We start from the raw sequence: 57,671 nt of genomic DNA on the forward strand, positions 1-57,671 counted from the left end.
TGTATCAACTGAGGGAATGTCACTTCTGCCATAACTGATACATTTAGGGTTACACTATACAAAGGTAACTTCAGCTTGACTATTTACATTCTCTTTGGCGTGATTTTTTTATCTCATGGGAATTTCATGGTTATATATTTATTTTGATTTGATTTCTATAGTTGAGCTTTCCAAACCATTGGAATTTGCTGTTAATGTGGCTGTTCCTTTTTCTCCATTATTCTGTAATACTACCAGACATTTTCCGTTAAATGCCTTGCGTTTATTGTCCTTGAAACGTTCCATTGATGTCTGGCAACCATTGTCAACACCGGCAATGAAAGCATTACCTTTAACTTCAAAATTAATAAGATTTTCAGAAAGAGGACACAAATTATTGTCTTTATCCAGCACTTCTACAGTGACAAAGCTCAAATCCTTTCCGTCCGCTGTTATGATATTTCTGTCAGGAGTAAGTCTTATCTTATGTGGAGTTCCGGCTGTATGTATTTCTTTTTCAGCAATAATGTTGCCATTCTTTCTTGCAACGACCTTAACAGTACCTGGTATGAACTTAACCCTCCATACCACGTGCAGGTTGTCCTCGTCTTTACTGCGTATTCCTTGCGACTCGCCATTTATGAAAAGTTCAACCTCATCGGCATTGTTGTAGTAGCACCACATGTCTATTTCCTGTCCTTCAGTCCAGTTCCAGTGAGGGAACAGGTGCAGTACTTGTTTGTTTGTCCATTCTGCCTGATACAGATAATAAACGTCTTTAGGGAAACCTGCCAGATCGACGATTCCAAAGTAGGAACTTCTTGCAGGCCATCCGTATGGAGTCGGTTCACCTATATAGTCAAATCCTGTCCAGATGTACTGTCCGCTGATAAAATCATTATTTCTTACCAGTTTTATGTTTTCCTCGTGAGTGTTACCCCATGGAACATGGCAGTTCTCATATGAAGAACATGAGAAACTTTCATCATAGAAAGGTTTGTCCCAGCGTTCAGGCCATATGAACATCTCATTACTAGGCATACGGTAGTATCCTCTTGTCATCAGAGCCGAATTACTTTCAGTAATAATGAAAGGCTTGCCTGGGAAGTTCTTTGGAACGTCAGGGATGTTGGCGTTATGATAATTGTATCCTATTATGTCAAGAGCTCCTGATTTAAACAGGTGGTTTCCGGGATTAGGCTCATTGCATCCTGCAGTAATCGGACGTGTAGGGTCAAGTTCTCTAACAAAATCAGCCAGTTTTTTTGTCAAAAGTGAGTTTACACTCATTTCTCCGTCTTTAGCCAGCATGTCTGCAGAATGTCCGAAGTTAAGTATGAGGTTGGCTTCTTCCAATGATAGTGTGTCGGCTTTTGCATCGCTCCACTGCTCCAGCACTTCATTGCCTATACTCCATACGAATATTGAAGGATGGTTACGGTCGCGTAATATAAAATCGCGTAGATCCTTTTCATGCCATTCGTTGAAGTATCTTGCATAGTCGTGTGATGTCTTTTTCTTGCGCCACATGTCGAATGCCTCGTCCATTACAATGAATCCCATCTTGTCGCATAAGTCAAGCAATTCAGGTGCAGGCGGATTGTGTGAACAGCGGATACCGTTGCATCCCATCTCTTTCAGAATCTGCAGCTGTCTTTCTATAGCTCTGGTGTTTACGGCAGCTCCCAGACATCCAAGGTCGTGGTGCATACACACACCATTAATTTTAGTCTGTTTGCCGTTCAGGATAAATCCTTTTTCGGCATCAAACTTGAAATCACGTACTCCCGTAGTTGTGGTGTATCTGTCAATACATTTGCCGTCTTTGATAACTTCTGTGACGAGGAAGTACAAATACGGATTCTCTATATCCCATAATTTCGGTGATGAGATATTCAGGGTGTGGCTTATATCGGATTTCTGTCCTGCAACAACAGAAACAGATGATTCCGTCTCGGCAACGATTGAGCCATCCATATCGTTCAGTATAGATTTCAGGGTTACTGTTTCATTGTTATTGCCTGAGTTTTGTACTGTGGTCACAATGTTTAATGTCGCATTGTCGTTACTGATTTCAGAAGTTGTGACATAAGTTCCCCATTCGTCAACATGTACAGGGTTTGTTTTGGTCAACCATACATTTCTGTATATACCACATCCTGAATACCATCTGGAATTCGGTTGTTCTGAGTTATCTACACGGACTGCTATTACATTCTTTTCATTCCATTTCAGATATGGAGTTATGTCGTAACCGAATGAGATATAGCCGTATGGACGTTTACCCAATGATTGGCCATTTATGAACACTTCACTGTTCATATATATACCGTCAAAATCTATTCTTATTATCTTGTCGGAATCTTCATTTCCCGGAACAAATGTCTTTCTGTACCAACCTGTTCCTCCCGGTAAAGCACCACCACCTGTTCCCGATGGATTGTCCTTACTGAAATCACCTTCTATGGCCCAATCGTGAGGAAGGTTTAATACTCTCCATTCCTTATCATCGAAATCTGTTTCTGATGCTTTGGGATTGTCACTCAGGGAGAATGACCAGTTGTCATTGAAGCATATCTTTTCCCTTGGGGATACAGATACAGAGCTGCATGCCCCCAGGAGCATGCAGCAAAATATACCTATGTATGTAAATAATTTCATTGATTACAATTTGACTGTTTGTGATTTACCGTTATACTTAACGATTATACCTTTTGATTTCTTGTCGAAAGCATCAGGGTTTTCCTTGTTCACTTTTACGATTTCGAATGTGCGTTCTTTCAACATTCCGTCGTATTCACCTTTTCTGTCTGATATTACAAGCTCTTTGGTGTCTTCATTGTAATTCATCTCAATCATATTGTATTTACCCTGTTCGTAGTTGTAGTTTACACCTTCGTCTTCGTACAAAGTAAATGAAGCGTCGTCACCCTGATAAACATAAAGTTTTATATGTTCAGGCTGTTTTTCAGAAGTATATCGTATTTCTGGACCGAAAGGAATGATTGAACCGGCACGTACGAACAAAGGCATACGTTCGTATGGTGCGTCAACCAGTTTCTTTTCTCCTCCCTGCTGGAATTTTCCTGTATAGAAATCATACCATCCTGCAGATTTAGGGAAATATACTTCACGCTGGCGTTCTCCATATTTATATACCGGTGATACCATGATTGACGGACCGAACATGTATTGGTCACCAATATTATTTACATTTGTATCGGCAGTGAAATCCATTACAAGAGGACGCATGATAGTGTAATCGTTGAACCAAGTCATACCTGCCAGTGAGTAGATGTATGGCATAAGGCTATATCTCAGTTTAGAATAGTAAATTACAGAATTGTATGCCGGGTGTCCTTCAGGTGCAATTTCCCAGATTTCACGGAATGGGTATTGTCCGTGTGCGCGGTATAGCGGACAGAATGCTCCGAACTGATACCATCTTGCATTCAGCTCTCTCCATTCCTTGTAGTCGGCATTTTCTGTCTTGTTCTTGTTCCACTGCTGCTGTCCGGCTACATATCTGTTTTCTACACAGAAACCTCCGATATCCATAGTCCAGTATGGAACACCGCTTATTGCAAAGTTAAGTCCGGCCATAATCTGCGCTTTCATGTCTTCCCATCTTGTACCTATATCACCGCTCCATGTTGCAGTAGAGTATCTTTGCAGTCCGGCAAATCCTGAACGTGTAAGCAAGAATACACGTTTGTTGTTGTCCACACTTCTCTGACCGTTATAGATTGCTTCGGCATTCATCAGTGCGTATGCATTGAAATACTCGGCAGAAGGTCCAAGTGCAGTAGGTCCGCACAAGTCTTTTCTGTATTGTAAGTCTGTACAGTCTCTCACATTAGGTTCGCTGGCATCCATCCACCATGCGTCTATACCCAACGGATAATAATGTTCGTACATCTGGTTCCAGAACAGCTTGCGTGCATCAGCATCGTATGCATCGTAGAATCCGTAAGTATAACCTGGACCAACCCAGTCTCTCAGGCTGTCTTTTACAGACTGCTGATAAATCCATCCGTTCTTGTCGAACTCTTTATAATGTTCGGTTGTAGTATAGAATTTAGGCCAAACGGAGATCATCATATGTGCGTTCATCGCATGTATTGAGTCAACCATAGCTTTAGGATTAGGGAAACGGTTTTTGTCGAATTCATGGCTTCCCCATGCGTCTTCCGGCCAGTGATTCCAGTCAAGCACGATATTGTCGATAGGAATATTTCTGTCTCTGAAACCTTTCAGTGCTCCCAGCATTTCATCAGCAGTGTTATATTTTTCCCTGCTCTGCCAGAAACCCATAGCCCATTTAGGCATGATAGGTGATTTTCCGGTAAGAGTTCTGTATCCGCTGATTACGTCGTCCATGTCGTCTCCTGCAATAAAGTAGTAGTCAAGCTGTTTTGTCATTTCGCTCCACCATGACTGCTTTCCCTGTTCTTCAGGAGCTACAGGGCTCATTACACGTAATCCTGAATAAGATACGGCACCGTCTGGCTTCCATTCAATTTTAAGAGGAACTCTTTTTCCTTTTTCCAGATTAACTGAGAATTTGTAGCTGTTAGGATTCCATGCAGTACGCCATCTTTCCGGTACTACCAGTTTGTTGTCGATATATACTTTTGTATAGCCGGCATAATATAAAATAAACTTGAATTCACCTGTTTCGGAAGGTTCAATCATACCTTCGTATGTTACGTTTGCTCCCATGAATGGGAAGTTTTCTGGAAGATTTACTACTTTAGACAAATCCTCTCTTTTCAGGTGTTCGAAGTATAGCTGAGGCTCACGTCTGACTATAGTTTCTGATGATGCATTCTTTTCTGGAACGTATGTACCTGTAATCGCACCTTCAACACCTTCTTTGTCGTATAGTTTGAACACTTCTCCCAGTTGCGAATAGTCATTAGGATTTCCGAAGCGGCAGAGTGAATAGCTGTCCAACAAAACACCATAGTTTTTATTTGATACGATGAAAGGTATTGAAACTTTAGTGTTGTACTGGAACAGTTCTTCGTTTTTACCTTTGTAGTTGAATTCTTCAGCCTGATGCTGTCCTAGTCCGTAGAAAGCTTCGCTTTCCGGTGATTCGAAAACTTGTCTTATAGAATATCCTTTTGTACCTTCAATTTCTATAGGGGTAAAAGTCTTTCCTCCACCTTTGTTTTCCTGTAGAATTACTTTTCCGTTTTTATCAGTAAACCACAACTCACCTGTAGAGGCAAGAACATAAGCGTTTATGTCATTTGTAGATATTGAAACAGTGTCGCCATTGTTTGCTACATCGAATGATGTCTTTTCCTTTTGAGGAATAACAATAAGACTTTTGTCATCAGAGAATTTCTTTTCAGGGGTTGCCGATACATGGATAAGTTTATCACCCATAACCTGAAGACGGATAAGTTTTGCATTGTCGTTGCCTGGATTCTGCACTTTTACGATTACACCATTATCGGTCATCTCGTAAACATTGTCAGAGCATGCTCCAAGCAAAAGGCCTGCAAAAAGACAATAATACATGCTTTTCATATTCATAATCTTAATTTGTTGATATTTGAAATTAATTTTTTGGTCAATGATTAATCGGTTTTGGATTTTGTGAAATCCTATATCGCAAAATTAAAAATTAATAAGCATAGATATTATATCTATATGTTTTGTATCAGGTGATTATTTTATGATGAAACATTATAAAATGTTTCATAAATGTATATGTTTTGTTATTTACCCTTTTTTTCCTGATATACAGACGGCAAAACACCAAATTCTTCCTTGAAATATCTGCTGAAGTATTTAGGGTTGTTGAATCCCACTTCAAATGCAACTTCTGAGACATGGAGCTGACTTTCGCGTAACAGTTGGGCAGCACGTTTCAGTCTTATTACACGTATAAATTCTATCGGTGTCTTACCTGTTATTTGAAGAAGCTTCTTGTAAAGGTGTACTCTGCTCATGCCAAGCTCACTGCTTAGTTCTTCTACAGACAGCTCACTTCGTGATATATTGTCTTCTACATATTTTATTGCTTTCTCAATAAGTTTCTCGTCAAGTGATGTTATCACAATCTCGCTTGGAGAAGGATCTATTGTTCCTTTTGATTTATTGTATCGGCTAAGTTCAATAAGCTTTCTTATCCTTAGAACAAGTATTGTTATGTTAAAAGGTTTGGTTACATAATCATCTGCTCCAAGCTCAAGTCCCTGTAGCTTGGATTCCGTTGCGTGTTTGGCAGAAAGAAGTATTACCGGAATATGTGAAGTCCTTTTATCTTCTTTTATCTTTTTGCATAATGTATTACCATCCATTACAGGCATCATTATGTCGCTAATTATTAAGTCAGGCAGTTCGTGAGAATTATTGAGGATGTCCCATGCCTTTTGTCCGTTTTCTGCAAGTTTTACTCTATATTGCAGTTCAAGACTATATTTCAGATAAGTCCTGAAATCCTCATTGTCGTCAACTATTAATAACAAAGGCAGATTTCCGTTTTCGTCTGAGTTTTCTATTGATTCCATGTCGGGCACAACCTTTCTTTCTTCTGTCTCTTCTGGAATGGTATTTGTTACATGTTTTATTGGTATGTGAACAACAAAAACGCTTCCTTTTCCTATGTTGTCGAAAACATCGACAGTTCCTTCATGTAACTGTACGAAATCTCTTACCAGACTTAATCCTATTCCGGAGCCTGTGCTTTCCTGCTGTTCTATGTTTTTATTGTCACTTTGATAGAATCTGTCAAAGATATGTTCCTTGTCCGAATCGCTTATACCGATTCCTGTATCAGATACTTTTATCTCAAGAATATTTTCATTGTCAATTCTGTCTATCATTACATTTATTCTTCCGCCGTGAGGAGTGAACTTGAAAGCATTTGAGAGAAGATTCATCACTATTTTACCAATCTTGTCTGCATCGAATGCCATAGAGAAGTTATCTACTCCGGAAAAGAAAGAGAACTGTATATCCTTCTTTTCGGCCATAAGCAAGAATGAATCGCATACTCCATGTATAAATGTTACTATATCGCCTTCGCCCAAAGATAGTTTATGCTTGCTCATTTCTCCCTTTCTGAAGTCTAAAAGCTGGTTTACAAGCATGAGCAACCTTTGTGCATTTCTGTTCATCATCTGAAGAATTTTCTTTTCATCATTGTCTTCGGTATTCTTCAGCAAATCCTCAAGCGGTGCTATGATGAGAGTAAGCGGAGTTCTCAGTTCATGGCTTATGTTTGTAAAGAACCTGAACTTCATATTGTTTATTTCTTCATTCTTTCGAGCTTCCTGTTCTATTTGTTGTAGTCTGAATTTTTCCCGCTCATGTTTTAACAAGCGATGTCTTGCGTATAAAAGGATTATAATCGCAAATATAAAATAGCATATAAATGCCCACCATGTCAACCAGAATGGAGGTAAAATCTTTATTTTCAGTTCGGATACTTCGTCTCCCATATATCCGTCATTATTTATTGCTTTTACCTTTAGTGTATAGTTGCCTGGGTTTAAATATGTGAATGTGATGTCATGAACGCCTTCTGCCAATGTAACCCACTCATCTTTAAATCCTTCCAGTTTGTACATGTATCTGACCTTTTCAGGTAGGCTGTAGTTGTCTGTTGACAGTGATATGGCAAAAATATTCTGGTCGTATTTTAGTTTAAGTTCGCTTATGTAGTTTAAGTCCTCATTTAGTATAATTTCTCCATCTGTTCTCTCATCTATATTTACAGTTTCTCCTGATAGAGTTAGTCCGGTAAAGTTTACTTTCGGTAAAGTGGTGTTATAGTACATATTTGTTGGTTCAATAATATTTAAACCATATATACCCCCGGCTACAATTGTTCCATTATTCAGTTTCTTTATGGATTTCAAATTGAAATCGCAATTCTGTAATCCATCCATGTTGTTGTACATCAATGAATTACATGTTATCTTATCATTTTGGATATTTATGTTCTCAATCTTTATAACTTTTCTGCTTGCCGATATCCATATATTGCCTTCATTATCTTCTGTTATTGCAGAAATAAAGCTTTCATTAAGAATATTGTTTTCAACTTCTAATGATTTTTTAGTTTTAGGATTATATATGTTAATACCACTTTGTGTACCAAGCCATACTAATCCTTTACTGTCCTTGAAAATATGATTTATACGGTTATTTCTAAGTTTACTGTTTTGTTCCGTAAATTCTTCGGTTACAGCCTTTTTCTTTATATTGAATATTTTACATCCGTTTGTAGAAGTTCCTACCAATAGTTCTTCGTCATTAAGAAGTAATAATGAAGTCACAGATTCAGAATCATAGAACCCTATATCTTCAATCTTTCTTGTATCTATGTTAAGATATTGTATTCCTGCATCTATGTATCCAATATATAATCCGTTTTTATTATCTTCTATTATTGACCATATATTGTTGCTTTTCAGATTGTTTTCTCCTTGTTTAATTCTATCGATATTATTATTCTTTATGTGTATAAGTCCTCCGTTGAATGTTCCTCCCCAAATGTCTCCATTCTTTGATTTATACAGTGTTACTAAAGGAGCATTCCCTGTTTCATATTTTTTTGTAATACAGTTTGATTTATTGTTCCATAAAATAATTCCGCTACCATTTGTTCCAAGGCATAATATTGAATCGTTTAATTGTTCTATGCTCGTAATGTCGTCTATATAGTTCATCCCGAACTTGAAAATATTTTCTCCATAATAAGAAATTCCTTTCTTATATGTTCCAACCCATACTAATCCATTTCTATCAGTGTATATCGTATAGACTGTATTTTGAGAGATACTTCTTTCGTTCTTTTCATCAAAATGTAGTTTCTCTGTTGAACCGTATCTTTTGTCTAATATCTCAATTCCATTATAATCTTTTCCAATCCATATTCTTCCTTTATTATCCTGTGAGATACAGTGAACCATATCATTCTTATAATCAATATTCTTTGCGATATTGGTTTCCCATGATTGTGTATTTAGATTATATATCCATACACCTTCAGCGGAATATATCCATGCCATTTTTTCTTTGTCAATAAAAGCAGAAAAAGTCATATCTCTTCCACATTTTATTTTTCCCCGAATATCAGCATTAATCCATCTGATTTTATTCTTTTCACTATCTATGCATACAATTTGTCCATAATTGAAAACAAGAATAATATCATTATCGCAAGATTTGATATCTGTTACGTTACTTCCATTCAGCAGCTTATGGTCTAATTTTATGGCTAATTTATCATTACAATAAAGTTCTCCTCCGTTATCAGTTGAGAATATCCATATTTTATCATCCGACTGTATATAGACTTTACTTATATTTTTTTTATCTATATTGGGTAATATTGATGATAAGTTGCTTGAAAATTTCTCAGTCTTTTTATCCAATATAGCATACCCTTTCATTGTTTCTACAACAAGTTTGTTGTCTGTTGCTTCTTGGATACTATTTATAGTATTGTCAGGAATGGAAGTGTTATCACCATCAATGTGAAAATAGTTTTTTAGATCATAACCATCGTATCTGCATAGACCTGTTTGTGTTCCAAACCACATAAAGCCATCTTTGTCCTTATAAATAGAACGAACGAAGTTATTAGGTAGGCCATTGGATACATCAATGTGTTTGAATTGATATTTTTGACAGTATCCGGCTAGAATTGATATATAAATGAAGATTATTGATAGGTGTAATTTCATAAAACTGTATTAATAAGTGTTGCTACAAATATAATGAAAATAGTTTAATGGACATTAATCTTCTAAAATATATATCAATTTGCGTTTATACAAGGCTCGACAATGGGTAAAGTTCTGAATGAATTTTTATGAAGTTACTTTTATCTATACACGATATAATTAAAACGGCATCCGGGTAATGCCCGAATGCCGTTTTGCTTTAGAACTTTGTTGTAGTTTTTTGTAAATGTCTTATGATAACTGTTTTTCAAAATTATAAAGGTGCATTTTCATAAACATGTTCCAAAGTATATGACTCACTGTTGTCGAATATTCCACGCTTCATTACTTCAATAACTTCCAGTGCGTTATTAAGTATTTCTCCTGTAGCATGGTTGAATAATCCGGAACATTCTTTTCCTGCCGATGCACTGCCGTTATCCCAATAAAAAGGTGCCATACCATATTCTTTTGCTGCTTTACATAAATATTCCAGGTAGTATAAACGGAAAGCTTCCGAACGTTCGTTGCTTCTGTGTACACATCCTATTTCGCCTATATATGCAGGTATGCCGTTGTCTATGAATTTTGTTTTCATTCTATTGAGTTGGCTTTTCAGATATTCTTCATCGCCCCAGTTTGGCTTTTTAGAAGAATCTCCTGTATGTCCCCATTCGGAGTATTCATCATTAAGTGTGAACTCATTTGGAGAATAGAAGTGGACAGCAACCATTAATCGGTTATTGACTATATCTTTGGGTAAAACGAAATGTTCCACAGTAAGGTCTATGTTTGTTACATATCCCGGAACTCCTAAATAACGATTTGTGTTATTGCCACCTGTTGCACGTACTGCATCTACAAATACCTGATTCCATTCGTTAAGGACAGTATATTGTTTTCCTCCGTCAGTGAGATTTTCACCCCATCCCCATCCTCCATCGTGGATTTCGTTCATTGATTCAAATACAAGGAAGTTCCCTTTATCTTTGAATTTATTTGCTATTTGTGTCCATATGGCAGTAATCTGTTCTTTGATAGAAGTATTTAATGTTTCATCTTTTGCTGCATCTTTAATGTTCAGCCAGTAATTGCTGTCAGCTCCGTCATGATGTATGTTTATGATGGCATTTAATCCGGCACTTTCTGCATACCCCACTACTTCCGCTACTCGGTTAAGATATTCTGCATCAATAGTGTAGTTAGGAGCCTCACCTATATGTCCTAGCCATGTAACCGGTATTCTTACGGAAGTAAATCCTGTCGCTGCCAGTTGATCAAACAAAGCCTGTGTTGTAGGCTGGTTACCCCATGCTGTTTCTTCGGCAATACCGTCATTATGTGCATCAAGCTGATTACCCAGATTCCATCCTAAACCTAAGCTGGTACATATTTCCATTGGAGTCTCTCCTGAAACAGTTGCCGGTTCGCCTGCTTCCTGTTTGACAGTTACTGTTTCTTTGATATTCCCTAATGTAAATGTTATATTCCCTGTTCTTTCCTGACCATGGTTTGCCGAAACATTAAAATCCAGTTTGTAATCCTTCATCGCGCTTGATTTCGAGTCTGTAGTTTCAGTAATCCAGCTATTGTCTAAAGAATAAGAATATTCTCCATTTGTTGTGAGTTCAATGGTGAATGTTCCTCCCTGTGATGGTATTTGATACGATTTTTCTTTAACAATCAGTCCATAACCAGCTGTTTGTTCTACAACAATTTGTAAATTTTTAATGGAAGAGTTTATGGTTATAGTTGCAGTTCTGTTTTCTGTTTCTGAATTTTCAGAAACTTTTATCAGATATTTATCTGTTTGAGTTGATGTTGATTCTTCCTGTATGACTGTACACCATTCTTTATCAGATGAGATAGAGTAATTAATATTAGACTGTATGTATAATATCTCCTCTGATTCGTTTCTCGGGAATGATATTTTTTCTTTTGAGACTTTTAGAAATGGGTCTTCAGTTTGTGCTTCTTCTCTACATGATGTTGGAAGGACATTGACTAGACATATTAGGAAATATAAAAATATTGTATATAGTTTATTCATACAAAAGATATTTTAGGTTATAAAAAAAGACATGCATAATGCTAACAGTGCAACATGCATGTCCTATAATGATAGTTTTATAATATTTTCAGACTATCTATTGTTACATTTACAGCTTCAGGATCTGCAATGTCACTAAACATTTCAAGAATATCAATAACAAATACTATTACACCGTTGTATTTTGCTTCTGGTTTCAATTTTATGGTATATGTACCGTTTCCTTTAATTTTTACATCGCTAGTTCCTTGATAATTAGGCCACCATCCATTAGCAGTACATATGAGTGATGCATCATATTCTTTTGTTGCCGCATCAGATGTAAGAGAATACCAGTGTCTGGCCATTTTCTACTCCTAAAGAGTATTTTCCGTCAAAGTCTGTGATAGTTCCATTGGTAGTTCCTTTTACTAGAACACTAACACCGATTAATGGCATTTTGTCTGAAGCAGAAGTTACAACACCCGAAACTGTCAAGTTCTGAGAAGTAGCCTTTATTGCCATACAAGGCAAAAACAATAGCATAAAAACCATTGATAAGCTACATAAATGCAAATGAGTGCATTTTACTGATAAGTGTTTACTCATGGTACTTTTTTTAATTGTTAAAAAATTATGATTAGCTATAGTCAACATGTTTCCTTCATGTTTTCGGTTGCAAAATAATTAAAAAGAAATGATACAATGGGTACTGATTTGTTTCTGTTCTGTACATTGTTTGTTCTAGCCATATTTTATACTTATAATAATTCATTAATTCCTGAATTTCCTAACCTGGCATAAGAATCTGATTTTCCGGATAATGCTTTTTTACAACATTGGCTTAAGCTTTATAGTTCTATTTGTTTCTAACAATGGTATAATATGTTTTTATATGTCTTTATATAACATCTTATGTATTTGATATAGACCCATTATTACTTAGATTTGTAAATAATTATTTTAAAGTATAATTTATGGGAACACATAAAAAATTTTTAGTAGCCGTGCTGTTTCTTTCGGCATTGGGAGTACACTCTCAGAACTTCTTTAATAATCATTCAGCAAATGAAGAACAACGGCTGGATGACTTAATTTCAAAAATGACACTTGATGAAAAGGTGGATGCTTTGGGAAATAACACACGCATTCCACGGCTTGGGATACAGGCATCAGGTAGTGTAGAAGGATTGCATGGTATTGTATTGGGAGGACCAACTTACGGAGAAAGGGAGAATACGCCGACAACAGTTTTTCCCCAGGCCTATGGTCTTGGTGAGACTTGGGATACAGATTTATTGTACAGAGTAGCTACATATATAAGTACAGAGAACAGATATTTGTTTCAGAATGCGAAATACCGTAAAAGCGGACTGATTATGTGGACTCCTAATGTTGATTTAGGCAGAGACCCACGTTGGGGACGTACAGAGGAGTGTTATGGTGAAGATGCCTTTCTTACTTCTTGTCTTGCAGTGGCTTTTATTAAGGGTATTCAAGGTGAACATCCAAAATATTGGAGAAACGCATCGTTGATGAAGCATTTCCTGTCTAACAGTAACGAATGTGGACGTACTTATTCTTCTTCTGATTATTCAGACAAATTATTTAGAGAGTACTATTCCTATCCTTTTTATAAGGGTGTAACTGAGGGTGGTTCGCAAACATTGATGACAGCATATAATGCCTATAATGGAATTCCATGCATAATGCATCCTGTATTACGTGATGTAGTAATGGATGAGTGGGGACTTAAAGGAACCCTGCTTACTGATGGAGGTGCTTTCAAATTATTACTTAGTGCTCATAAAAAGTTTGACAACGATCGTGGAGCTGCCGCGGCAGCATGTATAAAGGCAGGAATCACAAAGTTCCTTGATGAGTATAAAGATGCTGTATATGATGCCTTGAATCGTAAGCTGATTACTGAAAAAGATATAGATAAAGCCATAAGAGGAAATATGTGGATTTCTTTAAAGTTGGGTTTGCTTGACGGATCTCAGGATAATCCGTATTCAGGTATAGGAGTAACAGATACAGTAGCTCCATGGAATAAGCCGAAAACTAAAGAACTGGTACGTGAGGCAACACGTAAATCGGTTGTATTGCTCAAAAATAAGAACAATCTATTACCTCTGGATAAGAAAAAAATAAAGAAGATAGCTGTTATAGGAAGGCGTGCGTCTGAAGTATTGCAAGACTGGTACTCAGGAAAACCATTTTATACCGTCAGTGTTATTGATGCCATTAAGGAAGAGGCTGGAAATAGTATTGAGGTGAAATATGTTGAGAGTAATAAGATGGATAGTGCAAGAAGTGTTGCCGCTTGGGCTGATGTTGCGATAGTTTGTGTGGGAAATCATCCTACTTGCAATGCAGGATGGGAACAGGCTCCTGTTATAGGCGAAGGAAAAGAAGCTGTTGACCGGCAGTCTATACAGTTGGATCAGGAAGAACTTATGTTGCAGGTAAATAAGGTTAATCCCAATACAGTTGGCGTGTTGATAAGCAGTTTCCCTTATGCTATAAATAAAGCAGATAAGCAGTTGCCTGCTCTTGTTCATCTGACTAATTGTAGCCAGGAACTTGGGCATGCTGTTACAGATGTATTGTTTGGACGATATAATCCTGCAGGAAGACTTACTCAAACATGGGTAAAGGATATAAATGATTTGCCGCATATGATGGATTATGATATAACTAAGGGACGTACTTACATGTATTTTGAAAAGGAACCTCTTTATCCGTTTGGCTATGGGCTGAGTTATACGGATTTTGAATATTCCAAGGTTGTGGTTTCCGATTATGAGATTTCAAAAGGTGATACTTTAAAGGTGAGTTTCAGTTTGAAAAATACAGGGAAGTTTGATGGTGAAGAAGTCGTTCAGCTTTATGTATCTCCACATAAACGATTATCCGGAGAACCAATAAAACAGCTCAAGGCATTCAAGCGTGTATTCGTTCGTAAAGGAGAAACGGTTAGGGTAGAGCTTGAGGTTCCTTATTCTGAGTTGCAAATCTGGGATGAAACACAGGATAGATTTGTTCTTCCAAACATAAAAAGAAAAATTGGAATAGGGGCATCTTCTGATGATATACGGCTTAATGCTGTTTTCAGGACTTTGTAGTGAATATATATTGTTATTTATCATTTAGTACCCTCATTATAAACATTTCGCATATTCTAATAGAGGCAAAAGGTGATATTATAATTGTTTTTATCTAGTATATTTGCAGTAGTAAATACTATTAACTTTAAAAACTTATGCAAAACATTCGACTTTATTTGTTTTTTCTTGTTTTCTGTGTTATTGAAATCTTTGCTCAAGGATATGAAAATCCTGTGATTCCAGGTTTTCATCCGGACCCAAGTGTATGTAAGGCTGATGATGGGTATTATCTTGTAAACAGCAGTTTCCAGTATTTTCCAGGTGTGCCGCTTTTTTATAGCCGTGATCTTGTCAATTGGGAACAGATTGGTAACTGTCTCACCAGAAATTCACAATTAAAGCTTGATGGAGCCGGGGCCGGCGGAGGTATTTATGCTCCTACTATCCGTTATGATAATGGTACGTTCTATATGATTACTACCAATGTCTCTGATGGTGGAAGAAACTTCTTGGTTCATACAAAAGATCCAAGAGGGGAATGGTCTGAACCTGTATGGCTTGAACAGGGAGGCATAGATCCGTCATTGTATTTTGAAGATGGAAAATGTTATATGGTAAGCAATCCGGGAGGATATATCGTATTGTGTGAGATAAATCCTATGACTGGAGAGCAACTCACACCATCTAGAAAAATATGGAGTGGTACGGGTGGAAGATATCCTGAAGGTCCTCATATCTATAAAAAGGACGGATGGTATTATCTGTTGATTTCCGAAGGTGGAACAGAGGTCGCTCACAGTATAACTATAGCACGAAGCAGATTTATTGACGGACCTTATATCGGTAATCCTGCAAATCCGATACTGACACATGCATGTCAGGCAGCTGAAACAAATCAGATTCAGGGAACTGGACATGCAGACATCATTGAGGCTGAAGATGGTTCATGGTGGATGGTATGTCTGGCATATAGGGCTATGCCAGGATTTCATCATACATTGGGAAGAGAAACATTCCTAGCACCAGTGAGATGGGACAAGAATGCGTGGCCGGTAGTGAATGGTAATGGAACGATTTCGTTAAAAATGGATGTTCCTACTTTGCCACTTTATCCGGTTGCAGAACGACCAGAAAAGATTGATTTCAAAAACGAAGTATTATCTTCTGAATGGCTTCATCTGCAGAATCCTATAAAGGAAAACTACAGATTTAAGAATGGAAATTTAAGACTTATGGCTACTCCGGTTACTTTGAGTCAAAGGAAAAGTCCTACGTTCGTTGGCATCCGTCAGACGGATTTTGACATGGAAGCTGCTACTTCAGTATCTTTGGAAAGTAAAAATGCAGGTGATGAAGCAGGACTGACAATATTTATGGAGTTCGATTCGCATTATGATTTGTTCCTGCAACAGAATGATGATAATACCCTGTCAGTAGTTTTAAGATATAAATTGGGTGAAATGGAACATATAGAGAAAGTCGTTTCTCTGACAAAAAAAGCTGACATTGAACTCAATATAAAGTCAGACATCAGTTATTATTACTTTGGCTATACTGTTGATGGGGTATATCATGAGATAGGTAAAATGAATACCAGATATTTAAGTAGTGAAACAGCCGGTGGATTTACCGGTGTGATAATTGGTCTGTATGCAGTGTCGGCATCAGAAAAATCAAATACTTTTGCTGATTTCAAATATTTAAAATATAAGGCAAAATGAAGATCTTAAATTTTTTATTATTGATTCTGTCATTAGGAGTTTTTACTGTTAAGGCAGACAATATTAAGGTGGCATGCGTAGGTAACAGTATAACTGAAGGCTTTGGTCTGGAAAATCCGTCGGTGGAAAGTTATCCGTCTGTTCTTCAGTCTTTATTGGGTGATGATTACGAAGTGGGAAATTTTGGTCTTAGTGCCAGGACGCTGCTCATGAAAGGCGATCTGCCTTATATGAAGGAACAGCGTTTTAAGGACGCGCTTGAATTTCTACCGGACATTGTTACAATAAAACTTGGTACAAATGACTCCAAACCTCATAACTGGCAACATAAGGATGGCTTTAAGCATGATTTGAATACATTGTTGGATAGTTTTTCAGCTTTGTCGTCTTCACCTAAAATATACTTGTGTTTGCCTATTCCTTCAGAGAATAAAGGTTGGGGAATAAATGACAGTATAATATATAATTGCATAATTCCGATTATAAAAGAAGTGGCTGTGGAACGGAACATCAGTATGATAGACCTCAATACAGCTATGAGACCTTATTATCCAAATGAATATCAGGATGGGGTGCATCCGAACAAGTATGGCGCGAGGATAATTGCTGAGACTATTTATAAATCTATTACAGGAATGGATCTTTTGCCTGAACTAAGACGTCCTGAGATGGTATTATGGTATGACGAACCGGCTGCACAGTGGGAGGAAACTTTACCTTTGGGAAATGGAAGACTTGGAATGATGCCTGACGGCGGAACAGATAAGGAACGTATTGTTCTCAATGAGATAAGTATGTGGAGTGGTTCGGAGGCTGATTATCTTAATCCTGAAGCATCAACCAGTTTGTCTGAAATACGCAGTCTGCTTTTTAAAGGAAAAAATAAGGAAGCACAGGAGCTTATGTATAAAAGCTTTGTACCTAAGAAACCTGAAAAGGGTGGTACTTACGGTGCGTATCAGATGCTTGCCGATATGGATATAGAATATTTCTATCCGCTTGCCGATGAAAGCATGAGCGATTACAGACGTTGGTTGGACTTGAGTGAGAGTGTTGCTTATACTTCTTTCAGAAAAGGTGGAGTAAATTATGTACGTGAGTATTATGTATCCAGAACTGCAGATGTAATGGTTGTACACATAAAGGCTGATAAAAAGAATTCAATATCTTTCAGAATGAATATGAGCAGACCTGAGAGAGGAGAAGTAAAAAGTCCTTCTGACGGCAAACTTCTTATATCTGGCGAACTTGATAGCGGAAGCAAGGCAAGAGGTGTACGATATTCGGCCATAACAAGTGTTGTAGGTCTTGGAGATAAAGTGGAGAGGGAAACCGGGGAGAATTATATATCTGTACGAAATGCTGATGAAGCATGGCTGTTTGTATCAGCTAAGACTTCGTATCTGAATGGAGAGGTGTATTCTACTGAGGCTGAACGTGTTTTGGATAATGTCTTGGATTATGACTGGAACAAACTTAAAGCAGAAGCAATTTTGGCGTACGGCGATTATTTTCACCGTGTGGGAATTCATTTGCCTGATAATGCCAAGACTTCACATCTTACTACTGACAAACGTATAGAGAGTTTTCAGTCGTCAGACGATCCTTCACTGGCTGCATTATATTATAATTATGGAAGGTATCTGCTGATAAGCAGTACACGCCCGGGATGTCTTCCTCCAAATTTGCAGGGCTTATGGGCAAATGAGCCTGGCACTCCATGGAATGGAGATTATCATACAAATATTAATGTCCAGATGAACCATTGGCCATTGGAACAGGGTAACCTGACAGAACTTTATCTTCCATTGATTGATTTGGTGAAACGTCTGGTAGAAAGCGGTGAGGAGAGTGCCAAGTCCTTTTATGGAGAAAACGCCAGAGGATGGGTGCTTCATATGATGACAAATGTATGGAATTACACAGCTCCCGGAGAACATCCGTCGTGGGGAGCTACAAATACAGGTGGGGCATGGCTCTGTGCGCATCTTTGGGAACATTATCTTTTTACCGGAGACAGAAACTATCTGTCGGAGATTTATCCTATTCTTAAAGGAGCATCCGAGTTCTTCTATTCTACCATGGTAAAAGAACCAAAACATGGATGGCTGGTAACAGCTCCTACATCATCGCCTGAAAATTCTTTTTATCTGAAAGGGAAAGACCGTACACCCATAAGTGTCTGTATGGGACCTACTATGGACATACAGCTGGTTCGAGAATTATATTCTAATGTAATAACGGCATCACATATATTGTCTGTCGATTCATTGTATGCAGACTCTTTGAAGAAGGCTATATGTCAGCTTCCTCCTCATCAGATTAGTAAGAAAGGTTACCTGATGGAATGGCTTGAAGATTATGAGGAAACAGATGTACACCATCGTCATGTGTCGCATTTATATGGATTGCATCCAGGCAATCAGATTTCGGTTTATAATACTCCTGAGTTGGCTGAGGCATGTAAGGTGACTTTAAACAGACGCGGAGATGAAGGTACCGGATGGAGCCGTGCATGGAAAATTAATTTTTGGGCACGTTTGGGTGATGGTAATAGAGCTTATAAACTGTTCAAGAGCCTGCTGTATCCTGCATACACTCATGATAACCCTAAACAGCATGGCAGTGGTACATTCCCAAATCTGTTTTGTTCGCATCCGCCATTTCAGATGGATGGAAACTGGGGTGGAACTTCTGGTATAGGAGAAATGCTTCTTCAAAGTCAGGATGGTTTCGTTAGTTTGCTACCGGCAATACCAGATAGCTGGCAAGAAGGTGAATTCTATGGCATGAAGGTGAGAGGCGGAGCTACCGTTGGACTGAAATGGAAGAATGGTAAAGTTGTGCAGGCTATAATAAAAGGTGGTTGGATGCCTGAATTAAAGATTAAACTTCCGGAATATTGTAGTATGATAACGGTTAATGGTAAAGAGTATAGTTCCAAAGGAATCTTACAACTTGATACAGAGAGAGATAAAGATTACATTATAAATTTCAAATATAAATAACTATGAATCAACTAAAGAACCTGTTTATCGCCTCTGCTTTATGCGTAGGCGTGAGTTCGTGCAGCGGACCGGAGAAAAAAGTTCCTGCTGCCATCCCATCAGATCCTGAGATTGAAGCCAACATAAAGGAATGGCTTGGCAAGATGACCTTGGAAGAAAAGATAGGTCAGATGTGTGAAATAACAATAGATGTGGTAAGCGATTTTGAGGAAAGCAAGAAACACGGCTTTGTGCTTAATCCTGCTATGCTCGACACGGTAATAGGGAAATATAAGGTAGGTTCACTCCTTAATGTCCCTTTGAGTATCGCACAGACCAAGGAGAAATGGGCCGAGGCAATAAAGCAGATTCAGGACATTTCCATGAAGGAAATAGGAATCCCTTGTATATATGGTGTCGATCAGATACATGGAACGACTTATACTCTAGGCGGTACCATGTTCCCACAAGGTATAAACATGGCTTCTTCTTTTAACCGTGACCTTGTCCGTAAGGGAGCAGAAATTTCTGCCTACGAGACCAAGGCCGGATGTATTCCATGGACATATGCTCCTGTCGTTGATTTGGGCCGTGACCCACGCTGGTCTCGTATGTGGGAGAACTACGGTGAGGACTGCTATGTAAATGCCGAGATGGGTAAGGCAGCCGTTGCCGGTTTTCAGGGTGAAGACCCAAATCATATCGGCGAGTATAATGTCGCAGCCTGTATGAAACACTATATGGGTTACGGTGTTCCTGTTTCCGGTAAGGACCGTACTCCTTCTTCAATATCCCGTAGTGACATGCGCGAGAAGCATTTTGCTCCTTTCCTTGCCGCAGTTCGTAACGGTGCATTGAGCGTAATGGTGAATTCCGGTGTTGACAACGGTATGCCTTTCCATGCCAACCGTGAGTTCCTGACAGAATGGCTGAAAGAAGACTTAAACTGGGACGGTATGGTTGTAACCGACTGGGCCGATATCAACAATCTCTGTACCCGCGACCATATAGCCGCTACTAAGAAAGAAGCCATAAAGATAGCGATCAATGCCGGAATAGACATGTCCATGGTTCCATATGAGGTAAGTTTCTGCACTTATCTGAAAGAACTGGTAGAAGAGGGTGAGGTTCCAATGAGCAGAATAGACGATGCCGTATCTCGTGTCCTTCGTCTCAAATACCGTTTGGGCTTGTTTGAAAATCCATATTGGGATATCAATAAGTATGACAAATTCGGTTCAGCAGAATTCGCTGCAGTAGCCCTTCAGGCAGCCGAGGAATCTGAAGTCCTTTTGAAGAACGAGAATAATGTCCTTCCAATAAAGAAAGGAAAGAAGATACTTCTGACCGGTCCAAATGCAAATTCGATGCGTTGTCTCAATGGCGGATGGTCATACAGCTGGCAGGGACACCGTGCCGACGAGTGTGCACAGGCATATAATACTATATACGAAGCATTGTGCAACAAGTATGGCAAGGAGAATATCATTTATGAGCCTGGTGTCACATATGCCCCATATAAGAATGACAACTGGTGGGAGGAGAACACTCCGGAAATAGGTAAGGCCGTATCAGCAGCTTCGCGTGCCGATGTTATAGTTGCATGTATAGGTGAGAACTCCTATTGCGAGACCCCTGGAAATCTTACAGATCTAACATTGTCAGAAAACCAGCGTAATCTTGTTAAGGCACTGTCAAAGACCGGCAAGCCTATAGTGTTGGTATTGAATCAGGGCCGCCCACGTATCATAAACGATATAGAGCCTTTGGCCCAGGGAGTAATCAACGTGATGCTTCCAAGCAACTATGGTGGCGACGCCTTGGCTAACCTTATGTGCGGTGATGCCAACTTCAGTGCCAAGATGCCATTCACATATCCTAAATATATCAATGCCATAGCTACCTATGATTACAAGCCTTGTGAGAATATGGGTCAGATGGGCGGTAACTATAACTATGATTCAGTGATGGATGTCCAGTGGCCGTTCGGTTTCGGTTTGAGCTATACAACATACAGCTATGATAATCTCCGTGCAGACAAGACTTCGTTTACATCCGATGATGAAATAACCGTTTCAGTAGATGTGACGAATACCGGAAGTGTCGCAGGTAAAGAGGCTGTTCTTCTGTATTCAAAAGATATGGTTGCCAGCAGTACTCCAGACAATATCCGTTTGCGTAACTTTGATAAGATATCCTTGCAGCCAGGTGAGACGAAGACCGTAATCATGAAGATAAAGGGAAGTGATCTGGCCTTTGTAGGTTATGACGGCAAGTGGCGTCTGGAGAAAGGTGACTTCAAGCTTAAATGTGGCGATAAGTGGATTGATTTAAGCTGTTCTGAAACAAAGGTCTGGGAAACTCCTAATAAATAATTGAAAAAACTCCAGCATTGCTGGAGTTTTTTTTATTCTGTCACCTCAACTCCCTTAAGAGTAGCCGAGCTTGATTCTGTAATCTTTACTTTTACAAAGTCACCTATACGGTGTGAACCTCTGTCGAATACTACGACTTTGTTCTGTTCCGTGCGACCGAACAATTGTTCTTTTGAGCGTTTTGATACGCCTTCTGCAAGAACTTCGAATGTTTTTCCTACATCCTTTGCGTTGCTTTCAGCTGACAGCTGGTTCTGCAGTTCTATCATTTCGTTCAGACGTCGTATCTTGATTTCCTCAGGTACGTCGTCAGGAAGGTGTTTCGATGCGTATGTACCTGGTCTTTCGGAATACTTGAACATGAATGCCGAGTCGTATGTACATTCGCACATAAGCGACAGTGACATCTGATGGTCTTCTTCCGTTTCGCTGTGGAATCCTGAGAATATGTCTGTGCTGAGTCCGCAGTCAGGGATGATGCGGCGTATAGCCTCTACTCTTTCCAGATACCATTCGCGTGTATATTTTCTGTTCATCAGTTTCAGTATGCGCGAACTTCCGCTCTGTACAGGCAGGTGGATATGCTTGCATACGTTTGGCACTTCTGCTATGACATGAAGTGTTTCGTCGCTCATATCCTTAGGATGTGATGTCGTGAAACGAACCCTCATTCCCGGCACAGCTTCTGCCACTATACGTAGGAGCATAGGGAATGTAACAGTTTCTCCGTCTTTTTCAAAACAGTATGAATTTACGTTCTGTCCCAGTAGGGTTACTTCCTTGTAGCCTTTCTTTTCAAGGTCGTGAACCTCATTCAGGATACTTTCCACGTCGCGGCTTCTTTCGCGTCCTCTTGTGTAAGGAACGATACAGTAATGGCAGAAGTTGTTACATCCACGCATGATTGACACAAATCCTGAAATGTGGTTACCACAGATGCGCGAAGGAATGACATCACGATAAGTTTCTGTAGTCGACAGCTCTACATTGATTGCTTTCTCTCCTGCTTCTACCGATGCTATAAGTTCCGGTAGGGTAAGGTATGCATCAGGACCTGCCACAAGGTCTACATGGTGGTTTTCTATCAGGTCTTCTTTCACACGTTCTGCCATACAGCCCAATACACCTACTATCAGGTTTTTCCTTTTCTTTCTCAGAGAATGGAAGAATTCCAGACGGTTCAGAATTTTCTGTTCCGCATTGTCTCTGATAGAACACGTGTTCATAAACACTGCATCAGCTTCCTCAAGGGTTTCGCATGGAGAGTAGCCTGCCATCTGCATGATGGATGCTATTACTTCACTGTCTGCCACATTCATCTGGCATCCGTAAGTCTCGATGAACAGTTTTTTGCTGTCATGTTCAGTTGCAGATTTTAAGTCTGCTCCTGTTGATTCATTTGTCATAATTGATTGATTTATTGATTAAAATTTTTGCAAAGATACCGGTTTTATTTATATTTACAGTAAACGTACATAATATATTTTATATCGGGAAATTACTCAATTTTCAGGACGTTTACGAATAGGAAATAAAACTTGCCCGCATTCAATCTTAAACTTGCCCGCGTTTTACCTTAAATTTGCCCGTGTTTTTTTACGGATTTGAAGAAGGAAAAGTCTGTACATCAGCGGTCAAACTGTCAACACCTTTTTAATGGTTCTTTCAACAAAGAATCACACTGCATAATGCTCTATATCGGCATACTAAGGATTAGTTCCACGTTCTGAAGACCGAAATATAACAGTTTGAATGAGCAAATTGTTAAAAGAATATGTTTTTTATCATAAATTTGTAACAGAAAGTATTGGATTTGATGTTTTTTTTCTAAATTTGGAGAGTCTCAGAAAACTTACTAAGTTTCGAATATATACAAATAACTTTAAAAACACAATATCATGAGCTATAAATTTATGACAGCGGCCGAAGCTGCAAGTTTGATTAAAGACGGAGATATTATTGGATTAAGTGGATTTACACCAGCCGGAACACCTAAGGCTGTTACTGCCGAGTTGGCTAAAATGGCTGAAGAAAAACATGCACGTGGAGAACATTTTAAAGTGAGCGTTCTTACAGGTGCTTCAACCGGTGATTCATGTGACGGCGTTCTGATACGTGCAAATGCTCTTGATTTCAGAGCACCATATACTACAAATTCAGATTTCCGCAAGGCTTGCAACAACGGACAGGTAAAATACTCTGATATACATCTGTCACAAATGGCTCAGCGAATCCGTTCCGGTTTCTTGGGTAAGGTGAATGTTGCCATAATGGAAGCTTGTGAACTGACTGCCGACGGACGTATTTATCTTACTGCCGGTGTGGGTATTTCCCCTACAGTGGCACGTCTGGCAGAAAAAGTTATAGTCGAACTTAACGCTGCTCATAACAAGACAAGTCTTATGGGTATGCATGATATTTATGAACTAGAACGTCCGCCACATCGTCGTCCTATAATGATAGAACATGCTAGTGACCGTATCGGAACACCATATATTCAGGTTGATCCGGCCAAGATTGCTGCTGTGGTGGAAGTGAATATTCCTGACGAAGCCCGTGGGTTCCACGATCCGGATCCTATTACCGACAAGATTGGTCAGAATGTGGCAGACTTCCTGGTGAACGATTTGCGTAAGGGTACAATACCTTCTACTTTCTTGCCTTTACAGTCTGGGGTAGGCAATATAGCAAATGCCGTGTTGAGTGCATTGGGTAAGAATCCTGATGTACCTGCTTTTGAAATGTACACTGAAGTTATCCAGAACTCAGTGATAGATTTGGTAAAAACCGGTAGAATAAAGTTCGGTAGTACATGTTCTTTGAGTGTGACAAACGACTGTCTGCAGGATATTTACGATAACATTGAATTCTTCCGTGACAAACTTGTGTTGCGTCCTTCTGAAATTTCAAACTGTCCGGAAGTGGTACGCCGTCTTGGAGTTATCTCTATGAATACGGCAATCGAAGCTGATATTTACGGTAACGTAAACTCTACACATATCTGCGGAACCAAGATGATGAACGGTATCGGAGGTTCTGGCGACTTTACGCGCAGTGCTTATATCTCTATTTTCTCTTGTCCTTCAACAGCGAAGGGTGGTTGTATCAGTTCTATTGTTCCTATGGTGTCACATCAGGATCATAGCGAACACTCTGTAAATGTAATCATCACAGAACAGGGTATTGCCGATTTGCGTGGCAAGAGTCCTATGGAACGTGCCAAGACTGTTATTGAGAACTGCGCTCATCCGGACTATAAGCAGTTGTTGTGGGATTATCTCAAGATAGCCAGCAAGGGACAGACCAGTCACAGCTTGTCAGCAGCATTGGGAATGCATGAAGTATTCCTCGACAAGGGAGATATGCGTCTGACTGATTGGGCTGACTTTAAAAAGTAATTTTCAAATATTTTTTCAATAATAGAGGATATATCAATTATAGTATGTTGACTGTTATGTTTTTATAGTTACCTGTATTGATATATCCTATTTGAATTTATATATATGAGGTTTAGGAAAATTTATTGTTTTGTTCTTTTTCTCCTGTTGTTCGATATAGCAGCCTGGTCACAGGATTATAAAATAATTCCCGATATATCCTATCGTTCTACAGGTGATGAATATGCATTGAGTAGATGTAAATTGGATTTATATGTACCTGCAAATATAAAAGATTACCCGACAGTCGTATGGTTCCATGGTGGAGGCCTTACCAGTGGCGAGCGTTTTATTCCTGATGAACTTAAAGATTGTGGCTTAGGTATTGTGGCAGTTAATTACAGACTATTGCCTAAAGCCGATTTAAAGGATTGTATTGATGACGCGGCCGCCTCTGTTGCATGGACATTCAGAAACATAGAGAAATATGGCGGAAATACTAAGAAAATATTCGTCGCGGGACATTCAGCCGGAGGTTATCTGACAAATATGATTGGGCTTGATAAAAAATGGCTAGCTAAATATGATATTGACGCAGATTCTATTCTGGCTTTGGCCCCTTTCAGCGGTCATGCAATTAGCCATTTTGCGTATCGTGAGTCAAAAGGCATGCGAACCAATCAGCCTAGTATAGATGAGTATGCTCCTCTATATTATGTACGTGGAGATGCACCTGCGATGATAATCATATCAGGCGACAGAGATATGGAACTACTGGGACGATATGAAGAAACTGCATATCTGTGGAGAATGATGAAGGAAAACGGTCATAAAAAGACATATCTTTATGAGCTGGATGGCTTCGACCATGGGTCAATGGTTTCTCCGGCATTTCATATCTTGAAAAACCATATACAGGATATAATCGGACATTCTTTGAAATAATGCTTGATATTGGTATTTTTTCTTACGGACTATTTCATATTTTATAATACGCCGAAATCTTATTGATATGATACCCTTAAGACAATGGAATATTGGCTTCCACAGCTTTCATTCTATTGTCTTCAAAATCAAATCCATTACCATATTCTTCCGCATTTCACTTTTTGTAGTAACTTTGTATCCATCAAAAATTTATAAAAATGAAAAGAAACATCTTCTTCGTATCGATATTGTTACATTTCTGTGCTGGACAGGCTCAAAACACCGCTTTTCCCTCTTTGGAAGATTTGGATAGAGTAGTGGCTGAACAGCAGAAATATGTTGATATTCGCGAGGGACGTATTTCTGACGTAAAATCAAAATTACGCAAAACCGCATCGGAAGAAGAACGCTATCAGTTGAAGAACTTTCTTTTCAATGAATATTCTTCTTATGTGGTTGATTCCGCACTTCATTATGCACAGGAAAAACTGGTATCTGCCTATAAGATGAATCGCCAGGATTACATTGACGATTCAAGATTGAATATGGCTTATGTGCTGATACAGGGTGGTATGTATAAAGAAGCATCGGATATTTTACAAAATATTAACCGGGCTACGCTGGCAGAATATCTGGAGAAGTATTATTTCCTCATTTACAATACACTGTATGAAGCTATGGTAAAGTATACCATTATCGAGTCTCAAAGCAAGGAATATCGGGCAAAAGCCATGCTTTATAAAGATTCGATTATGCAGAAAAATGATTCTACCGATGTTTATATACGTGCTGACAGATTGTTGGAACAGGGAGATTATAGCAAAGGGTTGCAGATATTACTCGATTTTTACCGCCAACTGGATCCTGATAACCGTGATGTAGCCTATGTGGCCTACTCCATATCCGATTTTTACAGAAGACAAGGAAACAGGGAAGAAGAAAAGAAATACTTGATTGTCTCTGCAATGGCTGATATGAAATGGGCGGTAAAAGAATATATTTCGCTGCGCCGATTGGCCACTATCCTCTATGAAGAAGGCGATATCAATCGGGCATATATTTATATGCGCCGTTCGTTGGATGATGCTACATTCTGTAATGCCCGCCTGCGTACTATTGAAGTGACACAAACATTGCCTATTATCGCTAATGCCTATCAAGTCAAAACGAAGAAAGAAAAGAAACAGATGATGATTGCATTGGCATGTATCAGCATATTGTCTGTGTTTCTTATCGGTTTGGTAATTTATGTACGGCGGCAAATAAAAAAACTATCGGCGGCAAGAAGCGAGCTGAACAAGGCCAATGAACGGTTAAGACAGTTGAATGTGGAGCTTAATTCTGTAAACGAACAACTTCAATCTGCCAATAAAGAGCTCCATGAAACCAATCACGCATTGTCGGATATGAACCAGTCGCTTTCGGAAGCTAACAATATTAAGGAGCTTTACATTACCAAGTTTATGACGGAATGTTCTTCTTACATCAACAAGATGGATAATTACCGCAGAATGCTCAATAAAAAAGCGGCGTCCGGTAAACTTGAGGATTTATTTAAAACATTGAAATCTTCCGTCATTATCGAAGAGGAAGTCGAAGCGTTTTATAATACCTTTGATGAAACTTTCCTGCACCTGTTCCCATCTTTTGTAAAAGCATTCAATTCATTGTTACCTGCAAACAACTCCATTGTGCCTAAGCAAGAGGGTCGTCTGACTACGGAACTGCGTATCTTTGCTCTGATTCGCTTGGGAATCACCGATAGTGAACGCATTGCATCTTTTTTACGCTATTCTAAAGCTACCATCTATTCTTATCGCTCGCGGTTAAGGCTGAAATCGCTGGATCCGGAGCATTTTGAAGAAAATATTATGCAGATTACATCCTTTTAAGTATTGTACGGCATTTGTATTTTTATGTCTTGATCTTACTATCAAATATTTGATTTTCAGGTATTTGATAGTAAACTATCTTTGTATTTTAATCTTATATATTTGTTTGTATTAGATTGATTTATGATTTTTGCATCAGCCTTTGAAATTATAACAAGGACTGAATAATATCATTTAATAACCGAATAAATGTAATTACTTATGAATTTAAAGAAAACACTGCTTGTAGGTTCTTTATTCTGTGGGGTATGCATATTTCCGTCATATGCAAATATTCCATATTCCGAAAGTGAGACTATCGAGCAGCAAAAAGGTATCCGTGTCAGTGGTACTGTCATCGACAAAGAAAAAAACACTTTAGTGGGTGTAAATATTATGGTAAAAGGTTCTTCAGAGGGGACTATTACCGATATTGACGGCCATTTTTATATTGAAGTACCTGATAAAAGCAGTATTCTTGTCATCACCTATGTAGGATTTAAAACTCAGGAAATTCCGGTTGGTAATAATATCAATTTTAATATTACTTTATTGGAAGATGTAGAAGCATTGGATGAAGTGGTAGTTGTGGGATACGGTAATCAGAAGAAACTCTCGGTTATCGGTTCCGTACAAACTTTAGATCCTTCGAAATTACAGGTAGGTTCATCCCGTTCCATGAGTAATAATCTGGCGGGACAACTGGCAGGTGTCATTGCCGTACAGCCTTCGGGAGAGCCCGGGTATGATAACTCAAATTTTTGGATTCGTGGTATATCTTCATTCAGCGGAAATACGTCTCCGTTGGTTTTGGTAGATGGCGTAGAGCGTAGTTTGAATGATATCGATCCGGCGGAAATAGAATCGTTCTCAGTATTGAAAGATGCATCGGCCAGTGCCATGTATGGTGTGCGAGGTGCCAACGGTGTTATTTTGATTAATACCAAACGCGGTTCGGTATCTGCTCCTTCCGTAAATTTACGTGTGGAGCAATCTATTCAGGCTCCTACAAAGCTTCCTCAGTTCATAGGAGCTGCCGAATATATGAGTTTGCTGAATACGCTTCAGTCCGACCCGAACAAAAGGCTGTTTACGAAAGACCAGATTTTGAAGACTTATTATGGATATGATAAAGATTTATATCCTGATGTAGACTGGATAGATGCGATAACCAAGGATTACGCTAATTCTACGCGTGCAAATCTGACGGTATCCGGCGGTACGGAAATACTTCGCTATTCATTGACAGCTTCTCTTTACCATGAAAACGGAATTATGGGGTCTGATAAAACACTGCCTTACGATACGCAAAGCAAACTGAACCGTTATAATATTCGTGCCAATGTGGATTTGGATTTGACGAAAACAACGCTTTTACGTTTCAATGTGGGAGGTTATTTACAGAATCTTCGTAAATCGAGAAGTAGTACGGATGAACTGTTTCAAGCTGCTTTCGAGACTCCGCCGTTTGTACATCCTGCCGTTTATTCGGACGGTACCATTCCTCGTGTCAGCAATACCCGTAAAAACCCGTGGGCTATGAATACGCAGAACGGTTATTACCGCGGTGGAAAAAGTAAGCTGGAATCTCTTTTTTCTTTGGAACAGAATTTAAAGATGATTACTCCGGGGCTGAAAATGAAAGTGACGTTTGCATTCGATACATATAATGAGAATTTTGTTACTCGCGGTAAGGAACCTGATTATTACAGTGTGGCCAAGTCGCGTAATGATGAAGGAGAATTGGTGCACAGTATTTTGAGTTATGGTAGTGAGTTTTTAGACCATTCAAGTAACGCCAATTACGGAAACCAAAGTACTTATCTGGAAGCTGCCGTTACATATAACCGTACTTTTGACAAACATGCGCTTGATGCGCTTTTCTTATACAACCAGCGTAGCTATGACTGGGGTGATATACAACCTAATCGTACACAAGGTATCGCCGGTCGTCTTTCTTATACTTTCGACCGCCGTTATATCAGTGAATTTAATTTCGGTTACAACGGTTCGGAGAACTTTGCAAAAGGCAAGCGCTTCGGTTTCTTCCCTTCCGTAGCCATCGGTTGGTTGATTTCAGAAGAAAGCTTCATGAGGAATTTGCAGGAAGACATTACAAAATTGAAGTTGAGAGCTTCTGTCGGTTCGGTAGGTAATGATAATATCGGCGGTCGTCGTTTTGCATATATCACTACCATTAACAGTAATTCCAGCGGTTATCATTTCGGATATACCGATAGCAACTATTACACAGGTATTCAGGAAGGTGAAGTAGGGGTTTCCGATCTGACTTGGGAAAAAGCTTTTAAAATGAATATCGGTCTTGAATTGGGGTTGTGGAACGAGTTGGATGTACAACTGGATTTCTTTAAAGAAAAACGTACCAGTATTTTTATGCAACGTTCTACCATCCCTACCCAAGCAGGTTTCGTGTCTAATCCGTATGCCAACTATGGTAAAGTGAATAATCAGGGATATGATCTTTCGGTAATTTACAACAAACGGTTCAATGATGATTGGGCAATGAGCCTGAGAGGTACTGTCACTTATGCTAAAAATGAGATATTGGAGAAAGACGAGCCGGAATCGGTCAAAGGAACTTACCGTTCCATTACGGGACGCTCCATTAATACCCTATGGGGATTGCAGGCAGAACGCCTTTTTACGGAAGATGATTTTATAAACGGGGAACTGAAACCCGGTATACCGAAACCTGAATTAGGAACGGAGGTACGTCCGGGAGATATCAAATATGTCGATATGAATGATGATGGGGTCATTACGGAAGCGGATGAAGGATATATAGGCGGAACAAAAGATCCGCGTATGGTATACGGTTTCGGTGGTAACCTGAATTACAAGCAATGGGATTTCAGCTTCTTCTTCCAGGGCTCTGCAGATGCGTATCGCGTTATCGGTGGTTCCGATTATTTTATTCCGGGGAGCGGACAAGGCGTATTGGGTAATGTATACGATAATTATACCGATTGCTGGACAGAAAAGAATCCTTCGCAGGATGTGTTCTGGCCTCGTCTATCAGAGAGTACGAATACCAATAATAGCCGTGCTTCTACCTGGTGGAAGAAAGATATGAGTTTCTTGAGACTGAAATCAATAGAATTGGGTTACAGTATTCCTCAGTCTGTTACGCGTAAAATTCATGCCAAGAGCATCCGCTTCTTTGTGAGCGGTAACAATCTGTTCTATCTTTCCAAATTCAAACTTTGGGATCCTGAACTGGATACCGTCGACGGTTTGAAATATCCGTCCATGCGCTCTTTGATGGTGGGATTTGACTTGAATTTTTAATGATAACCAACTATACAATCATATTATGAAACTATTTAAATATATTATAACCGGAGTTTTGGGTATGCAGCTCTTGACTTCATGCGTCGATTATCTGGATAAAGAATCAGATACGGAACTGACACTCCCTATGGTATTCGAAGATAAAACCCGTATAGAGGGTTGGCTTGCCAATGTATATTCTCATGTTCCTGATCCTTATTGGGGATACGCGCGGAAATTAGGATGGGATATTCTCAGTGATGATATGACGGCCTCTGAACGGTGGCGGCAATGGGATTGGAAAGTAATTCCGATGCTATTGGGCGAATGGACACCTTCTACGGATTGGGACGGTAACTATTGGTCACGGTTGCCCCAGCTGATACGCGAGGCTAATATTTTTATAGAAAACGTACATCCGCTGCCCGATCAGGGAATCAGTGCTACTGAAGTGACGTATATGAAAGCGGAGATGCGGTTTATGATCGCTTATTATTATTATCTGCTGTCAAATACGTATGGTCCGGTTCCTTTCAAACCGAACTATATAGCGCCGACAGACTTTAATTTGGCGGATTTAATGGAAGGACAACGCCCCTATTATGAAGTGGTGGATTGGGTGGATAAAGAGTTGAAGGAAGTGGCCGAAATTCTTCCTGCCAAATATACCGAAGCACGTAAATACGGCCGTGCTACTTCTATCATGTGTCTTGCAGTACGTGCCCGTATGTTACTTTTTGCCGCCAGTCCGTTGGTAAATGGAAATCCTGATTATGCAAATCATAAGAATAAGGACGGCGAGAATCTTTTCAGTACTACTGCCGACAAGACTAAATGGGCGTATGCAGCGCAGGCTTGTAAAGAACTGATTGATGCCGCTGAAGCTGCCGGACATAAATTGTATACGGAGAAGAATGAAGATGGTACAATAGACCCGTTTATGTCTTATCAAAATCTTTTCCTGACAAGATATGACGAAGGAAATACTGAAATTCTATTTGCACGTCCCGGTGGTTCGGAATATGGGGAATACGAAAAACATGCTACTCCGGCTGCCAGTGGCGGTAGCGGCGGCTTAGGCGTTACGCAGTCGTTGGTGGATGCATTCTTTATGGAAAACGGTCTGCCTATCAATGATGATAATTCCGAATATGTGGAAACAGGTTATTCTGTTTCTGATGAAACGCGTGATAATACAGTGTGGGATACGGAAGTGAACGGAGGAGTGATAAGCAAGAAAGATACTTATAATATGTATTGTCATCGTGAGCCTCGTTTCTATATTACGGTGAGCTATAATAACTCTTATTTCACACAGGAAAAGCGTGTATTTAATTTTTTCAATGGAAGCGCCGACAATCCGCATACCCATGATGCTCCACAAAACGGTTATTTGATACGTAAAAAAATCTCTCCGGACTTAAATGTAAAACAGGGTACTTATAAGTATCGTCCGGGTATTGTCTATCGCTTGGGCGAGGCTTATCTGAATTATGCGGAAGCATTGAACGAATCCGATCCGGGTAATGGAGACATTTTGGTCTATCTGAATAAAATCCGTGAACGTGCGGGCATTCGTCAGTATACCACGGGTGCTACGGATGAAAATTTTATTCATGTTGATTTGAACGACCAGGCGGAAATGCGCAAGTTGATTCGTGCCGAACGTCGTGTGGAATTGAGCTGTGAAGGAATCCGTTATGATGATCTTCGCCGTTGGAAAGAAGCGGAAAATGTATTGAACGGTGATTTCTACGGAATGAATTTCAGCGGAAGAGATAAATCTTCTTTCTATGTACGTACGCCTTATCTGAAACGGGTATACAAGAAAGCCTATTATTGGTTCCCTATCCATCAGTCGGAAATAGATAAGAATGATAAACTTGTTCAAAGCCCTTATTGGAATTAACGGTTAAAAATGCAATTGATTATTATGAAGAATACGATAAAAAATATTCTAATGACATTACCCTTTGTAATTATGGGCTGTCAAGATGAAACGGAACGGATAACTTTGGATTCCCCACAAGACACGATGGGACTGAAAGTTTCTTCGAGTGATGTGGTATTGAATCAGGATTTGGGTAATGAAGAAGCAATATCCTTTACATGGGGAAGTGCTGCCAATCGAGGAGAAGGAACGAAACTCACATATTATTTTAAGATGGATATAGCCGATAATAACTTTGAGACTTCCATCGCAAAAGTAGAAATTCCGGAAGGTGTACAAAGTATCAGTTATACGCACAAGGAAATGAACGCTTTATTGAACGGGTGGAAGGTAACAGCGGGAGAAACCGCCATGTTAGAGGCAGAAATCATAGCTGAAGTTTCAGGAGGCAGTGTATATATGAAACCGGAAATATCCAAAGTGCAGTTTTCGGTGACAGGTTATTATATTGCGGCGAGAGATCTTTTCATTGTAGGTAGCGCCGTTGAAGAGATGGATGCAACTAAAGCGCTTAAAATGAACGAGGTGCTTTCCGAACAAAAATATGAATGGGGCGGACATTTGAAGCAAGGTAACTTTAAGTTCATAAAGAGCCGGACAAGTCTGACACCTTCTTATACAAGAGGCGCCGATAACAATACATTGGTTTATAATGAAACGGATAATGATACGGAAACATTGTTCCACATAGATAAGGCTGGGTATTATTTCATTACTGTCGATGTGGAGAAATTAACTATTGCAAGTGAATATCCGGAAAATAAATATGAAAAAGTTTGGGCGGTAGGTGATGCTACTCCGGCAGGTTGGAATATTATGAGTGCGGTTGAATTGAAGAGAATTAATAATATACAGTTTGTTTATGAAGGGGATTTATATGAAGGAGAATTAAAGTTTCCGTTGGAATTACGTGAGGATTGGAATATACCTTATCTGATGCCGAAGACGCATCATACAGAGCCTGGCGGTGATAATACTATGGAGTATGTAGAGGCAGGAACTCATGATTATAAATGGAAAATTACGGAATCTCAGGCAGGCAGTTATAAAATAATTTTGGATACTTATCTGATGGAAATAACATTTGAAAAGAAACCGAAAATAGAAATACCTGATAATCTCCCTATTAAAGCTGTTTGGATGACGGGTAACGCTACTCTAACCCAATGGGAAACACCATTTAAAATAGCTTTCCAGTATAATCCGGATGAAAAGGAAGGTACGTTTGTATGGGAAGGACATCTCGACCCAGGACAAATAAAATTTCCCCTGAGTAATACTAAAGGTTTTGAGTGTGATTATTTGATGCCTGAGGTAAATGGTACTTTAGTTACCAATGCCCAGAAAATGGTACGTAAAGATTATCCTGATACTACAGGTGAGAACGACAAGAAGTGGATAGTGGATGAAGCCGGGGAATATAAGATATCTCTGAATGTGATAGATATGACAGTTAAATTTGAAAAACTACCGTAATACCAGATAATTATGAAAAAAATATTTATTATACAATTTTTATTGATTGTGGCATCCCTTTTTGGGGGATGCCAAGATGAAGGAACCGGATGGACGCCTGATATGATTCCTGACGAGAATTTGCCGTCTGATGATGATGATGACGATGAACAGGTGTATGCACCTATCAGTTTGAACGCTCCTTTATATTGGAGTGTATATGAGTATGCCTGGGTAGCCGAACAGGCCGGTAGTAATACGAATATGCCTGAAGTGACTTGGGATGCGAATATTGATTGGGTATCGGAGAATCTTCTGCCTTATGGTTACGATATGATTTGTACGGACGGCTTTATGTCAATGACAAACGATCCCGGTATTGAACCGGGTGGGTATATGACCCATTATGCCGGTATAAAACTGACGGATTTAGTAGCTAAATGTAAGGCCAAAGGTTTGAAACTGGGTGTTTATGATAATCCGTTATGGGTACACTGCTCGTATGAAACGGTAGTAAAAGGTACGGAAGGTATTACAGTGGGGAGTTTAGTGTACGATTCCGACAAAGATGATGTTCTTTTTCCGGAAAAAGGGGATGTCTTTACTTGGATAGTTCCCAGCCATAAAGGTGCTAAGGAGTTTATTGATGGCTTCTTTAAATATTATAAGAAAATAGGAGTAGAGTTTATCCGTATGGACTTCCTCTGTCTGTTTGAAACGGGAGATGGTGCCGGCGGAATGCCCGGTAGAGGATATGGACGTGAAGAATACGAACTCGCGCTGAAGTATATTTCCGAGGCCGCCACAAAGTATCAGGTATTCACTTCGCTTGTGATGCCCAATCTGAAAAATGATGCGGAGTTGGAGAAGAAATATGGTAATATGATTCGGGTAGATGCCGATACAATGAAAGGCGGGTGGGAACACTTTGCAAGCAATGGCTCTACATGGTTCAATCCCAATGGATGGCCGTCTACCTCTAATATGTTTACCGGCCTTATCAGTTGGTCGCACATTGCGGGAAGGGGAAAGGTAGTGCTGGATGCTGATTTTACCCGTTTGAATACATTTAAGACGGAAGGTGAAAAACAGAGCGTGATTTCTTTGCAACTGATGGCGGGTGGTCCGATTGCCGTAGCCGATCAGTATAATACGATTGTCAGCGGTGATTTAAAGTTTTATCAGAATGAAGAATTGCTGGCTTTAAACAAAGACGGATTTGTAGGAAAACCTTTGTCGGATGATTTGTGGAATGCAAAAAATCAAATATGGTACGGACAGATGTCCGACGGAGACTATATCATAGGTTTTTTCAATAAAGAAGATGATGAATATGACCGTACACTCGATTTTTCTGAAATAGGCATTGAGGGCAAGGTAAAAGTGCGTGATTTGTGGAAACATGAGGATGTGGGGGAAGCTGAAACTTCTTTGAGTTATAAGATTCCCGGGCGTTCTTGCAAGATTGTACGTCTGACAAAATCTGAGTGATAATGAAAGTATAATAAAACAAGTATTGTCTTGTTTGAGAAATTCAGGTGAAAATAATGATATGATAAAGAATTTGAATATGAAACTGTTTTTGATGGCATTGACATTCTTTTTCGGAGGATGCGAGGATAAGGGTACAGGCTGGACACCGGATATGATTCCCGATGATCCCGTGATAACTCCCGGTGATGACGCTGATACGGAAGGAATACATACTTATAACGCCCCTCTCTATTGGAGTGTCTATGAATACTGTTGGAGATTGGAGCGCAGAAATGAAGAATTGGTCAATGCCGGTGGGCAAGGACAGGCTATTGATATGTCTGAAGGTTCCTGGCAGGATATAATCGACTATGTGGCGGAAAATCTGCTTCCTTATGGTTACAATATGATTTGTACGGATGGTTTTATGGCGATGGATGGTACTTCCGAGCCCGATCCTACGGGATATATGACGAAATACGGATCGGTAAAACTGAAGAAACTTTCGGAAATGTGCAAGGCTAAGGGACTGAAATTGGGTGTCTATGACAATCCTTTGTGGATACATGGTCCGGAAGAAACCATTATAGAGGGTACTGATAATATTACCTTCAAGGATTTGCGTTATAAGCAAGGTGAAGATAATGTACTTTATCCTGACGCCGACGATGGCTTCTCGTGGGTAGTAGCAAGTCATAAAGGTGCTGAGGAGTACATCGACGGCTTCTTTAAATATTATAAGAATCTTGGTGTGGACTTTATCCGTATGGACTTTCTTTGTTATTATGAAAACGGGTACGACCGCGGTATGAATGCCATAAAAGGTAAAGGGTACGGACGAGAGAATTATAAACTTGCTCTGCAATATATCTGTAAGGCTGCAAAGAAATACGGTGTATTTACTTCGTTGGTAATGCCCAATATGCATGAGGATGCGGCTCTGGAGCGTGAGTATGGTAATATGGCGCGTATCGTTGGTGATACGTGGAGCGGTGGCTGGCATCATGTGTCTAATTCCGATCGCGGCAAAGTATTTGAAGATTGGCCCAGTTGTGGCAATATGTTCGATGGCTTTACGCACTGGTCTAAATACTCCGGACGTGGTAAAATGATTATGGACGGTGACTTTATCCGCTTGAATACATTCGTTTCCGATGCGGAAAAGGAAAGTGTCATTTCTCTGCAACTCATGGCGGGCGGTCCGGTAGCGATTGCCGATGTGCCGGGAGATAGTTTTGCCAATTCAGATTTGAAGTTTTGCCAGAACGAAGAAATGCTGGCTTTGAATAAGGATGGTTTTGTCGGTAAACCTTTATCCGATGTTTTAAATAGTACGGACAGTCAGATATGGTATGGACAGATGACAAACGGTGACTGGGTGATAGGCCTGTTCAATCGCGAAGATTCCAAGCAGTTTCGTTCGGTGAAATTCTCCGATTTAGGTATTGAGGGTAAGATGAAAGTGCGTGACTTGTGGAAACATGCAGATGAAGGAGAAGCTGATAACTTGAATGTGGAACTTGAGGCGCATGCCTGCAAGATTGTGAGGTTGACAAAACTCTGATTGTCTCACTTATGAATAGATAGAGAAATATGAAAAATACAATTAATATAGTGTTATTTCTACTTCTGGCAGCAGTGGGGAAAGCGCAGAATCTTTCCTCACCTGACGGTAATTTATTACTGAAGACAGTAGTAGAAAGGGGAATTCCCTATTACGAGCTTTCTTACAAAGGTAAAGCTGTGCTTGCACCGAGTCGTCTCGGATTGGATATTAAATATGAACGCGGATTAATGAACGATTTCAGTGTGAAATCGGTACAGACGGATTCATTGGACGAATCGTGGAAACCGGTATGGGGTGAGCAATCGCTTATCCGTAACCATTATAACGAAATGCTGCTTACATTGGAACAAGGTTTCAGCGGGCGCACGTTGAATATACGTTTTCGTCTCTTTAATGATGGTTTGGGATTTCGTTATGAGTTTCCCGAACAACCTACTTTGAATAAGTTCGTTATCAATGAGGAACTGACTCAGTTCAATTTGGCGCATGATTATACGGCTTTTTGCATGCCGGGTGATTATGACACTAATGAGTTTACCTACACCACAGCTCCTCTTTCTCAGATACGTGAAGAGATGCCTAAACAATCCGTGGCCATGAAGTCGTATGAAGCGAAATCGGCGGGTGATTTGATAGTACAGACGCCTCTGATGCTGAAAGGGAGTAACGGATTGTACATTAATATCCATGAAGCTGCTTTGGTGGATTACGCAGCTATGGAATTGAATGTAAATGATAAGTCTTTTTGTTTGACTGCCTGCTTAGTACCGGATAAAAACGGTGATAAAGGTTTCTTGCAAACCCCTTGCTTCTCACCTTGGCGCACAGTGGTAGTAAGTGATGACGCAAGGAATATCCTTGCCAGTAAGCTGATTCTGAATCTGAATGAGCCTTGCAGATATGCAGATACATCTTGGATTAAGCCGATGAAATATATCGGTGTATGGTGGGAGATGTTTATCGGGACAGGGAAAGATTGGGCATACAGCAGTTATAATCGTGCAAAACCGGGAGTGACCGATTATAGCAAACTGACTCCTAATGGGCGTCATGCGGCCAATACCGATAATGTAAAAAGATATATTGACTTTGCTGCCAAACATGGTTTTGACGCCGTATTGGTGGAGGGATGGAACGAAGGTTGGGAAGACTGGACGGCTTATACTAAAAATCGCCAGTTTAGTTTTACTTCTCCCTATCCGGATTTCGATGTAGATGAATTGCAGCGGTATGCCCATGAAAAGGGGGTGCGTGTAATGATGCATCATGAAACGTCTGCCAATGCCGCTGATTATGAACGACAATTGGATGATGCTTTCAAATTTATGGTGAATCATGGTTATAATGCAGTAAAAACGGGTTATGTAGGCCCTATAATTCCGCGTTGCGAATATCATGCTTCGCAATGGATGAATAATCATTATATACATGTGGCAAAGCGCGCAGCGGATTTTAATATTATGGTAAACAGTCACGAAGCTGTACGTCCTACGGGGTTGTGCCGTACTTATCCAAACTGGTTGGCGCAGGAATCTGCCCGTGGAACCGAATTTGAATCAATGGGCGGTAATCCGGTGGATCACACTACTATTTTACCTTTTACCCGTTTAATGGGCGGACCGATGGATTATACTCCGGGTATCTTTCAGGGAGATTTGAGTTATTACGAGAACGGTTATAAAAAGGATCAGCAGGCACGTACTACATTGGCCCGTCAATTGGCTTTGTATTGTACTATGTATAGTCCGCTTCAAATGGCTGCGGATTTGCCTGAGAATTACGAACGTTTTATAGATGCATTCCAGTTTATCAAGGATGTGGCGGTAGATTGGGATGAAAGCAGGTATTTGGAAGCCGAACCGGGTGATTATATCACTGTAGCACGACGTGCCAAAGGTACAAATAATTGGTTTGTAGGCTGTACGGCCGATGAGAATGGGCATGTATCCAATCTTAAACTTGATTTTTTGATTCCCGGTAAGAAGTATATCGCTACTGTTTATGCCGATGCAAAAGATGCCGATTGGAAGAAAAATCCGCAGGCTTATGTTATTCGCAAAGGGATTGCTACTTCCAAAACCAAACTGAAACTTAGGGCGGCTTCGGGTGGAGGCTATGCCATCAGTTTGATAGAAGTGCAAGATAAAGCAGAGTTAAGGAAAATGAAAAGTTTACCAACTAATATTTATTGAAAAATGAGACGAATAAGATTATGTAAATTCAATGCTTTACTTCTCTTGGCAGGACTATGCGTGATGGGCAGTTGTGCCGAAGACGAATTACCGGCACCGATGAAGAAAGCGCGGACTGTGGTAAAACTTACGGCAGATTGGTCGGAATGTTCTTCGGCAGCACCGGCGAAATATATGGTGCGTATAGGCAATGAGACACAGGAAGTAACCGGTAATGTAAATAGTTTTTTATTGCTCTCCACAAGTGATTATGACATGGTGGCGTATAATGAACCGCAAGGAGTTACTGTTAACGGTAATATAGCTACCCTGAATACGGTAGCTACAAGGAGTGAGGGAAGTTCTGTCGTTACAGGTAATCCCGATGATTTGTTTTCTGTTTCGGAGGATTTAGTACAGGATGAACTACTTGCTTTGACAGGAGATACATTGCGGCTGACTGTAAAGATGCAACAGCGTACACGTCAAGTTAATATAACAATGGATACCGATGTGGAGAGTATTAGATCGGTGACAGGTATGCTGGATAATGTAGTTTCGAGTATAGACCTGACTACCGGTGAACAGCTGAGTGTGGCTAAAGCTTCTGTCAGTTTTACTGCGTCACCGGTAGCAGAAGATGAGGCAAGAATGCGGCTCAAAGGCACTGTGCGTCTATTGGGGGTATCTCAAGAAAAAGCCCAGCGGCAGATAATGACGGTGGAGATAACTAAAGAAGATAAAACAACTGAGACAATAACTACCGACCTTACTGAAGTATTGTCTAAACTTGACGAAGGCGGTAATACGCCGTTGGATATAGAAGGAAGAGGCGGGTTCAACGGTAAGGTCATGACTTGGGTTGTGGAAGAAAAAGGAGATTTAGATTGGTTAAAATAATTAAGAACTTTAAAGATTTAAGCAATGAAAAAGAAAACATGTTTTGTTATGCTGGCTGCTTTGATGATGGCAGGTTGCAGCAATGAAGTAGAAGAACAGGTAATGGATAGCAGACGGGTACCACTGCAAATAAATGGTGATATCAATATGCTTATGACACGTGCGGCAGATGACCATTGGGATGAGAATGACACTATCGGTGTGTATATGGTAACTGCAGAAAATAGCATAGTAGGTGGTGTAAGTAATTATCGTTATGTAGTAATTGATAAGGACAATGGTAATTTTTCTCCTGACGGGGAAACTAATACGGCTTATTTTCCCGAAAGTGGTGATGCTGTGAATGTAGTGGCTTATTATCCGCAAGGAGATGTAGTTGAAAATAAATTATCGTTGGATTTAGCTAATCAGGATGTGCAGCCACGTATAGATTTAATGTCAGCAAAAGCAGAAGGTGCAAGTAAAAGTAATCCTATTATTAATCTTGAATTTAAACATCGTTTGACTAAACTTTTTTTTAAAATAGAAGGTGATGTCAATACCGAAGGTATACATGCTGCAATAGACAATCAATATACTGATATTCAGTATGATATTTTGAATGATAAGTTGTTGATTGCTGATGGGAGTGAAAAAGAAAACATAGTTATGAAATATTGGAATCTTGATGAAGGCACGAATAGGTTTGTTGAAGCTATTGTGTTACCCAATGACGAAAACAATAGTGCAGTAGATCGTCAATTGACATTTCAATTGAATGAAAAAATATTTAATGCGACGATTAGTAACACTACTACATTTGAACCTGGTAAGAAGTATACTTATACAGTTAAATTTGAAACAACTCCTTCAGGAAATATAAATGTAAGTATTACAGGAGTAAACGTTAAGAATTGGGACGATGGTGATATAAGTGATGGTAATATAATAGTTCCTGGAACATTGAAATTTGATAAATTATACTTGGCAAGTGGTTTCACGGATTGGCAACTGCCGTATGAAATGACGAAAAGCGAAGATGGGAAAACCTTTACTTGGACAGGAAATGTAACCGGTGATAACCAAGAAATGAAATTTGCTCTCCTTCAACAAAGTAATATTGGAGATGTACAATTAATGCCTAATATGAATGGAGCAACTAATAAAGATGTAGAATTAGGTGCGGAAATGGATGCATATCCTGTGATATATTATTATAATGATAATGAATCCATTAAACGTGATAATAAGTGGGTGATAACAGAAAAAGGTACATATACTGTCACTGTTAATGTGGAAACTATGAAAGTAAAAGTGGAAAAGTTAGATGTTGTTTATTTGGTTGGAACTGTTTTAGTGCCAGAGGGTGAAGATCCAAACAATGGTTATGATTTGAAAAGAGCTCCCTATTTTACAAAGATAGATGGAAATAAATATGAATTGACAATCAACTTGCATGAGGGTGAATTTAAAATACTCTCCAAAATAGAATATAATAATAATAATAATGATTATTATGCTCCTGAGGCAAATGCTGCATTTGTAACAGAAGGTAACATGAATGTAGCTTATCGTCAGGGGAATGGTGGAGATTACAAATGGCAAGTAACGACAGACCAAACCGGTACTTATAAACTTACTCTGGATGTTTCCGATTCGAGTAATGTGACATTAACCGCAGAGAAATTATAATCAGCAATAACTGAATTGGTTAGGGTGAAATAACAGTTTTCAGGATTTTATAAAAAGCTTATATCCTCATTCATAAATACATGTCTATATTAACGGAATAATCTATGAATGAGGATATTTTTTTGTACTATTAAAAGCCTTTTAATAAAGGCTCATATAGTAAAGGGGCGGGGAGGTATAATCAAGGAATAGACATAGGTTATACAAACTGTCAGTTAGTGATATGAATTCAGATAAATCATACAGATTTATTTATTATTTACTTAAACAGGTACTTTTGAATATGAAACAAACTTTTCAAATGATAGTATTGGTAACTTGTGCGTTGTTTATGGCACTGACGGTGCAAGCGCAGAATGCTACCAAGGTTTACCAACAGGTTTCTCCGGACAATAATGTCCATCTTTCTTTTGAACTGCAAGAAAAAGGCAAACCCTCTTATTCTTTACAATACAAGAAATCTCAGGTTATCAATCCCAGTACCTTGGGTCTTGAACTGAACGGGCAGGAAAGCTTGCAGGAGGGGTTTGAAGTAGTAAATACCTCTACATCTTCGTTCGATGAAACTTGGCAACCGGTGTGGGGAGAGAATAAGGATATACGTAATCATTATAACGAACTGCTGGTGGAACTGAAGCAAACATCGACCGGCCGTTTTATGAATCTTCGTTTCCGCGTGTACGACGATGGGATAGGCTTTCGTTACGAATTCCCTCAGCAGAGGAATTTGGTCTATTTCGTTGTCAAGGAGGAACATTCGCAGTTTGCCATGAGCGGTGACCATACTGCATGGTGGATTCCGGGAGATTATGATACACAAGAATATGATTATACGGAGTCTAAACTTTCCGAAATCCGCGGGTTGCTGCAAGGCGCTGTCAGCGGTAATGCTTCGCAGACTGTTTTCTCGCCTACCGGTGTGCAGACTTCCCTTCAGATGAAAACGGCCGAAGGACTTTATATCAATTTGCACGAGGCTGCGTTGGTTGATTATTCATGTATGCATCTTAATCTGGATGATAAGAATTTAATATTCGAATCATGGCTGACTCCGGATGCGGTAGGAAACAAAGCATATATGCAGAGTCCTTGCCATACTCCTTGGCGTACGGTGATGGTGAGTGACGACGCACGGAAGATATTGGCATCGAATCTTATTCTTAACCTGAATGAGCCTTGTAAATATGAAGATACTTCTTGGATTAAGCCGATGAAGTACATCGGTGTGTGGTGGGAAATGATTGCCGGTGGAAAGCCATGGGCGTATACTTGGGATATTCCTTCGGTGAAACTCGGTGAAACGGATTATACCGGGGTGAAACCCAACGGGGTCCATCCGGCTAACAATGCTAATGTAAAGAAGTATATTGATTTTGCCGCCGAACATGGCTTCGACCAAGTATTGGTGGAAGGCTGGAATATTGGTTGGGAAGATTGGTTTGGCAATTCTAAAGATTATGTTTTCGACTTCCAAACTCCTTATCCCGATTTTGATATTAAAATGCTGAATGAATATGCTCATTCAAAAGGGGTGAAACTGATGATGCACCACGAAACATCATCCTCTGTACGTAACTACGAACGGCATATGGAAGCGGCTTATCAGCTGATGAATAAATATGGATATAACTCGGTCAAGAGTGGTTATGTGGGGAATATAATTCCCCGTGGAGAACATCATTACGGACAGTGGCTTAATAATCATTATCTGTATGCTGTGACTGAAGCTGCGAAGCATCGTATCATGGTTAATGCCCATGAGGCAGTACGTCCTACGGGACTTTGCCGCACGTATCCAAACCTGATTGGTAATGAGTCTGCCAGAGGTACGGAATACGAGGCTTTTGCCGGTAACAAACCTTTTCATACCACTGTGCTTCCGTTTACTCGTCTGCAAGGCGGCCCGATGGATTATACCCCTGGTATTTTCGAAATGGATATGAATAAATTGAATCCCAACAGTCATTCTCATGTAAACTCCACCCTTGCGCGTCAACTGGCATTGTATGTCACTATGTATAGCCCTTTGCAAATGGCTGCCGACCTTCCGGAGAATTACGAACGTTTTATGGATGCTTTTCAGTTCATCAAGGATGTAGCGGTAGATTGGGATGAAAGCCGTTATCTTGAAGCCGAACCGGGACGTTATATTGTGGTTGCCCGTAAGGCTAAGGGAACGGATAATTGGTTTGTAGGCTGCACCAGTAACGAGGACGGTCATATTTCAGCATTGAAGTTGGACTTCCTTGATAAGGATAAGAAGTATATTGCCACTGTCTATGAAGACAGTAAGGATGCCCATTATCGAACTAATCCTCAAGCTTATACCATTCGGAAAGGAATTGTGTCGGCCAAATCTGTATTGAAAATGAAAGCAGCGCCGGGTGGCGGTTATGCTATCAGTATCATGGAAGTTACGGATAAGGCTGCAATGAAAGGAGTGAAGAATCTGAAATAATATTTTAATTGAAACATTGAATGCCCAATGAATGGATTTAAGAAATCTTCTTCTCAAAAGAAACCCTTGTTGCAAGGGTTTCTTTTGGATTTTAAAAAGGGGAAAACAATTATTTGTTTGGTTGCCCTACTAATGCTGGCAACCGCAAAGACTTCAGCGTCCGATAATAATCCGGTTGCCAACCCTGAAGCGGTGGTGATTTGCGGAAAAGCGCGCTTCACTGTTCTTACACCGGAAATGATTCGCATTGAATACAGTGCTAAAGGTATATTTGAGGACCAAGCTACGTTTACCGTAACCAATCGTAGGCTGAAGGTGCCACGTTTCAGGAAGAGGGAAGACAATACGTATTTGTATATAGTTACCGATAAGGTAAGGTTGAAATATCGCAAAAGTACAAATCCGGTGACAACTCCTGCCTCTCCTGAAAATCTGACCATAACTATCGATAACAATGGATGTGAGTCTGTGTGGTATCCCGGTAAATCAGATTCGTTGAATCTTAAAGGTACCTGCCGCACTCTTGACGGAAGTAATGGAGATAATAAGCGTGCCGAAATGGAGAACGGATTGATATCACGTTCCGGATGGGCTGTCATAGACGATTCATGGGCTGCCATACGCTCTGACGGTGGGCGTTCTTATGCTCTCCGGCCCAATGCGGATATGGAGTTTGACTGGTGGGCGGAACGCTCCGATACGGATGCTCTTGACATCTATTATCTGGGTTATGGTAATGATTATAAGAAAGCTATTTCCGACTACACTAAAATTGCGGGTAAGATACCATTGCCGCCCGATTATGTATTCGGATATTGGTATAGCAAATACTCTGCTTATTCGGCAGATGACTACCGCCGGATTATGTCTGAAATCAAGGATAATAAGATTCCTGCCGATGTAATGATTCTGGATATGGATTGGCACTGGAACGTAGGAAATGGACAATCCGGAGATAAAGGTGGTTGGACAGGATGGTCGTGGAATACCAATCTGATACCGAATCCTAAGGGCTTGCTCCGGGATATCCATGATAATAATTTTAAGATTGCCCTTAATCTTCATCCTGCCGACGGTATAAACAAGAATGAATCGCCTGTCTATTTCGCGGCAATGAACTCGGAACTTAATGGTAAGTATCTTAACGACAAAAAAGATAATATCTCTTGGAGCATTGACTATACGGACTTTACAAAATCATTCTTTAAAAATATCATCCGTAATCACGAAAGTGAGGGAGTTGACTTCTGGTGGATTGACTGGCAGCAACATCTTACAAGCAATAATACTTACGGATTGAGTGAAACATTCTGGTGCAATCATATATTCTTTAACGATATGGCGAGAAAACGTACAGACCGCAGACCTGTAATTTTCCACCGTTGGGGAGGCTTGGGCAGCCATCGTTATCAGATTGGTTTTTCGGGCGATGCTCTTATAAACTTTCAGACTCTTGGCTTCCAACCTTATTTTACGGCTACAGCTTCGAATGTAGGGTATGGTTATTGGGGGCACGATCTTGGCGGACATGCATTCACAGATGAGAGTATTGTAAATGATCCGGAACTTGTACTTCGTTGGATACAATTCGGAGTGTTTACACCGATTTTCCGTACACATGCGACAAACGATGCACGCATAGAACGTCGAATTTGGAAGTTTGATAATTTTCCGACGATGCTTGAGGCGGTACGGCTTCGCTACTCGCTTTTTCCCTATCTCTACACTATGGCCCGTAAAGCTTATGATACCGGTATATCTGTTTGCCGTCCTCTGTATTATGAATATCCGGAGAGTGAGGAAGCTTATGTCTATGAGAACGAGTATTTTTTCGGTGATGATATCCTTGTAGCTCCTATCACTGAAGCTGCTGTTGATGGTATCAGTGCCAAGGAAATCTGGTTTCCTGAAGGAAAATGGTGGAGCGTATCTACCAATGAACTTATTGAGGGACCGTGTAAAAAGGTTATGAATTTCACACACGAGCAAATACCCTATTTTTTCAGACAAGGGGCTATCATACCCTACAACCCTCCTACTGTAATGAATGTTACCGAACGTCCGGATAATCTAATCCTGAATATTGTAGCCGGTTCTGATGGTGAAAGTTCTTTATATGAAGACAGTGGAGATAATAGTGATTATGCCACTATGTACTCTACAACAGCTCTGAAACAAATAGCTGATGGAAATAGAGGTAAGTATATTATTTCTGCACGTCGGGGTAATTATAAGGGTGGCGTGTCTGTACGTTCATATACGTTGCGGATATTTGATACTGCCGCACCCGTATCCGTAAAGGTGAACGGTAATACTGCTGTATCGTATGTTTATGACAAAGATAAAAGATGTACTACGGTCGAGGTTCCTGCCATAAAATGCTCCACAGGAGTTAAAGTTGAAGTTATCTATTCGAAAGAATAGATAACTTCAAATCTGTTTTTGAATACGCTATTGTCGAAAGATATTTTTCGGCAGTTGCATTTTTTATAATGTTCGCTTTTGCGCGGACAGTTGTTCGGAAATGAACACAGCTTTGTTTTAAATAATCGTTGATTTTCAGTTGTTTATAAGTTTGGCACAGCAATTGACTATATATAGCCGAAGGCGCTCGGCAAAGAAAGCCTGAATAACTCAAACTAATAATAACAATAAAAACATAACGATTATGAAGACAAATGTAATTCTTAAGGCAGTGGTAATGGTAGCGGTAGTAATGGCAAGCGTATTAAACTTCTCTGCGAATGCAATGAATCCTACGGATTACGTAAAGAACGAGGAAATGAGCGGCGAACTGGTAACAGCCCGGACAATCTTCCGTAATGAGGATGGTTATTTATTCCGTCACCTGCGTTATACTTATGGCTATGACAATGAGAATCGTGTAATCAGCAAAGAAGCTTCCAAATGGGACAGTGTAAAAGAAGCATGGGTTCCTTACTTCAAGCTGGATATCGAATATACGGGTGATGAGGTTTCTTTGAGCTATGCCCGTTGGAACTCCAAGGACAATATAGCGAATGCAGTGTTGAGTGCATTAGGTAAGAATCCTGATGTTCCGGCATTTGAAATGTACACAGAGGTTATACAAAACTCTGTTATAGATTTGATAAAAGCAGGTAGAATCAAATTTGGTAGCACATGTTCTTTGAGTGTGACAAATGACTGTTTGCAAGATATTTATGATAATATTGATTTTTTCCGCGACAAACTTGTGTTGCGCCCTTCTGAAATTTCAAACTGTCCGGAAGTGGTACGTCGTCTTGGGGTCATTTCAATGAATACAGCCATTGAAGCCGATATTTACGGTAACGTAAACTCTACACATATCTGCGGAACTAAGATGATGAACGGTATCGGGGGCTCTGGTTATTTTACACGCAGTGCTTATATTTCTATATTCTCTTGTCCTTCTACAGCAAAAGGTGGTTGCATCAGTTCTATTGTTCCTATGGTATCGCATCAGGACCACAGCGAACATTCTGTAAATGTAATCATAACGGAACAAGGTATAGCTGATTTGCGTGGAAAAAGTCCTATGGAACGTGCAAAGACTGTTATTGAAAATTGTGCTCATCCTGATTATAAACAATTGTTGTGGGATTATCTCAAGATAGCTAGCAAGGGGCAGACCAGCCACAGCCTTTCTGCAGCATTGGGAATGCATGAAGTGTTCCTCGATAAAGGGGATATGCGTTTGACGGATTGGGCAGAGTTTAAGAGATAAATAAAAGAATTGTCATAAAACAATATTAGGCGGCAACAAGAATTAAAGTATATTATACTTTGTTCCTTGTTGCTGCTTTTTGCTTTCATTCTATTGTCTTTTGGAGTATCTTTATTTTTTTTATTGTATCTTTGCAAACAAATTGGATAAATAACGTAAAATCAAATATATAAAGTACATCGCTATGGAATATAATTTCAGGGAGATAGAAAAAAAATGGCAACAGAAGTGGGTGGAAAACAAGACCTACAAAGTTACAGAAGATGAATCAAAAAAGAAGTTTTATGTGTTGAATATGTTCCCTTATCCGTCGGGAGCAGGACTTCACGTAGGTCACCCGCTGGGATATATTGCCAGCGATATATATGCCCGATACAAGCGACTTCAGGGTTTCAATGTTCTTAATCCGATGGGTTACGATGCTTACGGACTGCCTGCAGAACAGTATGCTATCCAGACAGGACAACATCCGGCTGTAACTACTGCTGCTAACATTGCACGCTATCGTGAACAGCTTGACAAGATTGGTTTTTGCTTTGACTGGGACCGCGAAGTTCGTACTTGCGAACCTGATTATTATCATTGGACACAGTGGGCTTTCCAGAAGATGTTCAACAGTTATTATTGCAATTCATGCGGTAAGGCTCAGCCTATCGAAAACTTAGTTAAGGCTTTTGAGACAAAAGGTACTGAAGGTATTGATGCTGCTTGCAGCGAAGAATTGAACTTTACAGCCGAGGAATGGAATGCTAAATCAGAAAAGGAACAACAGGAAATCCTGATGAACTACCGTATTGCTTATCTTGGAGAAACTATGGTGAACTGGTGTCCTGCACTGGGTACTGTATTGGCCAACGATGAGGTAGTAGACGGTGTGTCTGAACGTGGTGGTCATCCTGTAGTACAGAAGAAAATGCGTCAGTGGTGCTTGAGAGTTTCTGCTTATGCACAGAGATTGCTAGACGGACTTGAAACTGTTGACTGGACTGACTCTCTGAAAGAGACACAGCGTAACTGGATTGGCCGTTCTGAAGGTGCTGAGGTGCGCTTCAAGGTTAAGGATAGTGACATGGAATTTACTATCTTCACTACTCGTGCAGATACTATGTTTGGTGTAACTTTCATGGTTCTTGCTCCTGAGAGTGAACTTGTTCCACAACTCACTACTGAGGCTCAGAAAGCTGAAGTTGAGGCTTATCTTGACCGTACAAAGAAACGTACTGAACGCGAACGTATAGCAGACCGCCGCGTAACAGGTGTGTTCAGTGGATCATATGCAGTAAATCCGTTCACTGGTGATGCTGTACCTATCTGGATAAGTGATTATGTACTTGCAGGTTATGGTACAGGTGCAATCATGGCAGTTCCTGCTCACGACAGCCGTGACTATGCTTTTGCAAAACATTTCAACTTGCCTATCGTTCCGTTGGTTGAAGGATGTGACGTCAGCGAAGAAAGTTTCGATGCCAAGGAAGGTATCGTTTGCAACTCTCCAAAGGCAGGTGTAACTCCATATTGCGACTTGAACCTTAACGGTCTTACAATCAAGGAAGCTATTGCTGCTACAAAGAAATACGTAAAGGAACATAACCTGGGACGTGTAAAGGTTAATTTCCGTCTGCGTGACGCAATTTTCTCACGTCAGCGTTACTGGGGTGAGCCATTCCCAGTTTACTACAAGGACGGTATGCCATATATGATTGACGAAAGTAAATTGCCTTTGCAATTGCCTGAAGTTGCCAAATTCCTTCCTACCGAGTCTGGCGAACCTCCATTGGGACATGCTACTAAATGGGCGTGGGATGTAAATGCCGGTGAGGTGGTTGAAAACTCCAAGATAGACAATGTAAACGTATTCCCTCTGGAACTTAATACAATGCCTGGCTTTGCAGGTTCAAGCGCATACTATCTGCGCTATATGGATCCACACAATGATAAGGCTCTTGTTTCGGAAAAGGCTGACAAATACTGGCAGAATGTTGACCTCTATGTAGGTGGTACTGAACATGCTACAGGTCACTTGATATATTCTCGTTTTTGGAACAAGTTCCTGTTCGACCTCGGCGTAAGTGTTAAGGAAGAACCATTCCAGAAACTTGTAAATCAGGGTATGATTCAGGGACGAAGCAATTTCGTATATCGTATTAAGGATACAAATACATTCGTTTCTCTTGGATTGAAAGACCAGTATGATGTAACTCCTCTTCATGTTGATGTAAATATCGTATCAAACGATGTTCTCGATGTTGAGGCATTCAAGAACTGGCGTCCTGAATATAACAATGCCGAATTTATCCTTGAAGATGGCAAGTATGTATGCGGATGGGCAGTTGAGAAGATGAGTAAGTCTATGTACAACGTAGTAAACCCGGATATGATTGTTGAACGTTACGGAGCCGATACATTGCGTATGTACGAAATGTTCCTTGGTCCTATCGAACAGTCTAAGCCTTGGGATACTAACGGTATCGACGGTGTTCATCGCTTCCTTAAGAAATTGTGGAGCCTGTTCTACAACCGTAACGACGAATTCCTTCCACAGGACGGCGATGCAACAAAAGAAGAACTAAAGGCTGTACACAAACTGATTAAGAAAGTGACTGGAGACATCGAGACATTCTCTTACAATACTTCAATCAGTGCGTTTATGATTTGTGTGAACGAGCTTACTTCATTGAAATGCCGCAACAAGGCTGTGTTGAGTGACCTTGTAGTTGTTATAGCTCCATTCGCTCCACATTTGGCAGAAGAACTTTGGGCAGCACTTGGAAATACAACATCGGTTTGTGATGCTCAGTGGCCTGCATTCAACGAAGACTATCTGAAAGAAGATACAGTGAAATATACAATTTCTTTCAACGGAAAGGCTCGTTTCACTATGGAATTTGCAGCCGATGCAGATAATGATACAATACAGTCTGCGGTTCTTGCCGACGAACAGTCTCAGAAATGGATTGAGGGTAAGACTCCAAAGAAGGTGATTATCGTTCCAAAGAAGATTGTAAACATTGTATTATAATTTTTAAATAGATGGAGATAGCATTAATGAAAAAACTTGGCCGGGAATCTAAGGATTACCTGGCCATCACTTTTGGTCTGATGTGTTATGCATTAGGTTGGGCAGCGTTTATGCTTCCATATCAGATTACTACAGGTGGTGCAACCGGTATATGCGCAATAATATATTATGTCACAGGTATAGAAATACAAGTATCATATTTTATTCTTAATGCCATATTGATGGGGTTTGCACTTAAGATACTTGGTCCGAAGTTCAGTATAAAGACAATATTTGCCATTATTGTTCTTACATTCTTTTTATGGTTTTTTCAGCGACTTCTGGAAGGAGATGACGGAAAACTGCCATTGTTACTAGGTCCCGGTCAGGATTTTATGGCATGTGTCATAGGAGCAGGTCTCCTTGGTTTCGGTATAGGAATAGTATTCTGCAATAACGGTAGCACAGGTGGTACCGACATCATAGCATGGATTATAAACAAGTATAAGGATGTGACTTTGGGAAGAATGATAATGTATTGCGATATTGTGATAATATCTTCCTGTTATTTTATTTTCCATGACTGGAGACGAGTCCTGTTTGGCTTTTGTGTATTGTTTATTATGAGTATCGTGATAGACTATGTAGTAAACAGCGCCCGTCAGTCTGTTCAGTTCCTTATATTTTCAAGAAAACATGACGAGATTGCTGAAGGAATATCCACTCAGATTAACCGTGGAGTAACTCTTTTGGATGGTAAGGGATGGTATAGCAAACAGGATATAAAGGTTGTGGTTGTTCTTGCCAAGAAAAGTCAGTCGCTTGATATTTTCCGATTGGTGAAAGATATTGACCCTAATGCTTTTATTTCCCAAAGTAATGTTGTCGGAGTTTACGGTGAAGGTTTTGATCCATTGAAAGTTAAGTAAATTATGAAGAAACTTGTTTTTGCAACAAATAACGCACATAAGCTTGAGGAAATCCGTGCTATATTAGGCAATAAGGTAGAGATTCTGAGCCTCAATGATATAAACTGTCATGCCGATATCCCTGAAACAGCAGATACGCTGCAAGGTAACGCTGCATTGAAGGCACAGTATATATATGAGAATTATGGTCTTGACTGTTTTGCCGATGACACAGGCCTTGAGGTTGAGGCTCTGAACGGTGCTCCCGGAATTTATTCTGCCAGATATGCAGGAGGAGAAGGGCATGACTCTGAAGCCAACATGAAGAAATTGCTTTCAGAAATGCAGGATAAGGATAACCGAAAGGCACGTTTCCGTACCGTTATCTGTCTGATAGAAGGTGGTGAGGAACATTTCTTCGAAGGAATAGTAAACGGTAGCATAATTCGTGAGAGAAAAGGCGGAGCCGGTTTCGGCTATGATCCGGTATTCATGCCAGATGGTTATTCTGAGACTTTTGCAGAGATGGGTAATGACGAAAAGAATAAGATAAGTCATCGTGCAAGGGCGGTAAAGAAACTTTGCGAATATTTATTATAAAAACAAAAAAGTCAGAGATAACCTCTGACTTTTTTGTTTTATTAGATAATGATTTTATTCCGCCAGCACGAAATCCAGCTGTTTCTTTTCCAGGTTTGCGCGTGCCACCTTTATTTTTATTGCATCGCCAAGGCTGAATTTCTGATGATGACGTCTGCCGATAAGGCAATAGTTCTTTTCGTCGAACTCGTAATAGTCATTGCCCAGGTCACGCATAGCTACCATACCCTCGCATTTGTTTTCGTTTATCTCGACATAGATGCCCCATTCGGTTACTCCGGAGATTACTCCATCATATGCGGTTCCGATATGTTCGCTCATGAATTCCACCTGCTTGTATTTTATTGAAGCGCGTTCTGCACTTGCAGCAGTCTGTTCCATTGCAGAGCTGTGTTCGCACATACTTTCGTATTTGTCGGCCTGTGCACTACGTCCTCCGTCCAAATAGCGTGTCAGCAGACGATGAACCATAAGGTCAGGATAACGGCGTATAGGCGAAGTGAAATGAGTATAATAATCGAATGCCAGACCATAGTGGCCGATATTGTGTATTGAGTATCGTGCTTTCTGCATTGAGCGCAAAGATACTGTCTCCACCAGGTTCTGTTCGCCCTTTCCGTTTACATCCTTCAACAGACGGTTGATAGACTTAGATACTTCGGTTTTTGTTCCGCTGGTACGGATTTTATATCCGAAGCGTGCGATAAACTGGTTAAGGTTGTCCAGCTTGTCAGGGTCAGGCAGGTCATGGATACGATATGGGAATACTTTTGCCTTTTTGTTCTTTGGCACTTTCCCAATATGTTCTGCAACGGTACGGTTTGCCAGAAGCATGAACTCCTCTATCAGCTTGTTGGCTTCCTTCGATTGCTTGAAATAAACGCTTAACGGTTTGCCTTTCTCATCTATTTCGAATCTTACTTCACATCTGTCGAAGTCGATAGCTCCTGCAGCAAGACGTTTTTCGCGGAGTATCTGTGCCAGCTTGTTAAGTTCAAGCACTTCTTCCTTGAAATCACCTTCACCGGTTTCTATAATATTCTGAGCCTCTTCGTATGTGAAACGTCTGTCGGATTTTATCACTGTATGTCTGATGCGATAGTTCTTGACTTCTGCTTTATCGTTCATATCGAATATTACAGAGTAAGCCAGTTTCTCTTCGTTAGGACGTAGTGAGCAGATGAAGTTACACAGACGTTCCGGCAACATAGGTATCGTACGGTCCACAAGATAGACAGATGTGGCACGTTTCAGTGCTTCCTTGTCTATGATGCTGCCTTCCTTGACATAATGTGAAACATCGGCAATATGTACTCCTACTTCCCAAAGTCCAGGTTTCAGTTGTCTTATGGAGAGAGCATCGTCAAAGTCCTTTGCGTCCTTAGGGTCGATTGTGAATGTGGTGATATTGCGGAAATCCTCACGTTCGGCATAATCCTCTTTTGTTATTTCTGCCGAGAGCTTTTCTGCTGCAGCTTCTACTGACTGTGGATAAGTATAAGGCAATCCGTATTCAGCCAGTATGGCATGCATTTCAGTATTGTTGTCGCCAGCCTGTCCAAGTACATCTATAACCTCACCGAAAGGGTTCTTCGCTTCGTCAGGCCATTCTGTAATTTTTACTACGGCTTTGTCTCCATTCTTCGCTCCTTTCAGTTTTTCTTTAGGTATAAAGATGTCATTGGCAAGTGTACTGGTTTCTGTGATGAGGAAAGCATAGTTCTTCGATACCTTAAGTGTACCCACAAAAGTAGCTTTTGCTCTGTCAAGGATTTCTATCACCTGACCTTCAATCTTCTGTTTCTTGCATTTTGCACATAGGGAAATCTTTACTTTGTCATTGTTCATGGCATGAGCCGAGTTCCTTTCAGCAATAAAGATAGGTTCCCCGCCATCGTCAGGTATAAACGAGTTTTTACCGTTACTTTTGCGTATGAAGGTTCCTGTCATAATCTGACCTCTGTCATTCAGTTTCCATCTTCCTTTTTCGGCTTCAATCAGGAAGTTGTCTTCTGCCATATCCTTCACTATGTCGGTACATAGCATTTTAGTAGGATGTGATGTTAGTTTCAGTCCTAGGAATAATTGCTTAAGGCTTATAGCCTCAGTCGGTTTATTGCGGAAATAGTTTATGATGAGTTCCGACATCTCTTTTTTCTTCATTCTTTTTCCGCCTTTCTTTTCTTTTTTATTTTTAGCCATAGCTATTCCTTTCTTTGTTAGTTTCTACAAAGTAAGCAAAATAAATGGAATAAAGATATAATAGTTTTATTTATTTTCCTCTGAACCTGTAAAAGTGCCAAAGTTTCTTATCTTTTCAGCCTCTTTTGTAATATAATCAGGATAACCGTATAGCCCGAGTATCTTTATGGCATTACCTTCATTGGCAGTGCCTTTCTTTATTTTGTAGTCGAAAGCCAACGTCTTATTCATTGCGCTATGAAGGAAGAATATGTCCAGCAACTCTGTAAACATGAATAAAGGCATTGCCGCGTTGCTGTCCAGACTGATACTTATGCGGAATAAGCGCAGTTTCTTGGTCAGCTCCTTTAAATTGTTGATGTAATGATGGATGTCTTTATTCGTATCGGCAAATATGCTGATTTCTGCAACCTTCTTTGCTGTTTGCAGAAGTGTGTATAGCTGAGGTATGGAGAAATAGTATGATGAAAGCTGACTTTTCTTAATGAAACGTTATCATGTAGTTCCTTTATCAGAGATTCGTTATTTCTGATTCCAGAAATCTCATCTTTGCATACGATGTAGTATAAATACTGTCTGCCTATACATGATGAAGTAAAGTCAATTTTTTCGCACAGACTGTCGATATTCAGCTCGTGGCGTATATTTTCCGGCATTCCTTTTTCTCCGAAAGTCTTGCAGCGGTACGTATCGTATGCTTTGATGTCATTATTCATAATCAGCAGAATGATATATACGCAAATATACTTACAAAAAAATAAAAGATGCAATTTATTATTATCAATGTAAACAATAGTAAAGCTTAATTGTTTTCTTATAGATAGAAAGCATTATCTTCATATAAGATAGGCTGTACCTCGGAGGTAAAAGCCTGAAAACTTTGTTTTCACTTTGTGCTTCACTAGGTTTGCACTATCTTTGTACCTTAATAATACGGAAAGTGATGAATTACAAAATATTAGTGACAGGAGCTAGTGGATTTATTGGCAGTTTTTTGGTTGAGGGTGGCCTTGCCGAAGGAATGCAGGTATGGGCCGGAGTGCGTAAAAGCAGTAGCAGAAAGTATTTGCAGGACGAGCGAATCCGTTTTGCTGAACTCGATTTTACCGATTCGGACAGACTCGCTTCGCAGTTGCTCAAGCATAAGGAAGAACACGGCGGATGGGATTATATCATACATTGTGCCGGTGTCACCAAATGCCTGGACAAGGCTGGATTTGAGATTGGCAATTACTGGGCAACACGTCATTTCATTGAGACACTTGTGAAGCTTGACATGACTCCGAAGAATTTTATATTCATAAGTTCACTAAGCGTCTTCGGGCCGATACGTGAGAAGGACTATTCGTCTATAATCGAAACGGATAAGCCTGCTCCGAATACGGCTTACGGTGTGAGCAAACTCAAGACTGAAGAGTACCTTCAGAGTCTGAAGGATTTTCCATATGTAATATTCCGCCCTACGGGAGTATATGGTCCGCGTGAAAGGGATTACTTCCTGATGGTAAAGTCGATATGTAATCATGTGGATTTTGTAGCTGGGTATAAGAGACAGGATATTACTTTCATATATGTAAAGGATTTGGTTCAGGCAGTTTATCTTGCAATAAAAAAAGATGTAAAATACCGTTCTTATTTTGTGAGCGACGGTGAGGTGTATAACAGTCGTACATTTTCTGACCTTATACGTAAGGAACTGGGAAATCCGTGGATGATAAGGTTTGTCTGTCCGTTGTTTCTGCTCAAAACCATATCATATGTGGTTGAGTTCTTTGCACATTTTACTCACAAACCTAGTACGCTGAATAGGGATAAGTATAATATAATGAAGCAGCGCAACTGGAGGTGTGACATTAATCCACTCGTAAAAGAATTGGGATATAACCCCGAGTATAAATTGGAGCGTGGAGTAAAAGAAATAATAAGCTGGTATAAAAAAGAAGGATGGGTATAAATTTAAAACTGTTGAAAAGAGTAGAAAGCGGTAGGGGACTTTTTGCTGTGGAAAGTATAAGCCTTATTTATAATGCTCTTACTTCAATTCTCATATTAATTCTGTATCCGCGCATGGATCATCCCGGCATTATGCTTCTTGAGCGTGTGGGGATAGTGATACTTACATTTGCCTTGATGTTTCTTTATAGAGCATTTCCGTGCAGGCTTACGGCATTTTTACGTATGGTGGTACAGATGTCGCTATTGGCATACTGGTATCCTGACACATACGAATT

The 57,671-nt window shown here is 39.9% G+C and carries 32 protein-coding genes and 2 pseudogenes (1 of these 34 running past the window's edge); 24 read left to right on the forward strand and 10 right to left on the reverse strand.

Annotated features, from left to right (window positions below; translation table 11 throughout):
• Window positions 1–138: 138 nt before the first annotated feature.
• From I6E11_RS04855 to I6E11_RS04880, 6 genes are all read right to left on the reverse strand, one after another.
• Window positions 139–2,640: a glycoside hydrolase family 2 TIM barrel-domain containing protein gene (locus tag I6E11_RS04855; protein ID WP_235336721.1), complete on the reverse strand. Its 2,502-nt coding sequence runs from the start codon at window positions 2,638–2,640 to the stop codon at window positions 139–141.
• 3 nt (window positions 2,641–2,643) lie between these two features.
• Window positions 2,644–5,526 (reverse strand): TIM-barrel domain-containing protein, encoded by a 2,883-nt coding sequence (locus I6E11_RS04860; RefSeq protein ID WP_235336722.1) that lies wholly within the window; start codon window positions 5,524–5,526, stop codon window positions 2,644–2,646.
• Between the two features lie 185 nt (window positions 5,527–5,711).
• Entirely contained in the window at window positions 5,712–9,692 is a 3,981-nt protein-coding gene (locus I6E11_RS04865) for a hybrid sensor histidine kinase/response regulator transcription factor (protein ID WP_394800098.1), read from the reverse strand.
• A gap of 253 nt (window positions 9,693–9,945) precedes the next feature.
• The gene (locus tag I6E11_RS04870) at window positions 9,946–11,721 is read right to left on the reverse strand and encodes a cellulase family glycosylhydrolase (protein WP_235336724.1); all 1,776 of its coding nucleotides are present in this window, start codon (window positions 11,719–11,721) and stop codon (window positions 9,946–9,948) included.
• A 77-nt stretch (window positions 11,722–11,798) separates the two neighbouring features.
• On the reverse strand, window positions 11,799–12,068 hold the full coding sequence (locus tag I6E11_RS04875; protein WP_235336725.1) for a hypothetical protein: 270 nt from the start codon (window positions 12,066–12,068) through the stop codon (window positions 11,799–11,801).
• Complete coding sequence (locus I6E11_RS04880; protein WP_394800099.1) at window positions 12,037–12,246, reverse strand: carboxypeptidase-like regulatory domain-containing protein; 210 nt, start codon at window positions 12,244–12,246, stop codon at window positions 12,037–12,039. Before I6E11_RS04880 ends, I6E11_RS04875 begins: the two co-directional genes overlap by 32 nt.
• 431 nt (window positions 12,247–12,677) lie before the next feature.
• On the opposite strand from I6E11_RS04880, the gene I6E11_RS04885 reads away from it, so the two are divergent.
• The 4 genes from I6E11_RS04885 to I6E11_RS04900 all read left to right on the forward strand — a co-directional run bounded on the left by I6E11_RS04885 (window position 12,678) and on the right by I6E11_RS04900 (window position 21,893).
• Window positions 12,678–14,828 carry a glycoside hydrolase family 3 C-terminal domain-containing protein gene (locus tag I6E11_RS04885; protein ID WP_235336726.1) on the forward strand — a complete coding sequence of 717 codons (2,151 nt, stop codon included), beginning with the start codon at window positions 12,678–12,680 and terminating at the stop codon, window positions 14,826–14,828.
• A 137-nt stretch (window positions 14,829–14,965) separates the two neighbouring features.
• The gene (locus tag I6E11_RS04890; RefSeq protein ID WP_235336728.1) at window positions 14,966–16,531 is read left to right on the forward strand and encodes a glycoside hydrolase family 43 protein; all 1,566 of its coding nucleotides are present in this window, start codon (window positions 14,966–14,968) and stop codon (window positions 16,529–16,531) included.
• Window positions 16,528–19,539 carry a glycosyl hydrolase family 95 catalytic domain-containing protein gene (locus tag I6E11_RS04895; protein WP_235336729.1) on the forward strand — a complete coding sequence of 1,004 codons (3,012 nt, stop codon included), beginning with the start codon at window positions 16,528–16,530 and terminating at the stop codon, window positions 19,537–19,539. The genes I6E11_RS04890 and I6E11_RS04895 overlap by 4 nt, the downstream gene beginning before the upstream one ends.
• 2 nt (window positions 19,540–19,541) lie before the next feature.
• A complete protein-coding gene (locus I6E11_RS04900) occupies window positions 19,542–21,893 on the forward strand; it encodes a glycoside hydrolase family 3 N-terminal domain-containing protein (protein ID WP_235336730.1) in 2,352 nt (783 codons plus the stop codon).
• A 32-nt stretch (window positions 21,894–21,925) separates the two neighbouring features.
• On the opposite strand, the gene miaB is transcribed toward I6E11_RS04900, so the two are convergent.
• Window positions 21,926–23,299 carry a tRNA (N6-isopentenyl adenosine(37)-C2)-methylthiotransferase MiaB gene (gene miaB / locus I6E11_RS04905; RefSeq protein WP_235336732.1) on the reverse strand — a complete coding sequence of 458 codons (1,374 nt, stop codon included), beginning with the start codon at window positions 23,297–23,299 and terminating at the stop codon, window positions 21,926–21,928.
• A gap of 492 nt (window positions 23,300–23,791) precedes the next feature.
• Between miaB and I6E11_RS04910 the strand changes: the two genes are divergently transcribed.
• The 18 genes and pseudogenes from I6E11_RS04910 to I6E11_RS04995 all read left to right on the forward strand — a co-directional run bounded on the left by I6E11_RS04910 (window position 23,792) and on the right by I6E11_RS04995 (window position 53,238).
• The gene (locus I6E11_RS04910) at window positions 23,792–25,291 is read left to right on the forward strand and encodes a butyryl-CoA:acetate CoA transferase (protein ID WP_154044246.1); all 1,500 of its coding nucleotides are present in this window, start codon (window positions 23,792–23,794) and stop codon (window positions 25,289–25,291) included.
• A gap of 105 nt (window positions 25,292–25,396) precedes the next feature.
• Window positions 25,397–26,215 (forward strand): alpha/beta hydrolase, encoded by an 819-nt coding sequence (locus I6E11_RS04915; RefSeq protein WP_204392532.1) that lies wholly within the window; start codon window positions 25,397–25,399, stop codon window positions 26,213–26,215.
• Window positions 26,216–26,415: 200 nt separating this feature from the next.
• Window positions 26,416–28,089 carry a SusR-related protein gene (locus tag I6E11_RS04920; protein WP_204392530.1) on the forward strand — a complete coding sequence of 558 codons (1,674 nt, stop codon included), beginning with the start codon at window positions 26,416–26,418 and terminating at the stop codon, window positions 28,087–28,089.
• Between the two features lie 201 nt (window positions 28,090–28,290).
• Window positions 28,291–31,377 carry a SusC/RagA family TonB-linked outer membrane protein gene (locus I6E11_RS04925; protein WP_235336733.1) on the forward strand — a complete coding sequence of 1,029 codons (3,087 nt, stop codon included), beginning with the start codon at window positions 28,291–28,293 and terminating at the stop codon, window positions 31,375–31,377.
• A 25-nt stretch (window positions 31,378–31,402) separates the two neighbouring features.
• Complete coding sequence (locus tag I6E11_RS04930) at window positions 31,403–33,268, forward strand: RagB/SusD family nutrient uptake outer membrane protein (RefSeq protein WP_235336734.1); 1,866 nt, start codon at window positions 31,403–31,405, stop codon at window positions 33,266–33,268.
• Between the two features lie 72 nt (window positions 33,269–33,340).
• A complete protein-coding gene (locus I6E11_RS04935) occupies window positions 33,341–34,786 on the forward strand; it encodes a SusE domain-containing protein (protein WP_235336735.1) in 1,446 nt (481 codons plus the stop codon).
• Window positions 34,787–34,798: 12 nt separating this feature from the next.
• Entirely contained in the window at window positions 34,799–36,256 is a 1,458-nt protein-coding gene (locus I6E11_RS04940) for a glucan 1,6-alpha-isomaltosidase (RefSeq protein ID WP_235336736.1), read from the forward strand.
• 79 nt (window positions 36,257–36,335) lie between these two features.
• Window positions 36,336–37,802 carry an alpha-galactosidase gene (locus I6E11_RS04945; RefSeq protein ID WP_235336739.1) on the forward strand — a complete coding sequence of 489 codons (1,467 nt, stop codon included), beginning with the start codon at window positions 36,336–36,338 and terminating at the stop codon, window positions 37,800–37,802.
• A 29-nt stretch (window positions 37,803–37,831) separates the two neighbouring features.
• Window positions 37,832–39,997, forward strand: a complete 2,166-nt coding sequence (locus I6E11_RS04950; RefSeq protein WP_235336740.1) for a glycoside hydrolase family 97 protein — start codon at window positions 37,832–37,834, stop codon at window positions 39,995–39,997.
• A 3-nt stretch (window positions 39,998–40,000) separates the two neighbouring features.
• Window positions 40,001–40,876: a FimB/Mfa2 family fimbrial subunit gene (locus tag I6E11_RS04955; protein ID WP_235336742.1), complete on the forward strand. Its 876-nt coding sequence runs from the start codon at window positions 40,001–40,003 to the stop codon at window positions 40,874–40,876.
• Window positions 40,877–40,900: 24 nt separating this feature from the next.
• A complete protein-coding gene (locus I6E11_RS04960; RefSeq protein ID WP_235336743.1) occupies window positions 40,901–42,547 on the forward strand; it encodes a fimbrillin family protein in 1,647 nt (548 codons plus the stop codon).
• A 283-nt stretch (window positions 42,548–42,830) separates the two neighbouring features.
• Window positions 42,831–45,005 carry a glycoside hydrolase family 97 protein gene (locus tag I6E11_RS04965; RefSeq protein WP_204392514.1) on the forward strand — a complete coding sequence of 725 codons (2,175 nt, stop codon included), beginning with the start codon at window positions 42,831–42,833 and terminating at the stop codon, window positions 45,003–45,005.
• Between the two features lie 117 nt (window positions 45,006–45,122).
• Entirely contained in the window at window positions 45,123–47,429 is a 2,307-nt protein-coding gene (locus tag I6E11_RS04970; protein WP_235336744.1) for a glycoside hydrolase family 31 protein, read from the forward strand.
• 244 nt (window positions 47,430–47,673) lie between these two features.
• A pseudogene (locus I6E11_RS04975) lies at window positions 47,674–48,006 on the forward strand (DUF3836 domain-containing protein); the annotation flags it as partial.
• Between the two features lie 9 nt (window positions 48,007–48,015).
• A pseudogene (locus I6E11_RS04980) lies at window positions 48,016–48,732 on the forward strand (acetyl-CoA hydrolase/transferase C-terminal domain-containing protein); the annotation flags it as partial.
• Between the two features lie 184 nt (window positions 48,733–48,916).
• Window positions 48,917–51,751 carry a leucine--tRNA ligase gene (leuS, locus tag I6E11_RS04985; RefSeq protein WP_235336745.1) on the forward strand — a complete coding sequence of 945 codons (2,835 nt, stop codon included), beginning with the start codon at window positions 48,917–48,919 and terminating at the stop codon, window positions 51,749–51,751.
• 11 nt (window positions 51,752–51,762) lie between these two features.
• Window positions 51,763–52,659: a YitT family protein gene (locus I6E11_RS04990; RefSeq protein ID WP_235336746.1), complete on the forward strand. Its 897-nt coding sequence runs from the start codon at window positions 51,763–51,765 to the stop codon at window positions 52,657–52,659.
• Complete coding sequence (locus I6E11_RS04995; RefSeq protein ID WP_235336763.1) at window positions 52,660–53,238, forward strand: non-canonical purine NTP diphosphatase; 579 nt, start codon at window positions 52,660–52,662, stop codon at window positions 53,236–53,238.
• A 54-nt stretch (window positions 53,239–53,292) separates the two neighbouring features.
• Here I6E11_RS04995 and rnr read toward each other — a convergent pair whose 3' ends face one another.
• The 3 genes from rnr to I6E11_RS05010 all read right to left on the reverse strand — a co-directional run bounded on the left by rnr (window position 53,293) and on the right by I6E11_RS05010 (window position 56,156).
• Window positions 53,293–55,440 carry a ribonuclease R gene (gene rnr, locus I6E11_RS05000; RefSeq protein WP_235336747.1) on the reverse strand — a complete coding sequence of 716 codons (2,148 nt, stop codon included), beginning with the start codon at window positions 55,438–55,440 and terminating at the stop codon, window positions 53,293–53,295.
• A 66-nt stretch (window positions 55,441–55,506) separates the two neighbouring features.
• On the reverse strand, window positions 55,507–55,725 hold the full coding sequence (locus I6E11_RS05005) for a hypothetical protein (RefSeq protein WP_235336749.1): 219 nt from the start codon (window positions 55,723–55,725) through the stop codon (window positions 55,507–55,509).
• A gap of 62 nt (window positions 55,726–55,787) precedes the next feature.
• Entirely contained in the window at window positions 55,788–56,156 is a 369-nt protein-coding gene (locus tag I6E11_RS05010; protein WP_235336751.1) for a hypothetical protein, read from the reverse strand.
• Between the two features lie 227 nt (window positions 56,157–56,383).
• Here I6E11_RS05010 and I6E11_RS05015 point away from each other — a divergent pair, with 227 nt between their 5' ends.
• Both I6E11_RS05015 and I6E11_RS05020 read left to right on the forward strand, forming a co-directional pair.
• Window positions 56,384–57,394 carry an NAD-dependent epimerase/dehydratase family protein gene (locus I6E11_RS05015; protein WP_235336754.1) on the forward strand — a complete coding sequence of 337 codons (1,011 nt, stop codon included), beginning with the start codon at window positions 56,384–56,386 and terminating at the stop codon, window positions 57,392–57,394.
• Window positions 57,391–57,671, forward strand: partial view of a phosphatase PAP2 family protein gene (locus tag I6E11_RS05020; RefSeq protein ID WP_235336764.1) — the 5' end (the start) only. The gene runs 685 nt beyond the window's last position; the window shows 281 of its 966 coding nt (coding positions 1–281); it begins with the start codon at window positions 57,391–57,393; its stop codon lies beyond the right edge, outside the window. Before I6E11_RS05015 ends, I6E11_RS05020 begins: the two co-directional genes overlap by 4 nt.

Source organism: Bacteroides caecigallinarum, assembly GCF_021531075.1.
Lineage (GTDB): Bacteria > Bacteroidota > Bacteroidia > Bacteroidales > Bacteroidaceae > Phocaeicola > Phocaeicola caecigallinarum_B.

Bases quoted from the DNA above. Each gene is read 5' to 3' on its own strand.
- I6E11_RS04960 (WP_235336743.1), top strand. From the start codon at position 40,901: ATGAAAAAGAAAACATGTTTTGTTATGCTGGCTGCTTTGATGATGGCA.
- I6E11_RS04875 (WP_235336725.1), bottom strand. From the start codon at position 12,068: ATGGCCAGACACTGGTATTCTCTTACATCTGATGCGGCAACAAAAGAA.
- I6E11_RS04945 (WP_235336739.1), top strand. From the start codon at position 36,336: ATGAAACTGTTTTTGATGGCATTGACATTCTTTTTCGGAGGATGCGAG.
- I6E11_RS04965 (WP_204392514.1), top strand. From the start codon at position 42,831: ATGAAACAAACTTTTCAAATGATAGTATTGGTAACTTGTGCGTTGTTT.
- I6E11_RS04935 (WP_235336735.1), top strand. From the start codon at position 33,341: ATGGGCTGTCAAGATGAAACGGAACGGATAACTTTGGATTCCCCACAA.
- I6E11_RS04900 (WP_235336730.1), top strand. From the start codon at position 19,542: ATGAATCAACTAAAGAACCTGTTTATCGCCTCTGCTTTATGCGTAGGC.
- I6E11_RS04860 (WP_235336722.1), bottom strand. From the start codon at position 5,526: ATGAATATGAAAAGCATGTATTATTGTCTTTTTGCAGGCCTTTTGCTT.
- I6E11_RS05005 (WP_235336749.1), bottom strand. From the start codon at position 55,725: ATGCCTTTATTCATGTTTACAGAGTTGCTGGACATATTCTTCCTTCAT.
- I6E11_RS04915 (WP_204392532.1), top strand. From the start codon at position 25,397: ATGAGGTTTAGGAAAATTTATTGTTTTGTTCTTTTTCTCCTGTTGTTC.
- I6E11_RS04950 (WP_235336740.1), top strand. From the start codon at position 37,832: ATGAAAAATACAATTAATATAGTGTTATTTCTACTTCTGGCAGCAGTG.
- I6E11_RS05010 (WP_235336751.1), bottom strand. From the start codon at position 56,156: ATGAATAATGACATCAAAGCATACGATACGTACCGCTGCAAGACTTTC.
- I6E11_RS04870 (WP_235336724.1), bottom strand. From the start codon at position 11,721: ATGAATAAACTATATACAATATTTTTATATTTCCTAATATGTCTAGTC.
- I6E11_RS05015 (WP_235336754.1), top strand. From the start codon at position 56,384: ATGAATTACAAAATATTAGTGACAGGAGCTAGTGGATTTATTGGCAGT.
- I6E11_RS04890 (WP_235336728.1), top strand. From the start codon at position 14,966: ATGCAAAACATTCGACTTTATTTGTTTTTTCTTGTTTTCTGTGTTATT.
- leuS (WP_235336745.1), top strand. From the start codon at position 48,917: ATGGAATATAATTTCAGGGAGATAGAAAAAAAATGGCAACAGAAGTGG.
- I6E11_RS04895 (WP_235336729.1), top strand. From the start codon at position 16,528: ATGAAGATCTTAAATTTTTTATTATTGATTCTGTCATTAGGAGTTTTT.
- rnr (WP_235336747.1), bottom strand. From the start codon at position 55,440: ATGGCTAAAAATAAAAAAGAAAAGAAAGGCGGAAAAAGAATGAAGAAA.
- I6E11_RS04955 (WP_235336742.1), top strand. From the start codon at position 40,001: ATGAGACGAATAAGATTATGTAAATTCAATGCTTTACTTCTCTTGGCA.
- I6E11_RS04885 (WP_235336726.1), top strand. From the start codon at position 12,678: ATGGGAACACATAAAAAATTTTTAGTAGCCGTGCTGTTTCTTTCGGCA.
- I6E11_RS04855 (WP_235336721.1), bottom strand. From the start codon at position 2,640: ATGAAATTATTTACATACATAGGTATATTTTGCTGCATGCTCCTGGGG.
- I6E11_RS04920 (WP_204392530.1), top strand. From the start codon at position 26,416: ATGAAAAGAAACATCTTCTTCGTATCGATATTGTTACATTTCTGTGCT.
- I6E11_RS04865 (WP_394800098.1), bottom strand. From the start codon at position 9,692: ATGAAATTACACCTATCAATAATCTTCATTTATATATCAATTCTAGCC.
- I6E11_RS04930 (WP_235336734.1), top strand. From the start codon at position 31,403: ATGAAACTATTTAAATATATTATAACCGGAGTTTTGGGTATGCAGCTC.
- I6E11_RS04990 (WP_235336746.1), top strand. From the start codon at position 51,763: ATGGAGATAGCATTAATGAAAAAACTTGGCCGGGAATCTAAGGATTAC.
- I6E11_RS04925 (WP_235336733.1), top strand. From the start codon at position 28,291: ATGAATTTAAAGAAAACACTGCTTGTAGGTTCTTTATTCTGTGGGGTA.
- miaB (WP_235336732.1), bottom strand. From the start codon at position 23,299: ATGACAAATGAATCAACAGGAGCAGACTTAAAATCTGCAACTGAACAT.
- I6E11_RS04910 (WP_154044246.1), top strand. From the start codon at position 23,792: ATGAGCTATAAATTTATGACAGCGGCCGAAGCTGCAAGTTTGATTAAA.
- I6E11_RS04880 (WP_394800099.1), bottom strand. From the start codon at position 12,246: ATGCTATTGTTTTTGCCTTGTATGGCAATAAAGGCTACTTCTCAGAAC.
- I6E11_RS04940 (WP_235336736.1), top strand. From the start codon at position 34,799: ATGAAAAAAATATTTATTATACAATTTTTATTGATTGTGGCATCCCTT.